The organism is Pseudonocardia thermophila (assembly GCF_900142365.1).
In the GTDB taxonomy this organism is placed as follows: domain Bacteria; phylum Actinomycetota; class Actinomycetes; order Mycobacteriales; family Pseudonocardiaceae; genus Pseudonocardia; species Pseudonocardia thermophila.
On record NZ_FRAP01000018.1, the window covers coordinates 1 to 55,298 of the forward strand.

Below are 55,298 nucleotides of genomic sequence, written 5' to 3' on the forward strand. Positions count from 1 at the left end.
CGGGGAAAGGCGAGCCCGCCAAACGCAAACTGGCACAAAATCCAGTCAACAATAGCTCGACACACTGTTGAGTTCTCAAAAGACACCCGCACACCTGTCCACCACCAGTTGCTGGTGCTGGATCGAGGGGCGTCGTCCCTCTCGGTCGGGGAGTCACTCCTGTGCACCTCTACAGTGCCGGAGCAACTCTCCTACCTTACATGGTCCTGTCCGCGGAGGCAACCTCCGCCAGGCCCATCGGCTGGCCGCTGCGGTCCGGGGCTTCGTGGTCCCCGTCCCGGCGACGAAGAGAAAGTTACACGGTCCGTTCCGGGCCGTTTCAAGGGGGGTCCCCCTTCTCGCATCAGCCCAGGTCAACCGGCCTTTTCGGCCCGGATGCCCCGAGGTTGGGGCGGAGGGGCCGAAGCCCGTCGATCGCGAGGATCCGCCCGACTCAGCCGGCCCGGCCCCCGAACACAGGCGCCCCCCGCCCCGGCCGGTACGGGCTCACGGCCGGGTTCCCGTCGATCCAGAACCGCCACGGTGTGGTGTGCGCCGCAGTGACTCCCACCCGCGGCCCCGAGCGCACCGTCGCCGGGTCCGCCGGGGTCCCGACGCGCAGGCGCACGGGCGATGTCGGATCGATCACGTCGAGGCCGTTGTGCTCCCGGCGCAACCCCAGGAGCGAGGCCAGCCGCGCCGGCCCCTTGGCGAGATCGGCGTCCCGGCGCGCCGTCGGGCGGCGGACCCGGGCCACCCCGAGGTCCGACACCACCTCCCCCGCGCGCAGCAGCACCGCCGCGGGCTCGCCGTCCGGCAGGCAGCTGATGTTGGCGCAGAAGTGCATGCCGTAGACGAAGTACACGTACAGATGCCCGGGCGGACCGAACATCACGGCGTTGCGCGCGGTGCGGCCCCGGTAGCTGTGCGCCGCCGGGTCGTCCGCACCCCGGTAGGCCTCCACCTCGACCAGCCGCACCGCCACGGTGCCGTCCGGGGTGTCGGCCTCCAGCACGGCGCCGAGCAAGCGGACGGCGCCTTCCACGACGTCGTCCGCCAGCTCGGCGCGATCGAACAGCGGCGTCACGCGCCCTGTCGGGCGATGGCCAGCTTCACGCAGGTAGCCACACCCCGGGTGGCCTTCTCGACCTCGTCGAGCACCGGGAAGCTCGGTGCGAGCCGGATCACGGCGTCGTCGGGGTCCCTGCCGTACGGGTGCGTGGCTCCGGCCGGGGTGAGCACGACCCCGGCCTCCTTCGCCAGCGCGACCGTGGCGGAGGCGATGCCCGGCGGTACGGTCAGCGTGACGAAGTAGCCGCCCTCCGGGCGCGTCCAGGACACGCCCTCGATGCCGGACAGCTCCTCGGAGAGGATCCGCTCCACCGCGGCGAACTTCGGCGCCAGGATCTCGCGGTGCTTGGCCATGTGCGCCCGCACGCCGTCGGGGCTGCCGAGGAACTCCGCGTGCCGCAGGTGGTTGACCTTGTCCGGCCCGATCGTGCGCTTCGCGGTGAGCGCGAGCCACCACTCCAGGTTCCGCTGCGACGCCCCGAAGAACGCCACCCCGGCCCCGGCCAACGTGATCTTCGACGTGGAGCCGAACACGAAGACCCGGTCGGCGTTGCCCGCCTCGGTCGCCAGCGCCAGCAGGTCGGCGATCTCGTGCTCGGTCTCGGTCAGGTGGTGGACCGTGTACGCGTTGTCCCACATGATCCGGAAGTCACCGGCCGCGGTCGGCATCGTGGCGAGCCGGCGCACCACCTCGTCGGAGTACACGACCCCGGTCGGGTTCGAGTACTTCGGGACGCACCAGATGCCCTTGATCGCCGGGTCACTCACCACGAGCTGCTCGACGACCTCCATGTCGGGGCCGTCGTCGGTCATCGGCACGGTCACCATCTCGATGCCGAGCCGCTCGCACACGCTGAAGTGGCGGTCGTAGCCGGGCACCGGGCACAGGAACACGACCCGCTCCTCGTCGACCCAGCGCCGCTCGCCGCCCGGCAGCGGCGAGAGCATCGCGTGCACGAGCGTGTCGTGCATGAGCTCGAGGCTGCCGTTGCCGAAAGCGACGAGCTGCTCGACCGGGACCTGCAGGAACGGGGCGAAGATCTCCCGCAGCTCCTTGAGGCCCTGCAGACCGCCGTAGTTGCGGGTGTCGGTGCCGTCCGCGGCCCGGTACTCCCCGGCGGGCAGCGTCAGCAGCTCGCTCGCCAGGTCCAGCTGCTGGGCCGACGGCTTGCCGCGCGTGAGGTCGAGCTTCATGCCCAGGTCCTTGAGCTGCTCGTAGGCGGTACGCGCGGCGTCCAGGTCGGGTCGGGCCAGGTCTGCTGGCGAGGTCATGACAGTCCTTTCACGACTCCGCCGGGGCGGATCCGCCGGCGGAGGAGGTCGGGTTCTGGCGGAGCGAGGCACGGGCGGCCGCGGCCGTCGCGCGGAGCTCGGCGAGCTGCTGCGCGACACGGTCGCCCGCCGTTCCACCGCGGGCGTCCCGTGAGGCTATCGAGCCCTCGACCGTGAGCACCTCCCGCACCTTAGGCGTGAGCGCGGGGTGGACGGCAGCGAGTTCCTCGTCCGTCAGCTCGTCGAGCCCCACCCCGCGGGCCTCGGCCGCGCGGACGCAGCCGCCGGCCGCCTCGTGCGCGACGCGGAACGGCACTCCCTGGCGGACGAGCCACTCGGCGACGTCGGTCGCCAGGGTGAACCCGGCGGGCGCGAGCTCGGCGAGCCGGTCGGTGTGGAAGGTCAGGGTGGCGATCATGCCGGCGACCGCGGGCAGCAACAGCTCCAGCTGCTCGACGGAGTCGAACAGCGGTTCCTTGTCCTCCTGCAGGTCCCGGTTGTAGGCCAGCGGGAGTCCCTTGAGCGTGCTGAGCAGCCCGGTCAGGTTCCCGATCAGCCGGCCGGCCTTGCCGCGGGCGAGCTCGGCGACGTCCGGGTTCTTCTTCTGCGGCATGATCGAGCTGCCGGTGGAGTAGGCGTCGTCGAGCGTGACGTAGCCGAACTCCGCGGTCGCCCAGATGATCACCTCTTCGCTGACCCGCGAGAGATCCACCGCGATCATCGCCAGGACGAACGCCGCCTCGGCCGCGAAGTCGCGCGCCGCGGTGCCGTCGATCGAGTTGGCGACGCTGGAGGTGAACCCCAGCTCGGCCGCGACCGCCTCCGGGTCCAGGCCCAGCGACGACCCGGCCAGCGCACCCGAGCCGTACGGCGACACAGCGGCGCGGCGGTCCCAGTCGGCCAGCCGATCGACGTCGCGCAGCAGCGCGTGGGCGTGTGCGGCGAGGTGGTGGGCGAGCAGTACCGGCTGCGCGTGCTGCAGGTGCGTCCGCCCCGGCATGACCGCGCCCGGATGGGCCTCTGCCTGCGCGATCAGCGCGTCGACCACGTCGAGCACACCGTTGCCGACGCGGACCGCGGCGTCGCGCAGCCACATGCGGAACAGCGTGGCCACCTGGTCGTTGCGGGAGCGCCCGGCGCGCAGCTTGCCGCCCAGCTCGGGCCCGGCCCGCTCGATGAGCCCGCGCTCCAGCGCCGAGTGCACGTCCTCGTCGGCCTCGTCGGGCCCGAACGCCCCGGACTCGACGTCGGCGGCGAGCTGTTCCAGCGCCGCGAGCATCCGCTCCAGCTCGTCGTCGGTCAGCAGCCCGGCCCGGTGCAGCACCCGGGCGTGCGCCATCGAGCCGCGCACGTCGTAGGGGGCCAGCCGCCAGTCGAACTGGGTGGATCTGCTCAACGCGGCGAGCGCGTCGGCGGGGCCCGTGGCGAACCGCCCGCCCCACAGCTGCGACCCCGTCATGGGGACATGTCTCCTTCGTCTCGCAGCCTCTGCAGCCGCGCCGTGAGCTCGGCTCCGGTGAGCGGCTCGCGCGCGACCACGAGGATCGTGTCGTCACCGGCGATCGTGCCGACGACGTCGTGCAGGCCGGCGCGGTCGATCGCACTGGCCAGGTAGTGCGCGGCCCCGGGCGGGGTGCGCAGCACGGCCAGGTTCCCACTCGCGTCGCAGCCGGTCAGCAACTCCCCCAGCATTCGCGCCAGGCGGTTCTTGCCGCCCTCCGGCCCGGGCACCGGTGTGCCGTCGTCCGGGATGACGTACGCGCCGCGCACCTTGATCGCGCCCAGCTCGTCGAGGTCGCGGGAGACCGTGGCCTGGGTGGCCGGCACCTTGCGGTGCTCCAGCTCCAGCATGAGCTGGCGCTGGCTGTGCACGACCTCGGTGCGCAGGATCTCCACGATCATCGCGTGGCGCTCGGCGCGGCTGACGCTCATCGCTTCTGCAGGAGCCAGGCCAGCAGCGCCTTCTGCACGTGGAGGCGGTTCTCCGCCTCGTCCCAGATCGCGCTGTCGGGCGCGTCGAGGATCTCGTCGGTGATCTCCTCACCGCGGTGGGCGGGTAGGCAGTGCAGCGCGATCGCGCCGGGCTTGGCCCGCGCCATCAGCGCTGCGTTGACCTGCATGCCGCGGAACGGGCCCACCCGGTCGAGGCCGTCGGACTCCTGGCCCATCGACGTCCACGTGTCGGTCACCACGACGTCGGCCCCGTCGACGGCGGCGTGCGGATCGGTGCCCACCTCCACGCTCGCCCCGGTCTCGGCCGCCCGCTCCTTCGCCGCGCGCAGGTAGTCCGGGTGCGGCTGGAAGCCCTCCGGGGCGCACACCCGCACCGACACGCCGGCGGTGGCCCCGCCGATCAGCAGCGAGTGAGCCATGTTGTTCGCGCCGTCGCCGAGGAAGGTCAGGGTGAGCCCGGCGGTGCGACCGAACCGCTCGCGGATCGTCAGCAGGTCGGCCAGCACCTGGCACGGGTGGAACTGATCGGTCAGCGCGTTGATCACCGGGATCGAGGCCGCACCCGCCAGCTCCTCGATGCGGGACTGGTCGCCGGTGCGCCACACCACGGCCTCGACGTAGCGCGAGAGCACCCGTGCGGTGTCGGCGATCGTCTCGCCCCGACCCATCTGCGACGAGCGGGCGTCGATCACCAGTGGGTGCCCGCCGAGCTGCGCCACCCCCACCTCGAACGACAGCCGCGTGCGGGTGGAGGGCTTGTCGAACATCAGCGCGACCGACAGCGGACCGGCCAGCGGCTTGTGGGCGAACCGGTCGGTCTTCATCTGCGCGGCCAGGTCCAGCACCTCGGCCTGTTCGGCCGGGGTGAGATCGTCGTCGCGCAGGACGTGCCTAACCATCGGCGGCCTCCAGGAAGCCCGGCAGCGCGGTGAGGAACTCCCGCGCCTGCGCCTCGGACAGCACGAGCGGCGGCACCAGCCGGACGCGCTCGGGCACGGCGTTGTTGACCAGGATCCCGCCCTCGCGGGCCGCGGTGGCGACGGCGGCGGACACCGGCTTGCCCAGCACGATCCCGATCAGCAGCCCGGCCCCGTCGACGCCGGTCACCAGCGGGTGGCCCAGCTCCTCGACGCCGTTCGCGATCGTCTTGCCGACCAGGTTCACCTGCTCGAGCAGGCCCTCGTCCTCGATCGTCGCGAGCACCGCGAGCCCGGCGGCGCAGGAGACGGGGTTGCCGCCGAACGTGGTGCCGTGCTGGCCGGGCTGGAAGAGCTCCCCGGCCGCGCCGAACCCGATGCACGCGCCGATCGGCAGCCCGCCGCCGAGGCCCTTCGCCAGCGTCACCACGTCAGGGACGATCCCGGCCCGCTGGAACGCGAACCAGGCGCCGGTGCGCCCGATCCCGGTCTGCACCTCGTCGAGCACGAGCAGCGCGCCCCGCTCGGCGGTGATCCGCCGAGCCGCGGCCAGGTAGTCCGCGGGCGGGGTGACCGCACCGGCCTCGCCGAGGATCGGCTCCAGGAACACCGCGGCCGTGGTGTCGTCGACGGCCGCCTCGAGCGCGGCCACGTCGCCGTACGGGACGTGGACCACCCCCGGCACCAGCGGCTCGAACGGCTCTCGCTTCGGCGGCTGTCCGGTGAGCGCGAGCGCGCCCATCGTGCGACCGTGGAACGCGTTCTCGCAGGCGATCACCTTCGGCCGGCCGGTGCGCCTGGCCAGCTTGAACGCGGTCTCGTTGGCCTCGGCGCCGGAGTTGCAGAACAGCACCCGGCCGGGGGCGCCGGCCAGCTCCAGCAGCCGCTCGGCGAGCGCGACCGGCGGCTCGGTGATGTAGAGGTTCGAGGTGTGCCCCAGCGTCGTGAGCTGCTTGGTGACCGCCTCGACCACCGCGGGGTGCGCGTGGCCCAGCGCGTTCACCGCGATGCCGCCGACGAGGTCGAGGTAGCGACGGCCGTCGGCGTCCCACACCTCGGCACCCTGCCCGCGGACCAACGCGAGCGGCGGGGTGCCGTAGTTGTTCATGAGCGACGCCTGCCACCGCTCGGTGAGCGTGCTCATTCCGCGCCTCCGGTCACCATCGTTCCCACTCCCTCACTGGTGAAGACCTCCAGCAGCACCGAGTGCGGCACCCGCCCGTCGATGACGTGCGCCGCGGGCACCCCGCCGCGCACGGCGCGCAGGCACGCCTCCATCTTCGGCGCCATCCCGGCCTCCAGCGCGGGCAGCATCGGCTCGAGCTCGTCGGCGGTCAGTGAGCTGATCAGCGAGTCCGGGTCGGGGTAGTTCGAGTACAGCCCCTCGACGTCGGTCAGCACGACCAGCTTCGCCGCGCCCAGCGCCGAGGCGAGCGCCGCGGCCGCGCTGTCGGCGTTGATGTTGTAGACAGTGCCCTCGGTGTCCGGGGCGACCCCCGCGACCACGGGGATCCGCCCGGCCGCCACGATGTCGAGCACCGCGTCCGGGTTGACCTCGACCACGTCGCCGACCAGGCCGATGTCGACCGGTTCGCCGTCGACGAGCGCGGTGCGCTTCTCCGCGGTGAACAGGCCTGCGTCCTCGCCGGACAGGCCCACGGCGTACGGGCCGTGCTGGTTGATCAGCCCGACCAACTCGCGGCCGACCTGTCCGACGAGCACCATGCGGACGACGTCGATCGTCTCCGGGGTGGTGACGCGCAGCCCGCCGCGGAACTCCCCCGGCAGGCCCAGCCGCTTGAGCATCGCGCTGATCTGCGGACCGCCGCCGTGGACGACGACCGGCTGGATGCCGGCGAGCCGCAGGAACACCATGTCCTGCGCGAACGCCTGCTTCAGCTCCTCGTCGATCATGGCGTTGCCGCCGTACTTGACGACGATGATCTTGCCGTGGAACCGCTGCAACCAGGGCAGGGCCTCGGCGAGCACCCCCGCCTTCGCCAGCGCGGACTCGATGGTCGTACTACGAGGAGTAGGCACTGTTCTCCTCCACGTACGCGTGCGAGAGGTCGGTGGTGCGGATCTCCGCCTCGGCCGAACCCACCCCCAGCTCGACCTCGACCAGCACGTCGGGTCCGGTCAGGTCGGCGGCGGACCGGTCACCTGCGGCGCACCCGCCCTTGCACAGCAGCACGCCGTTGATCGTGATGTCGAGCCGCTCGGGATCGAGCTCGGCCCCGCTGTAGCCGACGGCCGCGGCGATCCGGCCCCAGTTCGGGTCGGAGCCGAACAGCGCGGTCTTCACCAGCGAGTCGCGGGCGATCGTGCGGGCGGCGAGCACCGCGTCGTCCTCGCTGGCGGCGCCGCGCACCACGATCGTGGCCCGCTTCGTGACGCCCTCTGCGTCGGCCTGCATCTGCGCGGCCAGGTCGCGGCAGGCCACGGTCAGCGCCTCGGTGAACGCGGCCGGATCGGCCGGGTCCGCGGCCCCCGACGCCATCAGCACGACGGTGTCGTTGGTCGACATCGAGCCGTCGATGTCGAGCCGGTCGAAGCTCACCCGCACGGCGGCGCGCAGCGCCTCGTCGAGGGCGGCCGCGTCGAGCGCGGCGTCGGTGGTCAGGACGGACAGCATCGTGGCCATCGACGGCGCGATCATGCCGGCGCCCTTGGTCATGCCGCCGATGCGCCAGCCGGCGGGGTCGGTGTACGCGACGGTCTTGGCGACCGTGTCGGTGGTCATGATCGCGGTGGCGGCGGCCTGGCCGGCCTCCTCACCGCCGGCGAGCGCAGCGTGCGCGGCGGCCACCCCGTCCAGGACGGTCTGGCGGGGCAGCTGCTCGCCGATGAGGCCGGTGGAGCACACGGCGATCTCGACGGCGCCGCACCCCAGCAGCTCGGCCGCCTTCTCCGCCGTGGCGTGGGTGGTCTGGAAGCCCTGTGGTCCGGTGCAGGCGTTGGCGCCGCCGGAGTTGAGCACGACCGCCCGCAGCGTGCCGAACTGCAGCACCTGCTCGGTCCACAGCACCGGCGCGGCCTTGACCTTGTTGCGGGTGACCACGCCGGCCGCGGCGAACTGCGGGCCGTCGTTGACGACGAGTGCCAGGTCCGGCTTGCCGCTGGCCTTGATGCCGGCCGCGATGCCGGCCGCGCGGAAGCCCTCCGGATGCGTGACGGTCACGGGGCGACCCCGGTGACGGGCAGGCCGGTGGTCTCCGGGAGGCCCACGGCGAGGTTCATGCACTGCACAGCGGCGCCCGCGGTGCCCTTGGTGAGGTTGTCGATCGCGCCGACGGCGATCATCCGCCCGGCGTCCGGATCGACGGTGACCTGCAGCAGTGCGGTGTTGGCGCCGAGCGTGGCGGCCGTGGTGGGCCACACGCCCTCGGGCAGGACGTGGACGAACGGCTCGTCGGCGTAGGCCTTCGCGTAGGCGTCCTGCACCTCGGCGGCCGAGGCGGTGGTGCGCGCCGAGCAGGTGGCGAGGATGCCGCGGGGCAGCGGGGCGAGCACCGGGGTGAAGCTCACCGAGACCGGGCGGCCGGCTGCGGCCGACAGGTTCTGGACCATCTCCGGGGTGTGCCGGTGCACGCCGCCCACCCCGTAGGCGGAGAGGGCGCCCATGACTTCGGCACCGAGCAGGTGCGGCTTGGGCGTCTTGCCCGCGCCGGACGTGCCGCTGACCGCGGTGACGACGACCTCGGTCTCGACCAGGCCGGCCGCCAGCGCGGGCGCGAGAGCCAGGCTCGCGATCGTCGGGTAGCACCCGGGCACGGCGATCCGCGTGGCCCCGCGCAGCTTCTCCCGCGCACCCGGCAGCTCCGGGAGCCCGTACGGCCAGTTCCCGGCGTACTCGCCGCCGTACCAGCGCTCCCACGCGGCCGCGTCGGCGAGCCGGTGGTCAGCGCCGCAGTCGATCACGACGGTGTCGGCCGGCAGCTGGGCAGCGATCTCGGCGGATCGCCCGTGCGGCAGTGCGAGGAAGACGACGTCGTGCCCGGCCAGCTCCTCGGCCGTCGACTCGGCCAGCACGCGGTCGGCCAGCGGTAACAGGTGCGGCTGGTGCTCGCCCAGCCTGCTCCCCGCGTTGCCGCCGGCGGTCAGCGTGCCGATCTCCACCTCGGGATGCGCCAGCAGCAGCCGGAGGATCTCACCGCCGGCGTACCCGCTCGCACCCGCTACCGCGATCCGCACCATGCGGATGACTATGCACGACGGTGAAAAATGATGCAAGGAAGGGGGTGTGCTACCCCATGGTCTTCTGACCGTCGATCGCCTCGCGGATGATGTCGGCGTGCCCGGAGTGCTGGGCGATCTCGGCCACCAGGTGCAGGAACACCCGCCGGTTCGTCCAGAACTCCCCCGGCGGCTGCCACGGCGCCTGCGGCAGCTCGTGGCCGGCGTCCAGGTCGGCCGTGCGGACCAGCTCGTCCGTGGCCGCGGCGACCTGCTCGTAGTCGGCCAGGACGCCGGCGATGGTCTCCCCCTCGGCGAGGCGGAACTTCGCCTCCCACTCCGCGATCATCTCCGGGGTGAACTCGACCTCCTCGGAGAAGTCGGGCCCGCTCTGCTCGCCGGTGCGGACGAACTCGCCCCAGCTGCGCTCCACCTCGGCGACGTGCTTGATCAGACCGCCGATGGTCAGCGCGCTGACCGTGCTCTGCGTGTTCGCCTGCTCGTCGGTGAGCCCCTGCGCGGTGAAGCGGAAGAAGTGCCGGGCCTTGCCGAGCGCGTGGAGGATGTCGGCCCGCTCGCCGGTGACGGTGCTGTTCTCCGTGGTGGTCATGGCACGTACTCTATGGCCGTTTAGTGACACATCCTGACCTCAATTCGTCGGATTCTGGAAGACATGGCGGACCCGAGCTCACGCATGCTGCGGCTGCTGTCGCTGCTGCAGACCCACCGGTACTGGCCCGGCGCCGAGCTGGCTGAGCGGCTCGGGGTCTCGGTGCGCACGCTCCGCCGCGACGTGGACCGGCTGCGCGAGCTCGGCTACCCGGTGAACGCCACCCGCGGCGTCGACGGCGGCTACCAGCTGGCCGCCGGTGCGGCCCTGCCCCCGCTCGTGCTGGACGACGAGGAGGCGGTCGCGCTCGCCGTCGGGCTGCAGACGGCAGCGCAGGGCGGGATCGCCGGCATCGCCGAGTCGTCGGTGCGAGCGCTGGCGAAGGTCGTCCAGGTGATGCCGCCGCGGCTGCGCCGCCGGGTCGACGCCCTGCGCGCGATGACGTCACCGGCCGCGTGGACCACCGGCGGGTCGGTCGTCGATCCCGACGTGCTGACGACGATCGCAGAGGCGTGCCGAGCCGAGGAGCGGTTGGAGTTCGCCTACACCGCTGCCGACGGCACGCCCAGCGAACGGCTGGTGGAACCGCTGCGGATGGTCGCGCTCGGGCGGCGCTGGTACCTGGTCGCCTACGACCTGCACCGGCACGACTGGCGCAGCTTCCGGCTCGACCGACTCACGGGGCCGCGCCGCACCGGGGTGCGGTTCCGACCCCGCGAGCTGCCCGCCGCGGACGCCGTCGAGTTCGTGCGGGCGGCGATGGACCAGCGGCCGGGTGTCGTCTTCGACGTCGACATCCGGTTCGCCGCCCCGGCCGAGCGGGTGCGGGCGCACGTGGGTCGGTGGGGTGAGGTCGAGCCGGAGTGCGACGGCTGCCGGATGCGGATGCGCGTCGATACGCTCGACTGGCCCGCCATGGTGATCGCCTCGCTCGGAGTGGCCGCAGAGGTGATCTCCCCGCCCGAACTGATCGCTCACGCCCGCACGTGGGCCCGCACCCTCGACCGCGTCCGGGAGGTGTCGTGACCGAACTCGCCCAGCTGCTGCGCGACGGGCTCGCCGCGCTGGCGGTGCCCGGCGACGCGCCGGTCATGCAGGCCTACATGAAGTCGGCGATGCCGTTCCGCGGGGTGAAGAAGCCGGCCCGCGAGAAACTGGTCAGAGAGGCACTCGCAGCGCATCCCGTGCCGGACGCGGCCGCGCTGGCCGCGACCGTCGACGCGCTGTGGGACGACGCCGCCTACCGCGAGGAGCGCTACCTCGCGATCGCGCTCATCGGGCAGCGCCGGCACCTGCCGTGGATCGGCCTCGACTGGCTGCCCCGGCTGCGGCACTGGATCGTAGACGGGGCGTGGTGGGACTACGTCGACGAGCTGGCCAGCAAGCACGTGGGGCGGCTGCTGCGGGCGCATCCCGCCGAGCTGACTCCCGTGGTGCGCGGGTGGGCCACCGATCCGGACCGCTGGCTGCGGCGCACCGCGGTGATCTGCCAGCTGACCGCGGGCGCGGACACCGATCTGGGCCTGCTCACCCACGCGATCGAGGCGAACCTCACCGATCCCGACTTCTTCCTGCGCAAGGGCATCGGGTGGGCGCTGCGCCAGTACGCGCGGACGGACCCCGAGTGGGTGCGAGCGTTCGTCGCCGCGCACCCGGGGCTCTCGGCGCTGTCGAAGAAGGAGGCGCTGCGGCGGATCGGCGGAGCGGGGTGATCCCGGGCCTCGGCCGGGTGGACCAGCCGGGGCGATGGCGAGCTCAACCGCGCAGCGCTGCTCCGTACCGCTCCACGGCGACCGCGACCGCCGCGTCCCGTGCGGCGTTGGCCTCCTCGCTGGTCAGCGTCCGGTCCGGTGCGCGGAAGCGCAGCGTGTAGGCCAGGGAGCGCTTACCCTCCCCGATCTGCTCGCCCGCGTAGACGTCGAACAGCCGCACGTCCTCCAGCAGGTCGCCGCCGCCGTCCTCCAGCGCCTCGGCCAGCGCCGCGGCCGGCACGTCCGCGTCGACGACGAGCGCGACGTCGACCGTGACCGGCGGGTACGGCGAGACCACCGGATGCGGGCGGGCGTCGTCGAGCGGGATCAGGTCGAGATCGATCTCCATCGCGCAGGTGCGCGGCGGCAGCTCCAGCCGCTCGACGACCTTCGGGTGCAGCTCGCCCGCGTGCCCGATCGGCCAGTCACCGCAGCGGATCTCGGCGCAGCGGCCCGGGTGGAACGGCGGCAGGTCGCCCTTGGTCGCGCGCAGCTGCACCCCGGCGGCCTGCCCGACGAGCAGCGCGGCCTGCACGGCGTCGGCCCAGCTCGCGGGCCGGCCGGGGCCCCACCAACCGCGGGCCTCGCGGTCCCCGGCGAGCACCACCCCGACGTGCACCGGCTGCTGCGGCAGCGCGGCGTTGATCTGCGCGTACACCTCGTCGCTCGGGCGGCGGTCCACCGGCGGGTCCGGCATCGGGACCTTCTCCGTGCGCGGCTGGGTGACCTGCCCCACAGTGTAGAGAGCGAGATCGGTCATGCCGCGGGAGCGGTTGCGGACCAGCGCGTCCAGCAGGCCCGGCAGCAGGGTGCCGGCCAGCTCGGCGCGGTCGGCGTCGAGCGGGTTCACCACGTGGATCGTGCGCCGGCGCGGATCGTCCTCGGCCAGCCCGAACGCGTCCCACACCGACGGGTCGACGAACGGGAACGGCAGCACCTCGACGTAGCCGTGCTCGGCCAGTGCCCGCGACACCGCACGACGGCGGCGCTGAGCCGGGGTGAGGCCGCGGCCGGGCGGGGCCGCCGGCAGCACCGACGGGATCTGGTCGAACCCCTCGAGCCGCAGCACCTCCTCGACCAGGTCCGCGGCGCGGGTGAGATCGGCCCGCCACGACGGCGGGGTCGCCACCACGTGGCCGCGGCCGTCGTCGCCGGTGACCAGTTCGACCGCGCAGCCGATCTGGGTGAGCCTGCGCACCGTGGCGCCGCGCGGATAGGTCACGCCGGCGACGCGGTCGGGCAGGTCGAGCGGCATCCGCACCGGGGCGGCCGCACCCACCTCGCCGACGTCGGTGCGGCCCGGGGCGATCGTGCCGCCGCCGAACTCGACGAGCAGCTGCGCCGCCCGCTCGGCCGCGATGGGCGGCAGCTGCGGGTCGACGGTGCGCTCGAACCGCTTCGACGCCTCGCTGGGCAGCTTGTGCCGCCGCGCCGCGCGCGCGATGACGGCGGGCGCGAAGTGCGCAGCCTCCAGCAGCACGTCCACCGGCTCGGTCCCGCCGACCGGGATCTCCGTGCTCGCCCCGCCCATGACACCGGCGAGGCCGATCGGGCCGCTGTCGTCCGTGATGAGCAGGTCGTCCGGGTCGAGGGTGCGAACGGTGTCGTCGAGGGTGGTCAGCTTCTCCCCCGCCACCGCGCGGCGCACCACGATCGGCCCGCTGACCAGCGAAGCGTCGTAGGCGTGCAGCGGCTGGCCCAGCTCGAGCATCACGTAGTTGGTGACGTCGACGATCAGCGAGATCGGCCGCATCCCGGCGGCGAGCAGGCGTCGCTGCATCCACCACGGGGTCGGCGCGGCCGGGTCGACGCCGTCGACGCGGCGGGCGACGAACCGGGAGCACGCGGCGTCGTCGAGCCGGACGGGCCAGGCCTCACCCGCCGCCTCGGGCACCGGGACGCGCAGCACCGGGTCGGTGTAGTCGACGTCGAGCGAAGCGCCGAGCTCGCGGGCGAGCCCGCGCACCGCGAAGCAGTAGCCGCGGTCCGGGGTGACGTTGAGCTCGATCACCGGCTCGTGCAGGCCGAGCACGTCGGCGGCCGGGGTGCCGGGCTCGGCAGTGCCGGGCGGCAGCACCAGGATCCCGGTGTGGTCGGTGCCGATGCCCAGCTCGCGCGCCGAGGCGATCATGCCCTCGGAGAGGTGCCCGTAGGTCTTGCGGGCGCCCACCTCGAACCCGCCCGGCAGCACCGTGCCGGGCAACGTGACGACGACCAGGTCACCGACCGCGAAGTTCGTGGCCCCGCAGATCACGTTCTGCGGTTCGCCGGTGCCGTTGGCGTCGCCGACGTCGAGCTGGACCCAGCGGATCGGCTTCTTGAACCCGGTCAGCTCCTCGATGCCGAGGACCCGGCCGACCACGACCGGGCCCCGGACGTCGGGTGCCGGGTGGATCTCCTCGATCTCCAGCCCGACCGTGACGAAGGCCTCACCCAGCTCCTCGGCCGAGCGCTCACCGATCTCGACGTACTCGGCCAGCCAGGACTGCGTAACGCGCACGACTCTCCCTAGATCCCGAACGCCCGGCTGAACCGCACGTCGCCCTCGACCATGTCACGCATGTCGGGGATGCCGTTGCGGAACATCAGCGTGCGCTCCAGTCCCATGCCGAACGCGAAGCCCGAGTACACGTCCGGGTCGACGCCCGCGGCGCGCAGCACGTTGGGGTCGACCATGCCGCAGCCGCCCCACTCGACCCAGCCGGCTCCGCCCTTCTTCTCCGGGAACCACACGTCCACCTCGGCGGACGGCTCGGTGAACGGGAAGAACGACGGCCGCAGCCGGGTGCGCGACTGCGGCCCGAACATCGCGCGGGCGAACGCGTCCAGCGTGCCCTTCAGGTGCGCCATCGTGATGCCCTTGTCCACCGCGAGCCCCTCGACCTGGTGGAACACCGGGGTGTGGGTGGCGTCGAGCGCGTCGGTGCGGAACGTGCGACCCGGGCACACCACGTACACCGGCAGCGGGCGCTCCAGCAGCGCCCGCACCTGCACCGGGGAAGTGTGGGTGCGCAGCACCATCCCCGAGTGCTCGCCCTCACCCAGGTAGAAGGTGTCCTGCATGGTGCGGGCAGGGTGGTCCTTGCCGAAGTTCAGCGCGTCGAAGTTCAGCCACGACGACTCGACCTCGGGCCCCTCGGCCACCTCGTAGCCCATCGCCACGAACACGTCGGCGATCTGCTCGGCGATCTGGGTGACCGGGTGGCGGGCGCCGCGCGGCACTCGGTCCCACGGCAGCGTGACGTCGACGGCCTCCTCGACCAGCACGCGCGCGTCGCGCTCGGCCTCCAGCACCGAGCGGCGGGCGTCGAACGCGGCCTGCACCTCCTGGCGGGCGGCGTTGACCCGCTTGCCCGCGTCGGCGCGCTCAGGACCGGGCAGCGACCCGAGCGCGCGACGGGCCAGCTGCAGCGGCGCGCGGTCGCCGAGGTGGGCGGGGCGCACCGCGGTCAGCGCGGCCAGGTCGGCGGCCTCGTCGAAGGCAGCCTTGGCGGCCTTCACCGCCGCCGCGAGCGCTTCGGCGGTGAGCAGCTCGGATGATGGCTGGCCCGACGAAGGGCCGGGGCTGGCGGGCGTCTCGCTCATGATGGCGACGATCCTAGAGAGGGCCTGCAGAACGTCACGACCGGGACACCCCAGGTCGTGCCGCTCCCGGCGGCGAGTACGGGGTCAGCGACGCGCGGCCACCGTCGCGTACAGGCAGATGGCGGCCGCGGTGGCCAGGTTGAGGCTCTCGGCGCGGCCGTGGATCGGCACGCGCACCCGGTGGTCGGCCGCCGCGGAGACGGCCGCCGGCACGCCGTGCGCCTCGCTGCCGAAGATCCACGCCACCGGTGCGGCGAGCAGCCGCGCGGTGTCGGGATCGTGCAGGTCGAGCTCGCCGCGCCCGTCCGCGACGAGCAGGGTGAGCCCGGCGGCACGGCACGCGCCGAGCACTGCGGCGGCGTCACGGTCGCGGGCCAGCGGCAGGTGGAACACGCTGCCCGTGGACGCACGGACGGCCTTGCCGTTGTGCGGGTCGACGGTGTCGCCGGCCAGCAGCACGGCGTCGGCGCCCGCCGCGTCGGCGACCCGGATGATCGTGCCGGCGTTGCCGGGGTCGGACACGCCGGCGCAGACCGCGACGAGCGTGGGTCGCTCCCCCAGCGCCTCGGCCGGGGTGACGTCGAGCAGATCGCACACGGCGACCAGCCCCTGCGGGGTGACGGTCTCCGACAGCGACTCGGCGGCCCGGTCGGTGACGAGGCTGATCCGGGCCCCGGCGTCCTCGGCGGCGGCGCGGAGCTCGGGATGGCGCTCCGCGGCCGCAGCGGTCACGAACAGCTCGCGCACCCGCCCGTAGGCGAGCGCTTCACGGACCGCCTGGGCCCCTTCGACGAGGAACCGCCCGGCCCGATCGCGGCCCGCGCGGCGCAGCAGCTTGCGGGCTGCGACCACGCGCGGGGTGCGGTCGGTGCCGGGCGGTCCCGGGAGCGTCGTGCTCAGCGTGCTCAGGCGGCGGACCCGCCGGCCGGCGCGGGCACGTTCGCCTTGGCCAGCTCGACCAGCGCGGTGAACGCGGCCGGGTCGTTCACGGCCAGCTCCGCGAGGTTCTTGCGGTCGACCTCGACCTCGGCGATCTTGAGGCCCTGGATGAACCGGTTGTACGTCATGCCGTTCGCACGGGCGGCGGCGTTGATCCGCGTGATCCACAGCTGCCGGAAGTCACCCTTGCGGGCACGCCGGTCCCGGTAGGCGTAGTTCAGCGAGTGGAGCACCTGCTCCTTCGCCTTGCGGTACAGGCGGGACCGCTGCCCGCGGTAACCGCTGGCCAGCTCGAGGGTGGTCCGACGCTTCTTGGCGGCGTTGACCGCGCGCTTCACGCGTGCCATGGGGAGTCGTCCTTACGTGTGGTGGAGATCAGTACGGGGAGCTCGGGTGATTGCGGAGCTCTCTCAGAGACCGAGCAGCTTCTTGACGCGCTTGACGTCGGCCTTGGCGACGGGGGCGTAGCGCCCGAGGTCGCGGGCCTCCTTGCTCGACTTGACCTCCATCCGGTGGCGGAGGCCGGTCTGCTCGCGCATGAGCTTTCCGCTCCCCGTCACGCGGATCCGCTTGGCGGTCCCCTTGTGCGTCTTGTTCTTGGGCATGGCGGGTCCTACTTCCCTGCCGACGTCGTGCGTCGGCGCTACGTGAGTGCTGAGCCGCGGCGCGTCAGTTGCGCTGCGAGCTCTCGGCCGCGCGGTGGCGGGCCGCCTTCTTGTTCGGAGCGATCACCATCGTCATGTTGCGACCGTCCTGCTTCGGCGCGGCCTCGACCGTGCCGAGCTCAGCCACGTCCTCGGCCAGTCGCTGCAGCAGCCGGTACCCGAGCTCGGGGCGGGACTGCTCGCGGCCGCGGAACATGATCGTCACCTTGACCTTGTTGCCGCTCTCGAGGAAGCGCACGACGTTGCGCTTCTTCGTCTCGTAGTCGTGGTTGTCGATCTTCGGCCGGAGCTTCTGCTCCTTGATCGTGGTGAGCTGCTGATTGCGACGGGACTCCCGGGCCTTCTGCGCGCTCTCGTACTTGAACTTCCCGTAGTCCATGAGCTTGCAGACCGGCGGGCGGGCCTGGGCAGCGACCTCCACGAGGTCGAGCTCGGCCTCCTGCGCAAGGCGAAGGGCGTCCTCGATGCGCACGATGCCGACCTGTTCACCGTTCGGCCCGACCAGTCGGACCTCGGGAACCCGGATACGGTCGTTGATGCGCGTTTCTGTGGTAATGGGGTCTCCTCGTTTAGGCTTCGGACGGCACGACTCAGTGGAGACCCGACGACCCGGCTGCCGCGTACACGGCTGCCGGACCCGAGACCCGCTCACCTGTGGTGGCGGGTGGGAGCCGGGGCTCCACTTGTATGCCCTGACGCACGAAAGAACGCGCGACGGGGTTGGTCGCATTCCCAGGGTAGCAGCCCAGGGCAACGCCCACCGGGCGGGGGCTGCTCTGCGACCGATCGGCGCAACCCAGTCTACGTGACGGCCCGGATTCCACGGTTGCGGTTGACGCAGCGTCAACTCCTACGCTCGCGGGCATGACCACGACCTGGTCGACGCGGGAGGTGAGCAGGCTGGCGGGCGTCAGCTCCCGCACCCTGCGGCACTACGACCACATCGGGCTGCTGCGCCCCACCGGCACCGGAGCCGGCGGCACCCGCTACTACGACCGGCAGCAGCTGCTGCGGCTGCAGCACATCCTCGTGCTGCGCGAGCTGGGCCTCGGCCTGCCGGAGATCGCCGAGGTCCTCGACGGCGGCACCGACGTCGTCGAGACCCTGCACCGCCACCACCGGCGGCTGCTGGCCGAGGCGGAACGACTGAAGACGCTGGCCGCCACGGTGGCCCGCACCATCGCCGAGCACGAGGGAGGGATCCCGGTGGGCGCGACCGAGATGTTCGACGGCTTCGCGGGCGATCCGTACGCCGAGGAGGCCGTCGACCGCTGGGGCGAGCGCGCCCGCCGGGCCCAGCAGCACGCGGCCACGTGGAGCGGCGGGGAGAAGCAGGACTTCCTCGACGAGCTGCGCGAGGTGAACGAGCTGCTCGCCGGCTACCTGCGCGGCGGGGCGGGGCCGTCCGAGCCGCAGGTGCAGGAGGCGGTCACCAGGCACTACAAGTGGGTGTGCCGCACGTGGACCCCGGACCGGGCGGCCTACGTCGGCCTCGGCCGCATGTACGTCGAGGACGAGCGGTTCACGCAGAACCTCGACCGCGTCGAGCCCGGCCTCGCCGCCTTCCTGCGCGACGCGATCGAGGTCTGGGCCCCGGCCCACCTGAACTGACGCGAGTTGCTCCGACGGGCACGGCGAGTTCGCCCGTCGGGGAGTCTCCGCGCGGGCGCAGACCTGCGTCGAGAACGACGTTGTCGTGATCGAATCGCGTTGTTGATCACCTCAACGTCGTTCTCGACGGGTCCTCAGCCGGCGCGCCGCCGACCGGCCCGGCACCGCCTCAGCCGATCGCGCGTCGATCCAGCCGACCGTCATCCGCTCGCTGCGCTGGTTCTCGAGCCAGACCTCCAGCTCGGCCCGCGCACCTCCGTCGATCGGTTCGAGCACCCGCCGTGCGTCGTGAGGACGTCGCCGGCCTGGACGGGCACGAGGGAGCGCAGGTCGAGGTGCCCGCTGCGCTCCCAGGACGTGCCGAACAGCTCGCGCGCCATCCGGCCGATCCAGTTGGCCCCATGAGCCCCTGCGCCAGCGGCCGCTCGTGCCCGGCCGGCGGGCCATCTCGATGTCGGTGTGGATGGAGCGTCAGAAGGCGTGCACGTTGGAGCACAGCGAGATCTGTCTGGCGGACCTCGAATGCGCCGGCCGACGACCGGACCTCCAGCCGGGGGTCCGGAATACGCGCGACCGACCGTCGGCCCGGAGCGGACTCCCCCGCGCACCGTGCGGAACGCCGTCCTGACGCCGCCGCCTGTGCCCATCGGGGTGCCCGGCGGCGGCGCGGCAATCTCGTGATCATGGCGCAGCGGGCCGGGGCGCACCTCGTCGAGGTCGACGCCGCCCACGCGGTGACGGTGTCCCGGCCCGACGTGGTCACCGACGTCATCCTGCAGGCGGCGCGGAAGACCGCGCGCTGACCGACGGGCCGGCCCCGCCCTGCTCAGCCGACCGCTGCCTTGCGGCGCCGCGCCGGCTTGGCGGGGCCGGGGTCGGGCGTGACGAGCTCGCGCAGGAACTGGCCGGTGTAGCTCGTCGGGTGCGCGGCCACCTGCTCGGGCGTGCCCTCCGCGACGACCGTGCCGCCGCCGGAGCCGCCCTCGGGGCCCATGTCGATGATCCAGTCTGCGGTCTTGATGACGTCGAGGTTGTGCTCGATCACGACGACCGAGTTGCCCTTGTCGACCAGCCCGTTGATCACGCCGAGCAGCTTGCGGATGTCCTCGAAGTGCAGGCCGGTGGTGGGTTCGTCGAGGATGTAGATCGTGCGGCCGTTGGAGCGCTTCTGCAGCTCCGCTGCCAGCTTCACCCGCTGCGCCTCACCGCCGGACAGGGTGGGCGCGGGCTGCCCGAGCCGCACGTAGCCGAGGCCGACGTCGACCAGGGTGTCGAGGTAGCGCGCGATCGAGGTGATCGGCTTGAAGAACTCGGCCGCCTCCTCGATGGGCATGTCGAGCACGTCGGCGACGGTCTTGCCCTTGTAGTGCACCTCGAGGGTCTCGCGGTTGTAGCGGGCGCCCTTGCAGACCTCGCACGGCACGTACACATCGGGCAGGAAGTTCATCTCGATCTTGATCGTGCCGTCGCCGGAGCACGCCTCGCAGCGGCCGCCCTTGACGTTGAACGAGAACCGTCCGGGCTGGTAGCCGCGCACCTTCGCCTCGGTGGTAGCGGCGAACAGGGTGCGGATCTTGTCCCAGACACCGGTGTAGGTGGCCGGGTTGGACCGCGGGGTGCGCCCGATCGGCGACTGGTCGACGCGCACGAGCTTGTCGAGGTTCTCCAGCCCGGTGATGCGGGTGTGCCGGCCGGGCACCTGCCGCGCCCCGTTGAGGTGGTTGGCCAGCGCCGTGGCGAGGATGTCGTTGACCAGCGTCGATTTGCCGGAGCCGGACACGCCGGTGACGGCGACCAGGCAGCCCAGCGGGATGTCGACGTCGATGCCGCGCAGGTTGTGCTCGCGCGCGCCGACGATCGTGAGCTTGCGCTTCGGGTCGTACGGCCGCCGCTTCTCGGGTACGGCGATGGAGCGGCGCCCGGACAGGTACGCGCCGGTGAGTGACGTGTCGTGGGCCTCCAGGCCGGCGACGTCACCGCTGTAGACGATCGTGCCGCCGTGCTCGCCCGCGCCCGGGCCGATGTCGACGGCCCAGTCGGCGGCGCGGATGGTGTCCTCGTCGTGCTCGACGACGATCAGCGTGTTGCCCAGGTCGCGCAGTCGGGTCAGGGTCTGGATCAGCCTGCGGTTGTCGCGCTGGTGCAGCCCGATCGACGGCTCGTCGAGCACGTACAGCACGCCCACCAGCCCGGACCCGATCTGGGTGGCCAGCCGGATGCGCTGGGCCTCGCCGCCGGACAGCGACCCGGCGGCCCGGTCGAGCGACAGGTAGTGCAAACCGACGTCGAGCAGGAAGCCCAGGCGCGCCTGCACCTCCTTCAGGATCCGCCCGGCGATCATCGACTGGCGCCGGTCGAGCACCATCCCGTCGAGGAACTCCGAGCACTCGGCCACCGACATCGCGGCGACGTCGGCGATCGACTTCTCCCCCGCCTCCTTGTGCGCCAGGGTGACCGCGAGGACCTCCGGCTTCAGCCGCGCACCCTTGCACGCAGGGCACGGCACGTCGCGCATGTAGCCCTCGTAGCGCTCGCGCTGCGACTCGGACTCGGTCTGCTCGAGCCGGCGCTCCAGGAACGGGATGACGCCCTCGAAGTTCGCGTAGTAGGAGCGCTCGCGGCCGTACCGGTTGCGGTAGCGCACGTGCACCTGCTCGGAGCTGCCGTGCAGCACAGCCTTCTGCGCCGCGGCGGGCAGCTTCCGCCACGGGGTGTCCATGCGGAACCCGATCTGGGCGGCCAACCCTTCCAGCAGCCGGTTGAAGTACTCCGCGGTCTGCCCGCCCGCCCACGGCGCGATCGCGCCCTCGGCCAGGCTCTTGTCCGGGTCGGGCACGACGAGGTCGGGATCGACCTCCTTCTTGATCCCGATACCGGTGCACTCCGGGCAGGCGCCGTAGGGCGAGTTGAACGAGAACGTGCGCGGCTCGAGGTCGTCGAGCGCCATCGGGTGGCCGTTCGGGCAGGCCATCCGCTCGGAGAAGCGCCGCTGCCGGTGCGGGTGGTGCTCGGGCAGGTCGACGAAGTCGAGCACGACCAGGCCGTCGGCCAGCCGCAGCGCGGTCTCGATCGAGTCGGTGAGCCGCTGCTTCGCCGACGCCTTCACCGTCAGCCGGTCGACCACGACGGAGATGTCGTGCTTCTCCTGCTTCTTCAGCTTCGGCGGGTCGGTGAGCTGGTGCACGACGCCGTCGACGAGGACGCGCGCGTAGCCCTGCGCCTGGAGGTTGGTGAACAGGTCGACGAACTCGCCCTTGCGGGTGCGCACCACCGGGGCGAGCACCTGGAACCGGGCCCCCTCCTCCATGGCGAGCACCTGGTCGACGATCTGCTGCGGGGTCTGCTTCTCGATGACGTGCCCGCAGACCGGGCAGTGCGGCACACCAGCGCGGGCGTAGAGCAGGCGCAGGTAGTCGTAGACCTCGGTGATGGTGCCGACCGTCGAGCGCGGGTTGCGGTTCGTGGACTTCTGGTCGATCGAGACCGCGGGCGAGAGACCCTCGATGAAGTCGACGTCGGGCTTGTCCATCTGCCCGAGGAACTGCCGGGCGTACGCGGACAGCGACTCGACGTAGCGGCGCTGGCCCTCGGCGAAGATCGTGTCGAACGCCAGGCTGGACTTGCCGGACCCGGACAGACCGGTGAACACGACCAGGCTGTCGCGGGGGATGTCGAGGTCGACGCCGCGCAGGTTGTGCTCACGCGCGCCGCGCACGACGAGCCTGCTGCCTGCGCGTTCGGTTGTGCGGTCGACCACGGTGGGGAGCCTCCTGATCGGGCGGCCGGAGCGCTGTGAGCGGCCCGGTCGCCGCCCCGACCCATGCTACGAGCGACCACCGACGGAATTCGGCCGAGCGCCGGGGATCGCCTGGAACAGGATCGCACAGACGTTCGAAGATCGATCTCCGGGGTCCGTGCTCCGTCAGGACGGGGAACGCTGGTCCCTCTGAGGTCATTCCCCGCCGGTCAGTCCCCGCCGCCGTCGCTCTCGGCGTCCGGTCCCGGGTCGGGGGTCGACAGGCCGCGGGCGGCGTACTCCTCGGAGGCCCTCACGACCTGCACCTGATCGCCGATCTGCAGGAAGTCGAACCACGCCTTCGCGTCCTCGGGGGCGAGGCGGACGCAGCCCGCCGAAGCGCGGGTCGGGTCGCCGGCGTGGAAGGCGATGCCGCCGTCGTCGAAGAAGACCGCCCAGGGCATCGGCGCGGGCTCGCCGTCGGGCAGGCGGAACTCGCTGCTCCGGCGGTCGGCCTCCTTGCGGTAGACGCGCAGGGAGTGGCCGACCGGAGTCTCGGCGCCGGCGCCGCCGGAGGAGATCCGGACCGGGCCCCGAACGACCTCGCCGTCGGCGATCAGCCAGGACTGCTGCGACTCCAGGTCCACGCAGGCCCGTGCGGTGATCGAGCACGGGGTGCCCTCGACCAGCGGCTTCGAGCGCGTGGCCTGCGCGGCCGGGGACGCGGCGTCGGCCTCGGCGAACGCCTGGCCGGCCAGCACCGTCGTCGCCACCGTCACCGAGGCGGCCATCACCACGACCAGCGCCCGCGCCTTACCCATGCCGATCTCACTTTCTGCGATCAGAAGTGCACGTTCGGTTGACACACTCGAGAGAGCAACGTCCGACCAGACGGGAGGATGCGGCCGTTCAGCGCAGATCCGCTGCGCCGAATCCACCTGTCCGGCGCGACGGACGGCCGACCGAGGTCGTGGCGAGTCGCGCATTCGGCCGGGCGAGCACCGCATCTCGTGCGGCGAGTCCCGCATCTGGTGGCGCGAGTCGCGCGTGTGGGTCGGCGAGTCCTCCGCCACGGCCGGCGAGTGCTGCGTCTCGCCCGCGAGGCGATCGCGGGGCGCGTGATGCCCCAGAACCGAGCGGAAGGCCTCGACGCCTGACTCGTCGAGCCGGGTCTCCGGGCTCGCGCCGCGGCGTGCACCGAACGCCGGACTCGGCCCGACCGGACGCGAGACGTGCCGAACCACGGAACGCGGGACTCGCCGCCTCCCGGCTCAAGCGCGGCGGGCCCAGGCATCGATCGCGCAGTACGCCCCGAACGCCGCGATCCCCGCCGCGACGAGGGCGAGCGCGACCACGCCCCACGAATTCGTGCCCAGCGCGCGCAGCACGCCGTCGAACCCGGCCGAGCGCAGCGGGTCGGCCGTGGACGCGGCCCGCACGAACGAACCGCCCACCCCGCCGAGCGCCACCGCCCGGCCGAGGTTGCCCGCCCGGCCGAGCCAGCGGGCCAGCCCGAGCAGGGCCGGCGACAGGTCGCGTTCGCGCAGGTCACCGAGGTAGGTGGCGCGGATCGCCGTGTAGACCATGCTCGCCGCCACGGCGATCGCGGTGATCCCGATCGCCGCCACGACCACCCGCCCGCCCGGCAGCACGAGCAGGGACGCGGTGAGCGAGCGCACCGAGGCGTCGCCGTCGGCGAGCCGCTCTCCCAGCAGCGCCGGCAGCACGGCCGCTGCCACCGCGAACACCGCGAGCGCCTTCGCGGCCGCGCCGACCCGCTTGCGGAACCGTTCGCCGCCGCTCACCCACCGGAACCCGGTGGCCGCGGCGCACACCTGCCACACCCCGAACGCGACGAGCCCGGCGGCGGCCACCCCGAGCAGCGCTCGGCCGACCGGTCCGAGCGCGGCGACGACCGTGACCGCGCCGCCCTGGTCGGCCGCGGGCTGCCCGCGGACCCCGATCATCGCGGCGACCACGAGGTAGGCGATGAGCACGTGCACGACCCCGTACGCCGCGATCCCGGCCCGGCCGAGCACCTCCACCCAGCGCCCGGGGGCGTCGCCGCCGCCCCGGGCCGCGGCGCGCACACTGGTGCCGAGGTCTCGGATCACCCTCCCGTGGTACCCACCGTGGACAGGGCGGTAACCGATCGAGCCCGCAGTCGGCGTACCGGTAGCTTTGACGGCCGAGACACCCGCGAACAGACGATCTGGATGGACGATGCACCGATACCGGTCCCACACGTGCGGCGAGCTGACCACTGCCGACGTCGACTCCGAGGTCCGCCTCGCGGGATGGCTGCACAACCGGCGTGATCTGGGCGGCGTGCTCTTCGTGGACCTGCGGGACAACTCCGGGATCGTCCAGCTGGTCGCGCGCCCCGACTCCCCCGCGTACGAGCCGCTGGGCAGCCTGCCGAAGGAGACCGTGATCCGGGTCGACGGGCGGGTGCTGCGCCGCGACCCGGAGAACGTCAACCCGGACCTGCCCACCGGTGAGGTCGAGGTCGGCGTCACCGAGCTCGAGGTCCTCGGCACCTGCGACCCGCTGCCGTTCAGCGTGTTCCCGGAGGAGAAGGTCAACGAGGAGCTGCGGCTGACCTACCGCTTCCTCGACCTGCGCCGCCAGCGGATGCACGAGAACATCAAGCTGCGCTCGCGGGTGATCGCCGCCCTGCGCGAGAAGATGACCGCGCGCGGCTTCCTCGACCTGCAGACCCCGATCCTGTCCGCGACCAGCCCCGAGGGCGCACGCGACTACCTGGTGCCATCGCGCAACCACCCCGGCAAGTTCTACGCGCTGCCGCAGGCGCCGCAGCAGTTCAAGCAGCTGCTGATGGTGTCCGGGTTCGACCGGTACTTCCAGATCGCCCCCTGCTTCCGCGACGAGGACAGCCGCGCCGACCGCTCCCCCGGCGAGTTCTACCAGCTCGACATGGAGATGAGCTTCGCCGAGCAGGAGGACGTCTTCGGCGTCATCGAGGAGGTCATGACGGAGCTCTTCACCGAGTTCCGCCCGGACCGGCGCACCACCTCCCCGTTCCCGCGGATCCCGTACGCCGACGCGCTCGCCCGCTACGGCACCGACAAGCCGGACCTGCGCTCGGAGCTGGAGCTGGTCGACGTCTCCCACCTCTTCGCGGGCAGCCCGTTCCGCGCGTTCGCCGACAAGCACGTCCGCGCGCTGGCCGTGCACGACACCGCCGACCAGCCGCGCTCGTTCTACGACCAGCTCGGCGCGTTCGCCGTCGAGCAGGGCGCGCAGGGCCTGGCCTGGGTGAAGGTCGGCGCCGACGGCGCGCTCAGCGGCCCGATCGCGAAGTTCCTCGACGAGGAGACCCGCCAGAAGCTGCTCACCGAGGTGCAGGGCAAGCCCGGCACCGCGATCTTCTTCGGCGCTGGCACCGTCGAGGAGGTCGGTCGGATCATGGGCGCCGTGCGCGTCGAGGCGGCGAAGCGGGCCGGGCAGTTCGTCGAGGACGAGTTCCGCTTCTGCTGGATCGTCGACTTCCCGATGTACGAGCGGAACGAGGAGACGGGCGCGATCGAGTTCAGCCACAACCCGTTCTCGATGCCGCAGGGCGGGATGGAGGCGCTGCGCACGAAGGACCCGCTGGAGATCAAGGCCTGGCAGTACGACATCGTCTGCAACGGCATCGAGCTGTCCTCGGGCGCGGTCCGAAACCACCAGCCCGAGATCATGTACGAGGCGTTCCGCATCGTCGGCTACACGAAGGAGCAGGTCGACGCGGAGTTCGGCGGTCTCATCCGAGCGTTCCACTACGGTGCGCCGCCGCACGCCGGCATCGCGCCGGGCGTGGACCGGATCGTGATGATGCTGGCCGACGAGCCGAACATCCGCGAGGTCATCGCGTTCCCGCTCAATCAGAACGCGCAGGACCTGCTCATGGGCGCGCCCAGCCCGGTCGACGAGGCCCGGCTGCGGGAGCTGCACCTCGCGCTGCGGCTCCCCCCGACGAAGAAGGGGTCGCCGTGACGGTCACGCTCTGCCGCACCTGCGGCGTCGAGCACGCCGAGCCGCTGCCGGAGGTCTGCGCGATCTGCGCCGACGAACGGCAGTGGGTCCCGGCCGAGGGCCAGAAGTGGACGACGCTGGAGGACCTGCAGGACGACGGCACCAACGTCGTCGTCCGCGAGCTGGAGCCGGACCTCTACGGGATCTCGGCGCAGCCGTCGGTCGGGATCGGCCAGCTGACGAAGCTGCTGCGCACCCCGGAGGGCAACCTGCTCTGGGACCCGATCGGCTACCTCGACGACGCAGGGGTGGCCCGGGTGGCCGAGCTCGGCCCGGTGCGGGCGATCATGGCCAGCCACCCGCACATGTTCGGCGTGCAGGTGGAGTGGAGCCGCGCGCTCGGCGGCGTGCCGGTGCTGGTGTCGGAGGCCGACGCCCGGTGGGTCGCCCGCCCCGACGAGGTGATCAGCACCTGGAGCGGCACCCGGGAGGTCCTGCCCGGGGTGACGGCGTTCCAGCCGGGCGGGCACTTCCCGGGCAGCGCGGTCGTCCACTGGGCGGCCGGGGCGGGCGGCAAGGGCGTGCTGCTGTCGTCCGACACGATCTTCGCCAACCCCGATCGCGTGTCGGTCAGCTTCATGCGCAGCTACCCGAACCGGATCCCGCTCTCCGCCGCCGTGGTGGACCGGATCGCGAACGCCGTCTCCGGCTACGCGTTCGACCGGCTGTACGGCAACTTCGACAACGTGATCCCGACCGACGCGGCGGCGGTCGTGCGCCGCTCCGCCGACCGGCACATCGCCTGGGTGCGCGGCGACTACGACCACCTCACCTGAGCGTCGTTCAGACGGCCGCCGCGGCGACCTCCAGGAAGCGCTCCAGCTCGCGGTGCCGATCCGGGCCGCACGGCTGGAACACGATCTCGGTGACGCCCTGTTCGCCGAGCTCGTCGATCCGGCGCCGCAGCTCGTCCTTCGTGCCGCTGAGCGTGGCCTGGCGCAGCATGGCGTGCCCGCCCGCGTCCCAGGCGGCCTGGTCGGCCTCGTTGAGCGTGACGCAGTGCTGGGAGTGGACCGCGAGGTGGCGCCTCTCGGGCGGGGTCTTCTCGACCACGGCCATCCACTCCGCGCCGCCGGGCAGCTCGCGCACCGCGTCGGGGCCGCCGAACTCGTACGCCCCGTGGTACGCCAGCGCCCACCCGGGACCGGCGGCGGCCCGGGCGTGGTCGGAGTCCTGCGGCTCGTCCTCGTCGAGGACGGTGCCCCAGGCCAGGTAGGGCACCCAGGAGTGCTCGCGGGCGAACTCGGGCATCTGCAGGGTCACGTAGAGCCCGTCCCCCAGCTCCTTGGCGACCTGGTCGCCCTTCGGGCCGAGGGCGCCGATGAGGACGGGGACGTCGATGGGGCGGGCGGGGGCGTGCCCGTCGGGGTGCAGCATCTGCATCTGCGCGCCCTCCCACTCGACGACCTCGCCGCGCAGCAGGCCCTTGTAGGCGCGGATGTAGCGCTCCATGTACGCCCAGGTGATCGCCCGGTAGCCCATGGCGCGGCGGCCGGTGAACCCGGTGCCGAACGAGATCGCGACCCGGCCGGGCGCCAGCGCGACCAGGGTGGCGGTGGCGGCCGCGTTGACCATCGGATGGCGCAGGCTGGGCACCAGCACGCCGGGACCGAGTCCGATGCGCTCGGTGCGTTCGGCCGCGAGCGCGAGGATCATCCACACGTCGGGGCTCTGCTGCGGGGTGTCGTAGATCCAGGCGCGGTGGTAGCCGAGGCGTTCCGCCACCACGATGTCGTCCGGGGAGTGCAGCGCGGTCGGGAAGGCGCAAGAGACGTCCACCAGCCGGTCCTCCTCTTCGAGGCGTGCGATCCGGTCCCCGCGTCGCACGATGAGACATCGGACGTGCGACGCACGTGGGAATGTGACGGTCACCTCAGTCTAGCGCCGATCACCCGGGAGAGCCGATGTTGCGCGAACGCCTGGCGGATCAGCTCGGCGCGCTGGCGACGACGTGGCACCGCAGGGCGCTGACGGAGATCCTGCGCTGGCCGTGGCTGCGGTCGGCGGAGGAGAAGGTCACCGCGGTCGTCGAGCCGCTCTACGACCGGCACCGCGGCGACCTCGCCGTCGAGCTGATGCACGGCGGTCGGTGGGCGGGGCACTCGGTGCACGCGGCGCTGTCGGACCTGCCGATCGGCTTCTACGCCGGTGCGCTGGTGCTCGACGCGCTCGGCAAGGACGTGCCCGCCGGCCGCGGCCGGCTCGACCCGGCGGCGACGCTGTCCGCAGCCGGGATCGCCGCCGCCCTCGTCACCGGCGCGACGGGCGCCACCGACTGGGCGGTGAGCGACGGCGACGACCGGCGGATCGGCCTGTTCCACGGCCTGCTCAACGGGGCCGCGACCGCGCTGCAGACGGCCTCGCTCACGGCGCGGCTGGCCGGCCGGCGGCGACCAGCGCAGGTGCTGGGCGCGGCCGGGATGGCGGTCACCGCAGCCGCGGGCTACCTCGGCGGGCACCTCGTGCAGGGCCGGGCGGTGATGGTGAACCGGGCGCTGGGCAGCACCGCGCCGACCCGCTGGGTGCGCGCCGTCCCGCTCGACGAGCTGGCCGACGGCGGCACGGTCGGCGTCGAGGTGGAGGGTCGCAAGGTGCTGCTCCACCGGGCGGGCGAGGAGGTCCACGCGATCGACGACGTGTGCAGCCACGCCGGAGCGCTGCTGTCCCGCGGTGAGGTGACCGGCTGCGTCGTCACCTGCCCGCTGCACGAGACCCGCTTCGACGTGCGCGACGGCAGCATCCTGCGCGGCCCTGCACACCACCCGCAGCCGGTGCTGCCGGCGCGGACCAGGAACGGATGGATCGAGGTCCGGGGCACCCCGCCCCGGCGGCGTGGTTCTGGTTGATCACCGGTTGCGGACACTGGGAGGCACACCATGGTGTGGGAAGCGGTCGCGGACCTCGACCAGCTGGAGGAGGGCGACATGATGGTCGTCCGGATGAACGGCGAGCCGATCTGCGTCGTCCGGCTCTACGAGGACGAGGCGGTCGCCGTGCACAACACCTGCACCCACCAGCAGCAGCCGCTCAACGAGGGATACCTGCAGGAGGACGACACGCTGATCTGCCCGGCCCACAACTCCTGCTTCGACCTGCGTACGGGCGAGCCGAAGGGGGTCCCCGCGGTCGCCCCGATCCCCGTCTACGCGTGCAAGATCGAGGACGACGCGATCTGGGTGGACGTCGACCAGCAGCTCAACGACGCGGAGATCCCGCACAAGCCGTACCACTGATCGCGGCTCAGGAAGGCGTCGAGAACGACGTTGTGGTGATCACATAGGACTGTTGATCACCACAGCGTCGTTCTCGACGCGGGTTCGTTCCTGCAACCTCCGCTCGATCACCGCCGCCGTCGCACGTGGACGGCGGTAGTAGTCATCACGGGTGAAGCGCAGCGTGAGCCACCCGAGATCACCGACCTGCAGGTCACGCGCGCGGTCCCGACGAGACCGCTCGTCGTCGAAGTGATCGGCCCCGTCGTACTCGATCCCCAGCCGAGCGTGCGGATAGGCGAAGTCGAACCGGGCGACGCACATCCCGTGCTCGTCGACCACCGGGTGCTGCAGCACCGGCTCCGGCAACCCCGCGAAGTGCAGCAGGAGCCGGAAACGGGTCTCCATCGCCGACTCGGCCAACGGGTTCGCCAGCGGCACCGCCTTCGCCAGATGCCGACAGCCCCGCGCCCCGGGCGGCCCGCCCAGCAGCGCCCGCGGTTCGAACCCGCCGATCCGGCACAGCCCGTCGATCGCCACCACAGCCTCGGTCAGCCGAAGCCTGCGCCCCAGATCCCACGCCGTGCGGAACGGCGTCGTCACCCGACAGCCCTGCACGAGCTCGATCTCGGCCGGAGCGAGCGCGGCCTGCCGCACGATCGGCCCCCGCCGCTTGGCGACCGTTCCCCGCGAAGCGATCAGCTCGGCGGGCGCCGACTCAGGCGCGCAGTCCGCACCGTGCAGCCGGGCCGCGGAGTACCCGCACAAGGCTCCGTCCTCGGGCAGCAGCAGATGCGCAGCCCGCGAGCGCAGGGTCAGGTCCGGCACGGCCGAGGCGTCGACGTACACGTCTCGGAAGACCTGCGTGAAGCGCGCGGAGCGCAGCTGCGCCCGCGTCAGCGCACCCGCGGCGATGGCGGCGGACCCGAGGAACGGTTCTGCGGTCACGGGCTACAGGATCGGAGACGGCCGGGGTTCCCCGCGGGGGTTTCCTCGAGAACGAAGTTGTGGTGATCAAGATGGCTTGTTGATCACCACAGCTTCGTTCTCGACGCGGCCCCCATCACCGAACAACCGCCAGGTCGCCGCCGCGGCGTCGGCCGGGTCCTCGTCGCACGACGCGCAGTGCGCGATGACGCCGACGAGGGCCCCCGCGAGGAAGGCCGCGTGCACGTCGAGCGGCACGTCCGAGGCGGGCCGCGCGCCGGCCCGGAACCGCTCCTGCACGGCCTCGGTCAGCGCCGCACGGAGCCGGGCGGCGAACCGGGCGCTGCCCTGCGGCCCGAGCATCCGCGCGTAGAGCGTGGCGTGCTCGCGGACGTGCTCGAACAGCGTCACCAGCGGTGGCGGCGCCGGCTCCGCGGGTGCGTCGAGCGGGCACAGCTGCGCGGCCTGCGCGACGGCGGCGACTGCCTCCTCCATCGCGTCTGCGAACAGTGCGTCCAGGTCCGGGTAGTGCAGGTAGACGGTCGCCCGGTTCACACCCGCCCGAGCCGCGACGGCGGAGAGCGTGAGCGTGGCCGGATCGCGCTCGCCGGCCAGCTCCAGCGCTGCGGCGCGCAGGCTCGCCCGGGTGCGCCGGGCGCGGGGATCATCCGGTGCCATGACCAGAAGTCTACGACATCTGTCGATTAAACGACATCTGTCGCGTACACTGGCCGGTATGCGCGTGGAGATCTGGATGGACGTCGTGTGCCCATGGGCCTACATCGGCAAGCGGCGGATGGAGCGCGCCGTGGCCGACCTGCCCGGCGTCGAGGTGGTGTGGCGTCCCTACCGGATCGACCCGGCCGCCCCGGTGCCGGCGGAGCCGCTCGCCGAGGCGCTGCGCGACCCGATGGCCGACGACCTGCTGCGCGCCTGCTCCCCCGGGCTCACCCCGGCCGGGAACCGCGAACGCGTGGCCCGGATCGCCGCCGAGGAGGGTCTCGGCCCGACGTGGGGCGCCGCTTGGCGCGCGAACAGCCACGACGCCCACCGCCTCATCGCGCTGGCCGAGCCCTACGGCGTGCAGGACGCGGTGGTGGAGGCACTGCTGAAGGCGCACTGGATCGACGGGGCGGACATCAGCGACCGGGCCGTGCTCGCCCGCGTCGTCGGCGATGTCTTCCCCGAGGGCCCGGCGCTGCTCGAGACCGACGCCGGAGACCGGAGGGTGCGGGACCTGCTGCTGGAGGGCAAGGCGCGGGGGATCCGCACCTCCCCGACGATCGTCGCCGGGGAGCGGGCGCTGGCCGGAGCCCAGCCACCCGAGGTGATCGCCGACTTCCTCGCCGACGCCGAGGAGCCGCGCGAGCTGCCGGAGGAGGTGTCCCGGTACCGCTGGGCGGAGTCGCTGCTCGACCAGCGCGATCCCCTCGGCGCACTGGAGCTGCTGCAGCCGCTGCTCGCCGAGCACGGCCGCGACCGCGCCGTGCGCCTGCTCGCAGCCCGCGCCTGGTACGCCTCCGCCCAGCTGCGCAAGGCCCGCGCAGCGCTGGAGGAGTTCGTCGCCGAGCACCCGGACGACGCCTACGCCCACGCCCTGCTCGGCCGCACCCTGCAGCGGATGAGCGAGCACGAGCTGGCCGAGCCGCACCTGCGGCTCGGCAGCGCGATGGGAACGCCGGTCTGACGACCGGCGCTCAGCCGACGGGGGAGGCGGCGTCGTCGGGCGTGCGCCAGTTCCGCAGCCCGAGCGACGCGCACTTCACCGCCGCATCCACCCGGGAGAGTGCGCCGATCTTGGCGACGATGTTCTCGACGTGGCGCGCCGCCGTCTTCGGTGCGATGTGCAGCGCAGCGGCGATGTCCGGATTGGAGAGTCCGTAGGTCAGAAGGGTGGCGACGTCGATCTCCCGCTCCGTCAAGGGGATCGGCAGCCCCCCGGCGAGACGTCGAGGACGAGCATGCCGCCCTTCGCCCGGGCCCGGACCACGTAGGTGGAGCCGCGATACCAGTGGTACGACGTGCCGGGAACCGCGTCGAACCGCCGCGGCAACGCCGGCACCAGCCGATCCCGGACCAAACCCGTGATGTCCGGATCGGCCTCGCTCGGAGGGGGACCGAAGAGCGCCTTCCGGTCTGCTCCGATGACGATCCGCGCCCCCTCTGAAGTCGCGCTCTCGTCCAGTGATCCCCACCAGTCGACGGCATTTCCGAGTACCGTCTGCAGCGCGTTGAGCAGGCTCATCGAATCATCGCTCAGCGCATTTCGGTCGGCGATGCTGACGTGCAGTGATCCAGTGTAGTCACCCTCCGCGCTGTACAGGCAGACCGTGACCCCCTCGTTGAAACCGGACGGCCGGAAGACTCGCTCGGCAGAGTACATCGTCTCATAGGGAAAGGGCATGTCACGCCATCGGAGCGGCTTCCTGTCGTAGGTCCGCATGTAGCGGAAAGCCTCGTCGTGCCGAACGAACCAGGTGTTCAGGTGATGGATCACCGGTTTGGGGTAATCAAGGTTGACCACGGTTTCGTGCTGCCCCGAAACCGGGTTGAAGCGTACCAGCGCAACCGCATCACCACGGGCTGCAGAGCGGACCTGAGCGGCGACGTCCGAGTAGAGGCGATCGTCCTTGCGCCGATCGGTGAGCCTGCTACAGATCGACGCCAGCGCTTCCAAGCTGCGGGGAGCAGCCATCCGATCCTCCCGAGGTCCTGGTTCTCCGCGCATGGCCAGCTACCAGATCAATAGTTGTTCTGTCAAGGGGTCCACGACCGATGTGCGGCGCTTTGCGAGCCCGTTACGTTGCCACATCACGCTGACCACGCGAGTGCACTACCAGCCTTTGCAGGAGGCATTTGATGGCACTTCCGACGCTCACCCAGCAACGGGAGCGCGAACACGCGGTCTTCCGCCAAGCGGAGGAATACATCCTCAACAACGAGATCAAGCCCCGGATCTCGGAAGAGGTGATCGAGGAGCACCGCAGACTACCCATCGGCAAGCACTCCGATGATCTGGAGCGCATCCTCGTCTACCTGCGCAAGAACCACCTCACGATGGCCCGCAAGTACATCCTCGTCTGCACGGTCCCGCACCGGGAGTGGCGCATCGCGGAGCTGAGCGGCGAGCCCGGCAAGCCCCCGCACCTGCTCCCGGACGCGTTCTCCGACCGGTACGAGGCCGAGCACGGCCTGTTCCTCAAGCGACTGCGCGACAACGGACTGCTCGAAGGGATCGACGCCTGACGATGAAGATCCTCGGTTACGCGAAGCAGCTGTCGGTGCGGCCCGGCGAGCAGGTCGACTTCCTGGTGAGCTGCGAGACCCCTACCTATCGCGCCGACATCGTCAAGCTGATCCACGGCGACACCAACCCGGCGGGCCCCGGGCTGAAGGTCGAGCCGGTCGACACCCCCGTCAACGGCGAGTTCCCCGGTCGCGTCCAGCAGGTCCACAGCGGTTCGCACATCGTCGTGCCGCACCACCCGCGGCTCGACCTCACCACCGAGTGGACGCTGCACACGATGGTCTACCCGACGACGCCCGAGCGCGGGACCCAAGGGCTGCTCACCAAGTGGGATCCCCGCTCGGAGGCCGGGATCGGCCTGTTCATCGGGCCGGAGGGCGCGGTGGAGCTCTGGGCGGGTGACGGATCCGGGCGAACGCTGCGGCTCAGCACGGAGGCCAGCTTGATCGCCGGGCTCTGGTACCTCGTCACCGGATCGCGAGCGGCCGACGGCACGTTCACGGTGTCGCAGATCCCCATCGTGACCCCGACGAACAGCCGGTTCGCGATCGCGACGTCGCTCGACTCCACGACGGCCACCGTGAGCCGCAAGGAGGATCTGGTCCCCGCAGCCACGGACGTACCGCTGATCATGGCGGGCCGCTACGACCACACGTCGGCCAGTGGCACCGTGGTCGTGGCCGACCACTTCAACGGCAAGCTCGACCGGCCGCGGATCCACGCGGCCGCCCTCACCCCCACCGAAGCGGAGGGGCACATCGAGAACCCGCGCGGTACGCAGCTGATCGCCGCCTGGGACTTCGCTGCCGAGATCACGCGGGACGGGATCAAGCACCCGCGGCGGATCACCGATGCCTCGCCGAACCGGCTGCACGGGACGGCCGAGAACGGGCCCGCCCGTGGGGTGACCGGGTACAACTGGCGCGCCAAGGAGCAGAACTTCGTCCACGCTCCAGCGGAGTACGGCGCGATCCACTTCCACGACGACGACCTCACCGACGCGAAGTGGGAGATCGACTTCACGCTGACCGTGCCGGAGGATCTCCCGTCCGGTCTGTACGCGGCGCGGCTGGTCGCCGACGACGACACCGACTACGTGCCGTTCTACGTGCGGGCGATCCCCGGGCAGGAGAAGAAGATCTGCTTCCTCGCGCCGACCGCCAGCTACATGGCGTACGCGAACGACCACGTCAGCCTCTCGGCCCCGATCGCCCAGCTCTTGATCGCGCGGGCGCCGGTGCTGCAGCAGGGCAACATCGTGCTCAGCGAGCACCGCGAGTTCGGGCTGTCGACCTACGACACCCACACGGACGGGACGGGCGTCGCGTACTCGACGCGGCAGCGCCCGATCCTCAACATGCGGCCGGGGTTCCGGCACTGGTTGTCGCCGTCGCTGTGGCAGTTCAACGCCGACCTGCACCTCATCGACTGGCTGACCGAGATGGGCTACGAGTTCGACGTGGTGACCGACGAGGACCTCCACCTCGAAGGCGTCGACGCCATCAGCCCGTACCGGGTCGTCCTGACCGGATCTCACCCCGAGTACTACTCGGAGTCCATGCTCGACGCCGTCCACCAGTACACGAACACCGGTGGACGGCTGATGTACCTCGGCGCCAACGGGTTCTACTGGGTGATCGCGTTCGACCCCGAGGACCCCAGCGTCATCGAGGTCCGCAAGGGCCACGGCTCCAACGCGTGGAAGTGCAAGCCCGGCGAGTACCACCTGTCGTTCACCGGGGAGTACGGAACCCTCTGGCGGCATCGGGGGCGTGCGCCCCAGCGCCTCGTCGGGGTCGGTTTCGGCGCTGAGGGCTTCGACGTCTCCTCGTACTACCGCGTGACCCCGGACGGGCGCAACGGCGCCGCGTCGTGGATGTTCGAAGGGATCGACCCGGATGAGCGCATCGGCGACTTCGGCCTCGTCGGCGACGGCGCCGCCGGGCTCGAGCTGGACATCTACGACCCCGATCTCGGCACACCGCCCGAGACCGTGATCGGGGCGACCTCCGAGGGACACACCGACGTGTACCTGGAGGTGCTCGAGGAGCTGTACTTCAACGTGCCCGGCACCGGCGGCACCCAGAACGGCCGGGTCCGGGCCGACATCACCTACTTCCCGACCCCGAACGGTGGCGGCGTCTGGTCCTGCAGCTCCATCGCGTACTGCGGATCGCTCTCCCACAACGGGTACGACAACAACGTCTCCCGCTTGACCAAGAACGTCCTCGACCGCTTCCTCGAGGACCGGCCGGCGCCGGCAGGTGCCTCGCGCTGACGATCGGCCGCTGTCAGGAGGGTTCGCGTCCGTAGCGCTCCGCGTACCGGCGGGCGGCGGCGGCCCGTTCGGCCGCCGTCGCCCGCTCCCGCACGCGCTGCGCCTCCCCCGCCGGGTACCCCGCCTTGACGACCCGGTGCTCGACCGAGCCCTCCATGATGAACAGCCCGTACCGCAGGGCGACCAGCCAACCGAGCAGCACCGACAGCAGCCGCACCCACAGCGGGCCGGGTACGAGCAGCAGGATCAGCGGCGTCACGATCAGCAGCTGCACGCCGATGCGGGCGAAGTGCCGCAGCCGCCACGTGCGGCAGGTGGCGTCGTGCAGGACCCACTCCCGGTAGCGCGGCCCGAGCCGCCCACCCAGGGCGTACCACAGCCACCGGATCGGATCGGGTCGCGTCACCCCACGATCCTGCCACGGCGCCGATCAGGCCAGCACGCGGTTGAGCGCCGGTGCGACGTCGCGGTGGGTGCGGATCGGGACCATCCGACCGCGGCCGAGTCGGGCGATGTCCGCACCCAGAGCGGCGTCGTGCTCGCCGTCGACCTGCAGCAGTACGTGCAGCTCGCCGAACCTGCGGGCGACGAGCCGCGGGTCCGACCCGGCGTTGTGCACGGCGTCGGTGAGCAGGATCGCAGTCCGCCGCCGCACCGCGGACGTCGCCAGCTCGGCGTGGGCCACCGACAGCCCGAACCCGACGTTCGTCAGGCCCCGGGCGGGGATGCGCAGCAGCCGGTCGAGCATGTCGGTCGCGGTGGCGGGCTCGGCGAGCGGGGAGAGCAACGCCGCGTCCGACCAGAACGCGACGAGCGCGAGCTGGTCGCCGCCACGGTCGAGATCGGCGGCCAGCGCCGCGACCGTCGCCGCGGCCATGCGGGTCTTCTCCCCGCGCATCGACCCCGACACGTCGACGACGAGCACGACGGCCCGCCGCGGCCGCATCCGCTCCCGCACGACGATGTCGGTGTCCTCGGGCACCGGGCGCTCGGTGAGCACCTCCACGGTGCGGTCGAGGTCGATGTCGTCGCTGCGGTAGCGGTAGGGCGCCGAGACGAGCCGCCCGCTCCCCCGCTCCCCGCGAGGTTCCCGGGTGCGGCGGCGGATCGACAGCCTCCGGGCGATCGTGTGCGCCATCGCCGCGACCTCCCGGTCCGGTGGCCGGTCCTCCAGCAGCTCGGCGACGTCGCGCTGCACAGCGCGCTGCGCGGTCACCATGCTGCCCTGGCCACCGGCCTCCTGACCGAGTTCACCGCTGCCGCGGTCGCCCCCGAGCTCGACGACGACCATCGGCCCGGATCCGCGGGTGAACACCGTCGGCGCGGCGTCGAGCCGCTTCGGCTTGCGGGCCAGCGGCGCGAGCCCGCGCGGGCCGTCGCCGGTGGGCAGCGCGACGGCCGGTTCGACGGCTAGTCGGTGCGGTCCCGGCGCTGCCCGCCGGGGCGAGAGAAAAAATGGTTCTCCCAGATCTCGGTGATCACCGACTCCGGGGTCGCCTCGCTCGCCTCGTCCACACCGACCCGGGCCGACAGCGCCAAGAGCGCCGCGTCCAGGACCAGCCGGGGCCGGTCGCCGTCGTAGCTGCCGAGCTTGTCCAGCTCCATCGCGATCGCCACCAGGTCGATCGCGCCGCGGACGCTGGACCCGCGCCGCAGCTCGGGGTGGTGGCGGGTGGCGCGGGTGATCGCGACGCCGTCGGCCACCAGCGCCTCGTCGGTGCACCCGGTGCGGGCGACGACGATCTGCGCCTCCTCCTCGGCGTCCTGGTAGCCCACGGCCAGCCGGCACCAGCGGTCGTACACCGAGTCGGAGATCCGCGCGGTGCCGACGTTGTCGAACGGGTTCATCGACGCGAGCACGCGGAACGTCGGCAGCGCGGTGATCACCCCGACCCGGGGCACCGCGACCTCGCGCTCGGCCATCGCCGCGAGCAGCGTGTTGAGCGTGTCCTCCGGTGCCCGGTTGAGTTCCTCGATGTAGAGGAACCCGCCCTCCTGCATCGCCGTGACCAGCGGGCCGGGCACGAAGTTGTCGGCCGAGTAGTCCTCGCGCAGCACCCGCGCGGGGTTGTGGTGGCCGATCAGCCGTGCCGGCGTCAGCTCGGCGTTGCCCTCCACCAGCACGAACGGGACACCCCAGTGCGCCGTGATCGCCCGCAGCAGCGTCGACTTCGACGTACCGGGCGGACCCTCCAGCAGGATGTCCCGTCCCGCCGACACGGCGGCGAGCACGAGGTCCAGCTCCCGGCGGCGACCGATCACGGACCGCGCGATCGCGTCGCGCGTGTCGGCGGGACTCGTGCTCACCTGTTCAGGAACCCCGCGTCGACCGGAACCGTGATCCCCGTGACGTAGCGCGCCTCGTCCGAGCACAGCCACACGATCGCGTTCGAGATGTCCACGGGCTCCACCATCTCGACCGGCAGCGCGTTCTGCATGTTCTGCGCCATCTCCGGGGCGTCGGCGAGGAACGACTGCATGTAGTCGTTGTTCACCATCGGCGTGTCCACACCCGTCGGGTGCACGGTGTTGACCCGGATCGAGTACTGGGCCAGCTCGTTCGCGAGCGTGCGCATCAGGCCGACCACACCGTGCTTGGACGCGACGTAGTGCCCGATGCGGGTCATGCCCTTCACGCCGGCGGTGGAGCTGGTGATCACGATCGAGCCGCCGTTGCCGGCCTGGATCATGTGCGGGACGGCGGCGCGGATCGTCTTGAACACGCCGGTGAGGTTGACCCCGATCGTCTCGTCCCACTGCTCGTCGGTCAGCGACCACACGTTCTCACCGAACGTGCAGATGCCCGCGTTGGCGCAGACGATGTCGAGCCGACCGCCCAGCTCGGCCACCCCCTCGTCGACGACGGCCTTGACCGCCGCGGAGTCCCGGACGTCGGCCTCCCGCGCGACGATCCGCCGATCCAGCTCCTCGACCTGCTGCACCGTCTCCTTCAGGTCGTCCGACGTGGCCATCGGGTACGGCACCGTGCTCATCTGCCCGCACAGGTCGAAGGCGATGACGTCGGCGCCCTCCTGCGCCAGTCGCACCGCGTGCGAACGGCCCTGCCCGCGCGCCGCCCCGGAGACCAGCGCCACCTTGCCCTCGAGTCGTCCAGCCATGACTTCCCCTCCTCATCCAGCGTTGGAGGCGCTCATGCCGGCGGAGACGGCGATGGTCTCGCCGCTGATGTAGCGCGCCTCGTCCGAGCACAGGAACGCCATCGCGTTCGAGATGTCGATCGGCTCGACCCACGGGGTCGGGAGCACGTTGAGGGACGCGAACGCCTCCTTGGCCTTCTCCTGGGTCGGGTTCTCCTCGTCCGGCAGGAACAGCCGGTAGGCGGCGTCGTTGAGGATCATGTCGGTCTGCACGGTGGTCGGGCACACCGCGTTGACCGTGATGCCGTACTGGCCGACCTCCACGGCCACCGACTTGACCAGCCCGATCACGCCCCACTTGGCCGCGCAGTAGTGGCCGATGTTGGCCATACCGATCTTGCCGGCCATCGACGACGTGGCGACGATCCGGCCGGAGCGCTGCTCGATCATCGTCGGGAGCACGGCGCGGATGGCGCGGTAGACGCCGGACAGGTTCGTGTCGATCATCTGGTTCCAGATGTCGTCGGTCATCTCCGCGACCGTGGAGAACGAGAAGATCCCGGCGTTGGCCAGCAGGAAGTCCACCCGGCCCAGCTCGGTCTTCGCCTGCTCGACGAACGCGTTCATCGCCTTCTGGTCGCGCACGTCGGCCTGGACCCCGATGCAGCGCCGATCCAGCTCCTCCACCAGCCGGACGGTCTCGGCCAGGTCGTCCTGGGTGGCCATCGGGTAGGGCACCGTGTCCAGCTGCGAGGCGATGTCGCAGAACGCCACGTCCGCGCCCTCTTGCGCGAACCGCAGCGCGTGCGAGCGACCCTGCCCGCGCGCGCCACCGGTGATCAGCACGACCTTCCCGTCGAACTTCCCCATCGCTCCTCCTCGAGCTCGGTTCTTCTGGGTTCGAGCCGTTCCGGTCAGTGGGCGAGCGCACCTCCGTCCACCGCGAGGCAATGCCCGGTCACGTGCCGGGCGGCGTCCGAGAGCAGCCACATCAGGGCACCGGTGACCTCCTCCGGCGGGATCACCTCGATGAGCAGCTGATCGTGCAGCCAGCGTTTGTGCACCTCGTCGGGGGTGAGGCCGAGCTCGTCGGCGAGACCGGCCAGCATCGGCGAGTCGACCGCGCCGGGGGCGATCGCGTTCACCGTGACCCGGTCCTCGGCGAGCTCGATCGCCATCGCCTTGGTGAGCCCGACGACGCCGTGCTTCGCGGCGACGTAGTGGGCGAACTCCCCGAACCCGCGCACCCCGCCGGTCGAGGCGATGTTGACGATGCGCCCGCGCGGGGAACGCCGCACGTGCGGGGCAGCGGCGCGGCTCACCCGCCACACACCGGACAGGTTCGTGTCGATGACCGCGCCCCACTGCTCCTCGCTGAGCTCCCAGAACGGCGCGCTGGTGACGATCGCGGCGTTGTTGACGACGATGTCGAGCCGCCCGAACCGCTCGACGGTCTCGGCCACCGCCGCCTCGACCGCGGCGGGATCGCGGACGTCGGCCTCCAGCGGCAGCGCGCCCCGCCCCATGGCCTCGATCTCGGCCACTACAGCGTCCAGCTCGGCGCGGGTCGCCAGCGGGTAGGCGGGCACGGGGAGGTCCCGGCACACGTCGAGCGCGGCGACGTCGGCGCCGGCCGCGGCGAGGGCGAGGCAGTGCGAGCGCCCCTGGCCACGGGCCGCGCCGGTGACCAGCGCGACCTGACCGGTGAGGTCCGGAACGCCCATCGCGTCACCTCGATCCGTGCGGAAACGTCCTCGTCGACGCGCACGTCAAGTGCTATCACTGGATCGGGGGGCAGGTCGAATCAGTGTTGATGGGATCTGGACAGATGAGCGCAGGTACCTGGCTGACGGTCTCGGAGGCCTGCCGCGCGCTCGGGATGAGCCGCACGACGCTGCTCGCCGCGGAGGAGGCCGGCACCCTCGTCGCCCACCGGACCCCGGGCGGTCACCGCCGCTACCACGTCGACGACATCGCCCGGTTCCTCGGCCGCGCACCCGATCCCGTCCCGCACCACGAACCCGCGCCGGACCCGGGAGCCCAGGTCGCGCCCGCCGTGCGCGCCGCGGTGCGGCCGCTCGTGCAGCTGCTGGACGCCGACTGCGCCGGGCTCTACCTGGAGGGCCCCGACGGGCTGCACTTCAGCGGGGCGTTCGGGGTGCCCCGCTGGCTCTCCGAGCAGCTCGCCGAGGCTCCGCCACCTGCACCGGTCACGGCCGCCGCCGCGGACACCCGGCCGCACCTGTTCGATCCCGCCGCCGAGCAGTTCCCCGAGCCGCGCGCGACCGGGCGCGGGCTGACGCTCGGGCTGCGCGACGCCGAACCCACCTCCGTGCTGTTCCTCGTCCGCCGCTCCCCCGACGAGTTCCTGCCGGCGGAGCTGCGCATCGTCGACGCGCTCGCGACGCTGCTCGCGACCGTGGTGACCGATCGCTGCCACATCGCCGACCTGGAGGCACGGCTCGCCCGGATCGCGCGGCTGACCGAGGCCCGACAGGTGTGAAGCCGCCGCGAACGGGCACGCCACAGGCGACCTGGAAGCCCGACGAGCGGAGACGGACGATGGCCACCTGCGAGGTGTGCGGCAACGACTACGACATGGCGTTCGAGGTGACGGCCCAGGGCGCCACGCACGTGTTCGACAGCTTCGAGTGCGCCGCCCACGAGCTGGCACCCGTCTGCGAGCACTGCGGGTGCCGCATCCTCGGACACGGCGTGCAGGTGGGAGGACAGTTCTTCTGCTGCGCCCACTGCGCCCAGCAGGGGCACGAGTCCGGCGCCGAGATCGTCGACCGCACCGGCTGAGTCCTACGGCTGAGTCCTACTCGGCCCAGGTGAGCGCGGCGGCGGCGCCGCAGAGATCCACGACCCGGTGCACCACCGGGCTCGCCCCGGCGACCAGCAGCCCGGCGCCCGCCTCGCGGGCCGCGGCGGAGGCACGCACCAGCTCCCGCACGCCGGCGGCACCGCAGAACCCGACCTTGTCGAGATCGAGGACGACCCGCCGGCGGCGGGCGACGACCCGGTCGACGCAGGCCGCGAACTCGGGCACGGTCAGCAGGTCCAGCTCACCGCTGACCTCGATCAGCACCGCGTCGGGTGGCCGCTCGACCACCCGCACATCGAGCCCGGTCACGGGTCCGTCCAGGCCGTTGCCTTCGTCCGCCGACGGGCGCATACCTGCCGTCCCCCCTCCTGCGGTGCGCCGCGCGCCGCAGGAGTCCCGGGCGGCACGCGGAGAGGCGAGTCTCCCGCCGGTGAGGCGAGGCCGGCAACCCCGTCTCGGTCAGTCCCGCTTCGGACCGCTCTGCTCGACCTCCTGCGGCGGGCCGGGGAGCGGCGGCACCAGGTCGCCGGGATCGGGCGCGTCCGGATCGGCGTTCGGGCCGCCCTCCGGCGGATCGATCACCGGCATGCCCAGCTCGTCGACGACCCTGTTCTCGGTCTCCTCGTTCCCGGTTCCGGCGTTCTCGGTTGGTTCGTGGTGCGGCACGGCAGTCCCTCCTCGTTGCGGGTACTCCGTGCGGCTACCCGGTGGGTCGCCCCCCAACCGCCGTCAGCGGAGCGGGTTGCGGCCGGGATCGAACGGGGCCAGCTCCGCCGGCGCGGTGCCGCTCACGACCAGATCGGCGAGCAAGCGGCCGGTGATCGGCCCGAGGGTCAGCCCCCACATGCCGTGCCCACCGGCGACGTACACGCCCGGTACCCGGGTGCGGCCGATCACGGGCAGCCCGTCCGGGGTGAGCGGGCGCGGCCCGACCCACCGGTCGCGCACCGAACCGCGGTCCAGACCGTCGAGCAGCGGCTCGGCCGAGTCCAGGATCGCGGTGAGGCGCCGCTCCCGGAACGGGGCGTCGCGGTCGGTGATCTCCATGGTTCCGGCCAGCCGCGCCCCGTCGCGGTACGGCGTGATCGCGACCCGGACCCCGGGCAGGTACACGGGTGTGCGCAGCGGCTCGGCGAGCGAGACGGTGCACGAGTAGCCGCGCCCCGCCACGACCGGCACCCGCACCCCGAGGCGTCTGCCGAGCTCGGGGATCCAGGCTCCGGTGGCCAGCACGACGGCGTCACCGACGTGCGGCGGGCCGGCCCACGTGTCGACCTGCAAACCCCGCGGCCCGAACCCGATGGTGCGGGCCGCCGCACCCTCGACGATCCGGCCGCCGTCCGCGCGGACGGCGTCGGCGAGCGCGGTGACCACTCGGCCCGGATCGACGAAGCGCTGGCCGGCCACCTCGTAGGAGGTGGCGACCAGGGCCGAGAACGGCGCCGCGACCGGCACCTCCTTGTAGTCGACGACCTGGCCCGCGGCGCGCGCGGCGTCCAGCTCGTGGATGAGCCCCGCGGCGTCGTCCTGCGGACGCAGGCCGACGCGGATCGGCGCGTCGTGCGTCTCCAGCGCCACCCCGCCGTCCGCGAGCTCGTCGAACGCGGCCAGTGCCCGGGCGGCCAGCGGCGCGAGCGAGCGCAGCCCCCGCTCCCAGCGCCGGGCGGTCGAGTTGCGGGCGAACCCGGCGACGAACGCGGCGGCCTCCCGCGACGGCCGCGGATCGATCGACAGCGGCGAATCCGGCGACGCCAGCCCGCGCAGTCCCTCCTTCAGGATCGCCGGCTCCGGCAGCGGCACCGACATCGCGGGCGCCAGGTAGCCGGCGTTGCCCCAGGAGGCGCCCGCGGCCACGCCGGACCGGTCCAGCACCGTGACCTCCGCACCCCGGCGCTGCAGGTACCAGGCGCAGGACAGGCCGACGATTCCGGCTCCGACGACGATGACGTGCCGTGGCTCTCGGGTCATGGTGGGCTCCTCGGGATGGACAGGGTGCCCTCCATCGTCGACGGACAAACGGGGTGGCGATTCGTGCAGGACGATGAAGACGACGCGAGTCGATCATCCAGCCGGACGAAGACGCAGCGGCGGACACGCCGCGGCGATCACCGACGGACCGCGCTCACCGAGCCCGGTGCCCGCTGCGCGCGCTGCGGCCAGGACGGGCGACGGCGAGGACGGCGATCGCGACCGCGGGGGCGATGGCGGTTGCGGCGAACCCGGCGGCGCCGTGGGCCCCGTGCAGCGGTACCCAGAGCAGTGGAGCGAGCGCACCGCCGAAGAACTGGAACGACAGCGCGAGCGACGCGGCGCCGGCCCGGTTGGTGGGCGTGCTCGTCGCGGCCACGGCGTTGATCGTCGTGCGCAGGCCGGTCACCGCGACCCCCACCGCCGCGATGCCTGTTGCCAGCAGAGCGAGGGACGGACCGAGCGCGGCCAGCAGCAAACCGACCGCCAGCAGCATGTTCATCGTGATTCCGGTGTGACGTGGGCCCAGCGCGTCGAGCCTGCGACCGAGCAGGGAGGCGGCCAGCAGCCCGGCGATGCCGAACACGGCCGCGAGCAGCCCGCGCTGCCACGGCCCGAGCCCGAACTCCTCCTCCGCCCGCAGGATCGCCAGCACGGTGAGCCCGACTGCGGCGAGGTAGCACAGCAGCGACAGCACGCACGCGGTCGCGAGGTCGCGATTGGCGAGATCGCGCAGCGACGGCCGCGGGCTCGGGCGGTCGCGGCCGGTCGTCGGGGCGGTCATCGTCGGCGGGAACAGCGCCAGCACGAGGCCGACCCCGGCGGGGAAGACGAACGCGAGCCGCCAGTCGACGGCCGCGGCCGGTCCGCTCACCAACGGGCTCGACGCCTGCCCCGCGGCCTGCATCCCGGCGAAGAGGCCGAGGGCGCGGCCGAGCCTGGCCCTCGGGACGAGATCGGTGATCGCCGCGACGAGCAGAGGCGTGGTGAACGCGTTGGTGGCGCCCTGGGCCGCCCGCGCGGCGAGGAAGGCGCCCATGGTCGGCGCGAGCGCCGCCGCCGCGCTCGCCACCACGAACAGCAGCAACGAGATCTGCATCGTCCGTGCGCGGCCCCAGCGCTCGGAGAGGGTACCGGAGATGAGCATCAACGCCGCGAACGGCAGCATGTACGCGGTCACCGCGCCGGCGGCGAGCTCCGGAGTGGAGTCCAGCCCGTGGGCGACCTCATGCACCATCGGCGTGACCATGGTGCTGGCGTAGGGACCGAGGAACCCCCCGACGTAGAGCGGCCACGCCCGGACCACCGGGCGTGGCCGTACCGGCGCCGTGGCGGCGTCAGACATGCACCATGTTCTTCACGAGCGCGTCGAAGGTGTTGTCGTTCTCGATCAGGCCCCAGGAGACCATCCAGTCGTAGGTCCGCCGGAACTGCTCCTCCGGGTACGGTGCTGGGTCGACGTAGCGCAGCCTGCCCAGCGGGATCTCCTCGGGCGCGACCGAGCCCAGCTCCGGCGGGATCTCCCCCGTGAGGTGGTGCAGGTAGGGCCGGGGATTCTCGTTGATCTTGCGGACCGCCTTGACGACAGCCCGGTTGATCCGCGCGTAGGTGTCTTCGTCGACCTCGGGGCTGGCGATCTCGGCGCCGATGTAGAACGCCTCAGCCAGCACCTTGTACCCCTGCTTCTCGGCGAGGGTGATCCACGGCTCCATCAGGGCAGCCGCCTCGACGGTGCCGTCGCGCAGCGCCTCGAACCGGGCCTGCGGCCCGCCGTAGTGCACGACCTTGATCTCCTCCCGGGGGAGGAAGCCCTCCAGGGTCTGCAGGGCGACGTAGTGCGAGCCGTGGTGGAAGTTGACCGCGACGGCCTTGCCCGCGAGGTCCTGCGGATGCGTGGCCGGGTGGTCACCGCGGACCAGGATCGCCTGGCTGTTCACGGCTGCGCGCTTGGAGACGATGCGCCCACCGACCCTGGTGTCCTGCGAGCGGCGGACCTGTCCCCACTCGCACGCCCGGTACAGCGCGGCCTCCCCGGCCTCGAAGTGCGACTTCGTGGAACCGAACGAGCTGAGCAGCTCGTGGTCCTCCAGCGGTGCGATTCCGGCGCCGGCGTACTCCTTCGTCACGAAGTCGACGTCGACGCCCTCCTCGTCGAAGTACCCCTCGTCCTTCGCGACGAGCTGCGGGAGGGAGAAGACCAGGGAGAGCAACTCCATGGTCACCTTGGGTCGGGACATGTGTCTTTCCTTTCCGAACTGCACGGCTCAGAGAGCCGCGACGATGTGCGAATGCAGGTCGAACAGCTGCTTGTCCTCGGCGGATCGGGGACGGTCGGCGTCGACGCGGTAGGACGCGGAGATCCGGGCGGGTCGGCCGGTGAGCACGATCACGCGGTCGGCGAGCAGCGCGGCCTCGAGGGGGTTGTGGGTGACGAGCAACCCGGTGCGGCGGCGCTGCATCCACAACTCCTGGAGCAGCAGGCGCAGCTTGCGCGCGGTGAGCTCGTCGAGCGCCGAGAACGGCTCGTCGAGCAGGACGAGGTCGGGCTCGACGGCGAACGCCCTGGCCACGGCCACCCGCTGCCGCTGCCCGCCGGACAGCACCGTCGGGTAGGAGCTCGCGTAGTCGGCGAGCCCGACCGCGGCGAGCGCGTCGTCGGCCGCCGCCGGATCAAGCCCCGCCGCCTCCAGCGCGAGCACCACGTTCTGCCGGACCGACAGCCAGTCCAGCAACCGCGGCTGCTGGAACACGACGCCCAGGCGCGGCTCGCCGACATCGACCTCTCCGGCGTCGGGCTGCACGAGCCCCGCGATGATGTGCAGCAGTGTGGTCTTCCCGGTGCCGGATGCGCCCACCACGGCTACCAGCTCGCCCGGCTCGACGGTGAGTGAGAAGTCCTCGAGGACCTGCTGGCGAGCACCGCTGCGAGCGTCGACGAACGTCTTGCCGACGCCCGTGAGACGGATCCTGGTCGCCGCGGTCACACCGTCACCGCCTTGCGCCAACGGCCGGCTCGACGCTCCAGAGCCTGGAGGACCCCGTACTCCAGGACCGCCATGACGATCGCGAACAGCAGCGTCCAGGCGAGCACCGCCGCCACGTTCTGCGCGGCGAACGCGTTGTTCAGCTGGTAGCCGACACCGGAGGACATGCCGAAGACCTCGACGAGCACGATCACCTTCCAGCCCAGCGAGAGCCCGAGCCGCGCGCCCGCGAACAACGACGGAGCGAGGGCGGGCAGCCACAGCCGCCGCAGCCGGGTGACCCGGGAGAAGCGGTAGACGTGCGCCATCTCCAGCAGGTCGGGATCGACCGAGCGGGTGCCCTGGTAGATCGTCAGCATCAACGCCGGCGCGGAGGACAGCGCGACCGCGGCGACCGGGTTGATCAGATCGATGCCGAACCAGATCACGCAGAGCAGCGCCCAGACCAGCCCGGGGATGGTCAACCCGAGCAGCACCGCGGGTTCGAAGAACCGGCGCGCGAACTCGCTGCGGCCCATCGCGATCCCGATCCCGACCGCGACCACGAAGGCGAGCGCGAACCCGAGCCCCACCCGCAGCACGGTGACGCCGAGCTGCTCGACGAACGATCCGTCCACCACGATCTCGACAAGCTCGGCCGCGATGGCGGGCACGCCGGGCACCAGCACGCTGTCCACCAGCACGGACATGATCTGCCACCCCGCGCACAGCAGACCGAGGAAGGCCGCCGCGGGCAGGCCGCGCAGCCGCCGCGGCGACCGGGGAGAGGTAGGGGTCGAGGCCGGTGGGGCCTGGGCCACGTGGACGTCGGTAGCGGTCACGACGCCGCACCCAGATCGACCCACAGCGGCTGTGCGGGCACGGCCTTGACGAGGCCGACCTGCTCGGCGACCTGGACCTGCCGGCGCAGGTTCGCGAAGACCTGCTCGCCCCACTCCGTCGGGTAGATGTCGCGCATGCGCGTCGGGAGCAGCTCGATCGCCGCCTTCTCGTCGGCCGGCACGCCGTACGCCTCGTGGAGCTCCGCGAGCACGGCCGGGCGATCGTGGATGATCCGGTGCGCCTCGAGGCGGAGCGCGGCGAGCGCTGCGGCGGTCTCCCGGTTGGCATCGACCCACTTCCGGGAAGCTCCCTGACCGTTGAGGAACAGCGTGTTCGGATCCTCGCCGGTGCCCTCGGCCCACAGCTCACCCACGGTCGCGACCTGCCGTGCCCCCTTGGCGACGAGGCGGGTGGCGTTGGGCTCGATGGTGACGATCGCGTCCACGTCGCCCCGATCGAACAAGGCCAGACCCGCCAGCACCGCGCCCGGGAAGAGCTGGTACTCGGTGGTGAAGTCGCTGCCGTTCACGGCGAGGGCGAGCTGGGTCGAGCGGAACGCGTCACTGTTGTTCGGCGGGGTCGCGATCTTCTTCCCGCGCAGGTCGTCGACCGTGCGGTAGGGGCTGTTCTCCGGTACGAGCCAACGCACGTGGTTGTTGAGGCTGGTGGAGAACAGGACGAGCTCGGCCCCGGCTTCCGCGGCGACGGTCGCGCCGAGCGGACCCATGCTGGCCACGTCGAGCGCGCCGGAGAGCAGCTTGTTCTGCACGTCACCGGGTCCCGTCCCGGCGACGTAGGTGAGGTCGAGGTCACCGACCAGACCGTGGCGCTCAGTGACCGGCCGGATCACCGCACCTGCGGTGCCGGCCTGGGAGTCCTCCACACGGGCCGCGAGCGATGGACCGGCCGTGTCGGGGCCGGAGCCACCGCACGCCGTGATCAGGGATGAACCGGCCAGGCCGGCGGCGCCGAGGAGGCCGACCCGCAGGACGGCACGGCGGTCGAGCAGCAGAGGACGAGCGGACATCTGGGTCACTCCTGGGACTTCAGGGCAGCAAGGCTTCACGCCAGCACGACGTGAGGGCAGCAGGACGGACCGGCGTGGCCGCGACCGACCAGCCGGGCGGTGGAGGTCCGACGAGAAGAGGGCTGAGGAGAGAGGGCTAGCGCCCCGGACACATGCCGCCGTTGATCCGGCAGTGGTCCACGTGGCGACGACGCGTCAGGTTCACCGCAGCGCTCGCAGGGTCTCGTAACCGGAGCGGCCGTCGGTGAGCCGCCACGAGCGCATCCAGGCGTAGGTCTCGGTGAAGCGGCGCTCGGTGAACGGCGCGATGTGGGTGTAGCGGTAGTAGTCCGACCGCAGATCGGCGGGATCGAGTTGCCCACCGGCCTCCGCGGCGATCGTCGCCGCCCACCGGCTGCGGTCTGCGTTGATCAGGTCCACGGCCGCGTCGACGGCCCTGCGGTAGGCCTCCTGCTGCTCCCCGGTCAGATGCGGAGCCACGACCTGGGATCCGCGGTAGGCGTAGGTACCGAGCACGTGCGCACCGTGGTTGAGGGCGACGCTCAGGTACGGCTCCATCAGCATCGTGGCTCGCGACTCACCGGCCAGCAGGAGGGCGAGCCGCGTCGCAGGCGGCCCCGTGTGCTCGAGCCTGATCCGCTCCCTCGGCACCGTGCCCTCGAGCAGGTGCAGCGCGGTGTAGTGCGACCCGGTGTACTCGTTGATCGACACCGGGACGTCCGCGAGGTCGTGCGGCTCGTTGAGGTCGTCGTCGAAGCTGATCAGCGCCTGCGTGACGACGGCGGCCCTCAGGTGACCGATCCGGCCACCGCGTGTGTCGCGCTCGAGTCGGTCGATCCCGCCCCACTCGCACACGTTGTAGATGTCGGCCCGGGCCGTGGCGAACAGCAGCTCCTTGTGCCGCGCCGCCGGATTGCGCTGCGCGTCCGCCGAGCGATCTCCCTCGTCGGCGAACCGGACCCGCAGCCCGGCCGCCTCGAACAGCCCTTCCTGAACTGCCACGATCTCAGGGAGGTCGAAGACGACGTGGTTCGGGGAGACGACGATCTCGTCGGCACGGTCCGTGCTCATCGACGATGTCGCCCCCTGTCTCGATCCGGCTCTCCGAGGTTAGGCACCCACGAACCAGTGGGTCAACAGTCCGTTTGCATGATGCGAGATACATTTGCGCATCATGAAATGTCCGTTCACCCTCCGCCACGGAGGTGGGAGCGGCAATGGAAATGTCCGGTCAGAAGTCGCCGAAGGCCACCGAGATCGGCAGGCCCTCCAACGCGCTCGCCGCACCGCGCACCACCGAGCCCAGCTCGTCGAACCGATCCTCGGGAATCCGGCTGGTGGGCCCCTGGATCTCCACTGCCATCCGCACGTGCTCACTCGCCCCGATCACGGGGGCCGCGATGGCGCGCAGCCCCGGGTCGTGGGAGTCGTCGAGCACGGCGTAACCGCGGAACTGGGTGGCCAGCAGATCGATCTCGGTCGCCCACGATTCAGGACCGTCCCCTCCCGACCGGGTCAGCACCTCGGCCGCCTGCCCGACCGGATCTGTGCCGAAGGCCACGATCGCGCAGCCGAGCGCCGACTCCAGCAGCGGCACCCGCGCGCCGGGCCGGCCGGTGTAGCGCAGCGGGCGGGTCGAGGGCACCGACAACAGGATCAGCACCTCGTCACCTCGGCGCATACCGATGCTCGCCGTCTCACCCGTGCGGTCGGCGAGCTCCTTGAGCACGTCGGCGGCCTCGGGCACACCCGAGGATCCCAGCGCCTTGCGGGCCAGCCGCAGCAGGAGCGAACCGGGCAGGAACCGTTCGCTGCCCTGCTCACGGCACAGCAGGTTGCCCGAGACCAGCGTGTGCGCCAGCCGGTGGACCGTGCTCACCGTCAGCCCCGTGGCCTTGGCGATCTCGGTCGTGGTGAGTCCGTGCGGGCTGTCCACGACCACGCCGAGCACCGCGGCGGCACGGGCCACCGACTGGATCTCCGTGCCGCGCGACGCAGCCGCACCGGACCCCGGCCCGCGGGGGGCCGTCACCGGGACTCCGTACGTGGGAGCAGTCTCGCGTGCGCCATCCGGTCACGGTAACCGCAGCCCGCCCGCGACCACGCCACCCGCGCACGCAGGTTCTGCCGGATCCTCGGCCCGTCGGGCTGCAGGTGGACGCCGGCTCATCGGAGAGGCCTCGAGGTGCGGCTCGGCGAACTCCCCACCGGGTACCACCACCAGGTGACGCAGCAGGTCAACGGCGCCGGCGGAACCGCCGAGGACCCCGGCCGGAACGAGACGCCCACCGAGAAGCTCGACCGCAACTGGCAGGACCTCCTGCAGGAGCTGCGGGTCGCCCAGACCGGCGTCCAGCTCCTGACCGGGTTGCTGCTCACCGTGCCGTTCCAAGCCCGATTCGGTGACCTGGCGCAGCACCAGATCGTCGTCTACCTCGTGGCGGTCTCGCTGTCGGTGCTGGCGACCGGCCTGCTGATCAGCCCCGTCGTGCTGCACCGGGTGCTGTTCCGTCAGCACGCTCGACCCCAGCTCGTGGCCGGCGCCCAGTACCTGGCGCTCGCCGGGTTCGCCGCGCTCGGGCTGGCCGTCGTCGGCGTCTGCGAGCTGATCTTCGACGTCGTCCTGGGCGTCGGCGCGGGGATCACGGCCGCGATCGTCGTCCTCGTCGTGATCGGCTCGCTGTGGGTCGTCGGGCCGCTGGCGGTGCGCGCCCGGGTTGACGGCAGGTGAGGCGGCCGAGCCTGCGGGGTACGCCCCGGCCATGACGGATCCCGAACCGCGCGCGGCGCGGCTGGCCGCCGAGGTCGCCGAGTGGGCCGGCGGGAGCGGCGTGACGGTGGCCGCCGCCGAGTCGCTCACGGGTGGCCAGGTCTGCGCGGCGCTCGCCGCCGCGGAGGGCGCGAGCGCCTGGTACCGCGGCGGGATCGTCGCCTACGCCAGCGCGGTCAAGCACGAGCTGCTCGGTGTCGAGGACGGGCCGGTGGTGTCCGCTCCCGCCGCCGAGCAGATGGCCACCGGTACGCTCCGCCTGCTGGGCGCCGACGTGGCCGTGGCGATGACCGGGGCCGGCGGCCCCGATCCGCAGGACGGGCAGCCGCCGGGCACCGTCTTCCTCGCCGTCGCCGGCCGGGGCCCGCTGACCGTCGCTCACCGCAGGTTCGACGGTCCTCCCGGCCAGGTCTGCGAGCGCACCGTGCACCTGGCCCTGGAGCTGCTCGTGGAGCGCCTGCGTGGCTGACGCCCGACCGGCCCGGTCGATGGGGGTCGAGGAGGAGTTCTTGCTGGTCGACCCGGAGACGGGCACGGCGTCGGCGGCGAGCGGGGCGGTGCTGCTGATCGCCGAGGCCGAGCACGACGGCGACCTGACCGCGGAGCTGCAGCTCGAGCAGATCGAGACCGGCACCCGCCCCCAGGTCACCCCGGAGGCGCTGGCCGCCGAGCTGCACCGCACCCGCGAGCAGGCCCGCGCCGCGGCGAGCGCGGTGGGCGCCGCACTGGCGCCGCTGGCGACCTCACCGCTGCCCGCGCACCCCACGGTGTCGCCGTCGCCGCGCTACCACCGCATGGTCGAGCAGTTCGGCCTGACCGGGGTGGAGCAGCTGACCTGCGGCTGCCACGTCCACGTCGCCGTCGGGTCGGGCGAGGAGGGCGTCGCCGTCCTCGACCGGATCCGCGCCTGGCTGCCCCCGCTGCTCGCGCTCTCGTCGAACTCGCCGTTCTGGAACGGCCACGACACCCGCTACGCGAGCTACCGCAACCAGGTGTGGGGCCGCTGGCCCTCGGCCGGACCGACGGGGGTGTTCGGCTCGGCCGCCGCATATCGGGCGATGGAGCAGGCGATGCTCGCCACCGAGACCGTGCTGGACCCCGCGATGATCTACTTCGACGCCCGGCTGTCGCGCCGGCATCCGACCGTCGAGATCCGGGTCGCCGACGTGTGCCGCGAGATCGACGACGCCGTGCTGATCGCTGCGCTGTGCCGGGGCCTGGTGACGACGGCGGCGCAGGAGTGGGCCGCCGGTCGCGCACCCGACCCGGTGCCGGCACCGGTGCTGCGGCTGGCGACGTGGCGGGCGGCCCGGTCCGGGCTGAGCGGCGCCCTGCTCGATCCGCGCACCGGCCGGCCAGCGCCCGCCCGGGACGTGCTGACGGCCCTGATCGGCCACGTACGGGACGCGCTCGCCGACACCGGTGATCTCGGCACCGTCACGGCGCTGCTCGACGCCCTGCTGCGCCGCGGCACCGGAGCGGCCCGCCAGCGCGCGGTCTCCCGCCGGGCCGGGGACCTGCGGGCCGTCGTCCTCGATGCGATCGGCTAACGTCCGTGCACCAGGGCCAGCGCGGCGGACGTCACCCGCCGGCGCACCGGCCCGAGTCGGCCGTTCTCCCCCAGCGCGGCCCGCGCGGCGAGGAAACCGCACACCCCGTGCACCCCGCCGCCCGGGTGGGCGGCCGCGCTGCCCAGGTAGAGCCGCTCCACCGGGGTCTCCGGCCGGCCGAGGCCCGGCACCGGGCGGAACACCAGCTGCTGGAACAGCTGCGCCGTACCGCCGTTCACGGCACCGCCGACGAGGTTCGCGTCGGCGCCCTCCAGATCCGACGGCCGCTGCACGGACCGGAACAGCACCCGCTCCCGGAACCCCGGCGCGTGCGCCTCGACGACCGCCTCCATGCGCTCGGCGAGCTCGTCGGCGGCCACTCGGTCGGCGATCCCGCGCGGCAGGTGGCTGTACGCCCACGCCGACTCGGTCCCGGCCGGGGACCGCTGCGGATCCGTCGTGGTCATCTGGCCGAGCAGGAGGAACGGCGAGTCCGGCAGCGCACCCGTCTCCAGGTCGGCCGACCAGCGCACCAGCCCGTCGAGATCGGCGCCGAGGTGCACGGTCCCGGCTTCGGCCACGCCCTTCGCCCGCCACGGGATCGGCTCGGACAGCGCCCAGTCGATCTTGACGACGGGGGTGTCCCACACGAAGCGGCCGAGGTCGTCGAGCAGTCGCGCAGGCACGGCGTCGCGGGGCAGGAGCCGCGTGTAGAGGGCGTGCGCGGAGACGTCGGCGATCACGGCGCGGCGCGCGGCGATCCGGGCACCGCCCGCGGTCTCGACTGCTACCGCGCGGCCGCCGCGGACGACGATCCGCTCCACCCGCTCGCCGGTGAGCAGCCGGGCACCCGCCGCCTCCGCGCGCGAAGCCAGCGCGGCGGTCAGCCGCCCGGTGCCGCCGACCGGGGTCGGGAAGCCGTGCTGCTGACCGAGCATCGCCAAGAGCCAGCCGAAGACCCCGCTGCCCGGCGCGTTCGGCGGCACGTCGGCGTGCGCGGTGTTGCCGGCGAGCAGCAGCCGCGCCGCCTGGCCGCCGAACAGCTCCTCCCCCATCCGCGCGGCGGGGAGCAGCGCGAACCGCAGCAGCCGCAGCGCGTCCGCCACCCCGAGGACGCGCATGAGCTCGGCCGGGCCGCGCACCGGCGGGAACGCGGTGAACAACGTCCGCAGCAACCCGGGCTCGATGCGCTGCCACTGCCGGCACAGCTCCAGCCAGGCCTGCCCGTCGCCGGGGTGGTGCGCGTCGAGCCCGGCGGCGGTGCGTTCGGCGTCGCGGTGCAGCACCGCGGCCTCCGCACCGTCGGGGCGCGGCGGATGCGCGAGCACCGCCGGCGCGTGCGCCCACCGCAGCCCGTGCTCCTCCAGCTCCAGCGCACGCAGTACAGGGGACGCGGCCGCGAGCGGGTAGAACGCGCTGAACCGGTCGGTGACGAACCCGGGGTGCAGCTCGGCCGAACGCACCGCGCCGCCGAGCTCGGGCTCGGCCTCCAGCAGCACCACGTCCCAGCCCGCGTCGGCGAGGATCGCGGCTGCCACGAGGCCGTGGTGCCCGCCGCCGACGACGACCGCGTCTGCCTGGGTCTGCTGCATGCTCAGCCCTTCCCCGTACCCATGCGGCCCTGCACGACCGCCTCCAGCCGGGCGAGCGTCTCGCGGTTGCGCCAGGTCAGCAGCACCGACTCCAGCGGGCGGGGCATCAGCCGCGCCGGACCGGCGATCGCCCCTTCGGCCATCCGCACCCGCGTGCCGCCCGCCTCGGGTTCGAGGGTCAGCTCCACCCGTGCCGCGCCGAACGGCCACGCCCTGGCGGAGAGCACCAGGCTCCGGTCCGGCACCAGCTCCAGGACCTCGGTGTCGTCCTCCAGCATCAGCGGCCAGGCGCCGAGGCTGTGGTGCAGCTTCGCCCCGACGGACGGCCACTGCGGATCCACGCTGCGCATGTGGGTCGCGCCGACCACCCAGAGCGGGTAGGTCCAGCCGTCGGCGAGCACCGCGAACACCTCGCTGGGCGGGGCTCCGATCACGTGTTCGACGGTCGTCAGCCCGCTCGTCGTCCCGGTCATCAGGCCGCCCTCCTGCGCCGCACGACCTCGGCTGCGGCCAGTGCACCACCCACGGCCGCCGTGGCCGCCGCCCGCCGCATCCGTTCCTTGGCAAGGCCGCCGAACCCGCCGTCGACGGCGCCGGGAGCGGCCGCCGGTTCGAACAGCGCGCCCGCGGTGGCTCCGGCGTCGTCGGGGCGGCGCAGCGCGAACCGCATGTCGAGCGCCATCATCCGTTCCG

58 protein-coding genes (1 of these 58 running past the window's edge) are annotated in these 55,298 nt (G+C 72.4%); 15 read left to right on the top strand and 43 right to left on the bottom strand.

Going from position 1 to position 55,298, the window contains the following annotated elements; genetic code table 11:
- Positions 1-433 precede the first annotated feature (433 nt).
- The 10 genes from BUE41_RS21480 to BUE41_RS21525 are packed head-to-tail and all read right to left on the bottom strand — an operon-like array spanning position 434 to position 9,978.
- Positions 434-1,066: a DNA-3-methyladenine glycosylase gene (locus BUE41_RS21480; protein ID WP_073458974.1), complete on the bottom strand. Its 633-nt coding sequence runs from the start codon at positions 1,064-1,066 to the stop codon at positions 434-436.
- Positions 1,063-2,322, bottom strand: a complete 1,260-nt coding sequence (locus BUE41_RS21485; RefSeq protein WP_073458975.1) for an aspartate aminotransferase type Ic — start codon at positions 2,320-2,322, stop codon at positions 1,063-1,065. Before BUE41_RS21485 ends, BUE41_RS21480 begins: the two co-directional genes overlap by 4 nt.
- A 10-nt stretch (positions 2,323-2,332) precedes the next feature.
- On the bottom strand, positions 2,333-3,781 hold the full coding sequence (argH, locus tag BUE41_RS21490; protein WP_073458976.1) for an argininosuccinate lyase: 1,449 nt from the start codon (positions 3,779-3,781) through the stop codon (positions 2,333-2,335).
- Positions 3,778-4,254, bottom strand: a complete 477-nt coding sequence (locus BUE41_RS21495; protein WP_073458977.1) for an arginine repressor — start codon at positions 4,252-4,254, stop codon at positions 3,778-3,780. Before BUE41_RS21495 ends, argH begins: the two co-directional genes overlap by 4 nt.
- Positions 4,251-5,174, bottom strand: coding sequence for an ornithine carbamoyltransferase (argF, locus tag BUE41_RS21500; RefSeq protein ID WP_073458978.1), 924 nt, complete (start codon positions 5,172-5,174; stop codon positions 4,251-4,253). Before argF ends, BUE41_RS21495 begins: the two co-directional genes overlap by 4 nt.
- Positions 5,167-6,336, bottom strand: coding sequence for an acetylornithine transaminase (locus BUE41_RS21505; protein ID WP_073458979.1), 1,170 nt, complete (start codon positions 6,334-6,336; stop codon positions 5,167-5,169). Before BUE41_RS21505 ends, argF begins: the two co-directional genes overlap by 8 nt.
- On the bottom strand, positions 6,333-7,232 hold the full coding sequence (gene argB / locus BUE41_RS21510; protein ID WP_073458980.1) for an acetylglutamate kinase: 900 nt from the start codon (positions 7,230-7,232) through the stop codon (positions 6,333-6,335). The genes BUE41_RS21505 and argB overlap by 4 nt, the downstream gene beginning before the upstream one ends.
- On the bottom strand, positions 7,216-8,373 hold the full coding sequence (gene argJ / locus BUE41_RS21515; RefSeq protein ID WP_073458981.1) for a bifunctional glutamate N-acetyltransferase/amino-acid acetyltransferase ArgJ: 1,158 nt from the start codon (positions 8,371-8,373) through the stop codon (positions 7,216-7,218). Before argJ ends, argB begins: the two co-directional genes overlap by 17 nt.
- Positions 8,370-9,389: an N-acetyl-gamma-glutamyl-phosphate reductase gene (gene argC, locus BUE41_RS21520; RefSeq protein ID WP_073458982.1), complete on the bottom strand. Its 1,020-nt coding sequence runs from the start codon at positions 9,387-9,389 to the stop codon at positions 8,370-8,372. The genes argJ and argC overlap by 4 nt, the downstream gene beginning before the upstream one ends.
- Before the next feature lie 49 nt (positions 9,390-9,438).
- Positions 9,439-9,978, bottom strand: coding sequence for a DinB family protein (locus BUE41_RS21525; protein WP_073458983.1), 540 nt, complete (start codon positions 9,976-9,978; stop codon positions 9,439-9,441).
- Positions 9,979-10,041: 63 nt separating this feature from the next.
- On the opposite strand from BUE41_RS21525, the gene BUE41_RS21530 reads away from it, so the two are divergent.
- Positions 10,042-11,004 carry a helix-turn-helix transcriptional regulator gene (locus BUE41_RS21530; protein WP_073458984.1) on the top strand — a complete coding sequence of 321 codons (963 nt, stop codon included), beginning with the start codon at positions 10,042-10,044 and terminating at the stop codon, positions 11,002-11,004.
- On the top strand, positions 11,001-11,690 hold the full coding sequence (locus BUE41_RS21535) for a DNA alkylation repair protein (protein ID WP_073458985.1): 690 nt from the start codon (positions 11,001-11,003) through the stop codon (positions 11,688-11,690). Before BUE41_RS21530 ends, BUE41_RS21535 begins: the two co-directional genes overlap by 4 nt.
- A gap of 43 nt (positions 11,691-11,733) precedes the next feature.
- On the opposite strand, the gene pheT is transcribed toward BUE41_RS21535, so the two are convergent.
- The 6 genes from pheT to infC all read right to left on the bottom strand — a co-directional run bounded on the left by pheT (position 11,734) and on the right by infC (position 17,474).
- The gene (gene pheT / locus BUE41_RS21540) at positions 11,734-14,229 is read right to left on the bottom strand and encodes a phenylalanine--tRNA ligase subunit beta (protein ID WP_073458986.1); all 2,496 of its coding nucleotides are present in this window, start codon (positions 14,227-14,229) and stop codon (positions 11,734-11,736) included.
- An 8-nt stretch (positions 14,230-14,237) separates the two neighbouring features.
- On the bottom strand, positions 14,238-15,314 hold the full coding sequence (gene pheS / locus BUE41_RS21545) for a phenylalanine--tRNA ligase subunit alpha (RefSeq protein WP_073458987.1): 1,077 nt from the start codon (positions 15,312-15,314) through the stop codon (positions 14,238-14,240).
- Between the two features lie 84 nt (positions 15,315-15,398).
- Positions 15,399-16,166, bottom strand: coding sequence for a TrmH family RNA methyltransferase (locus tag BUE41_RS21550; protein ID WP_234997469.1), 768 nt, complete (start codon positions 16,164-16,166; stop codon positions 15,399-15,401).
- Positions 16,167-16,219: 53 nt separating this feature from the next.
- Complete coding sequence (gene rplT / locus BUE41_RS21555; RefSeq protein WP_073458988.1) at positions 16,220-16,600, bottom strand: 50S ribosomal protein L20; 381 nt, start codon at positions 16,598-16,600, stop codon at positions 16,220-16,222.
- A gap of 63 nt (positions 16,601-16,663) precedes the next feature.
- The gene (gene rpmI, locus BUE41_RS21560; protein WP_073458989.1) at positions 16,664-16,858 is read right to left on the bottom strand and encodes a 50S ribosomal protein L35; all 195 of its coding nucleotides are present in this window, start codon (positions 16,856-16,858) and stop codon (positions 16,664-16,666) included.
- Positions 16,859-16,922: 64 nt separating this feature from the next.
- Positions 16,923-17,474: a translation initiation factor IF-3 gene (gene infC, locus BUE41_RS21565; protein ID WP_073459109.1), complete on the bottom strand. Its 552-nt coding sequence runs from the start codon at positions 17,472-17,474 to the stop codon at positions 16,923-16,925.
- Between the two features lie 308 nt (positions 17,475-17,782).
- Here infC and BUE41_RS21570 point away from each other — a divergent pair, with 308 nt between their 5' ends.
- Positions 17,783-18,529 carry a MerR family transcriptional regulator gene (locus tag BUE41_RS21570; protein WP_073458990.1) on the top strand — a complete coding sequence of 249 codons (747 nt, stop codon included), beginning with the start codon at positions 17,783-17,785 and terminating at the stop codon, positions 18,527-18,529.
- 826 nt (positions 18,530-19,355) lie between these two features.
- On the opposite strand, the gene uvrA is transcribed toward BUE41_RS21570, so the two are convergent.
- The 3 genes from uvrA to BUE41_RS30415 all read right to left on the bottom strand — a co-directional run bounded on the left by uvrA (position 19,356) and on the right by BUE41_RS30415 (position 24,379).
- The gene (gene uvrA, locus BUE41_RS21575; RefSeq protein ID WP_073458991.1) at positions 19,356-22,286 is read right to left on the bottom strand and encodes an excinuclease ABC subunit UvrA; all 2,931 of its coding nucleotides are present in this window, start codon (positions 22,284-22,286) and stop codon (positions 19,356-19,358) included.
- A gap of 209 nt (positions 22,287-22,495) precedes the next feature.
- Positions 22,496-23,086 (bottom strand): L,D-transpeptidase, encoded by a 591-nt coding sequence (locus tag BUE41_RS21580; RefSeq protein WP_073458992.1) that lies wholly within the window; start codon positions 23,084-23,086, stop codon positions 22,496-22,498.
- 450 nt (positions 23,087-23,536) lie between these two features.
- Positions 23,537-24,379 (bottom strand): DUF1206 domain-containing protein, encoded by an 843-nt coding sequence (locus BUE41_RS30415; RefSeq protein WP_159444945.1) that lies wholly within the window; start codon positions 24,377-24,379, stop codon positions 23,537-23,539.
- 109 nt (positions 24,380-24,488) lie between these two features.
- On the opposite strand from BUE41_RS30415, the gene aspS reads away from it, so the two are divergent.
- Positions 24,489-26,264, top strand: coding sequence for an aspartate--tRNA ligase (gene aspS / locus BUE41_RS21590; protein WP_073458993.1), 1,776 nt, complete (start codon positions 24,489-24,491; stop codon positions 26,262-26,264).
- Positions 26,261-27,079: an MBL fold metallo-hydrolase gene (locus tag BUE41_RS21595; RefSeq protein WP_073458994.1), complete on the top strand. Its 819-nt coding sequence runs from the start codon at positions 26,261-26,263 to the stop codon at positions 27,077-27,079. Before aspS ends, BUE41_RS21595 begins: the two co-directional genes overlap by 4 nt.
- Before the next feature lie 7 nt (positions 27,080-27,086).
- On the opposite strand, the gene BUE41_RS21600 is transcribed toward BUE41_RS21595, so the two are convergent.
- Complete coding sequence (locus BUE41_RS21600; RefSeq protein WP_073459111.1) at positions 27,087-28,082, bottom strand: LLM class flavin-dependent oxidoreductase; 996 nt, start codon at positions 28,080-28,082, stop codon at positions 27,087-27,089.
- Positions 28,083-28,207: 125 nt separating this feature from the next.
- On the opposite strand from BUE41_RS21600, the gene BUE41_RS21605 reads away from it, so the two are divergent.
- Both BUE41_RS21605 and BUE41_RS21610 read left to right on the top strand, forming a co-directional pair.
- Entirely contained in the window at positions 28,208-29,149 is a 942-nt protein-coding gene (locus BUE41_RS21605) for a Rieske (2Fe-2S) protein (RefSeq protein ID WP_073458995.1), read from the top strand.
- 30 nt (positions 29,150-29,179) lie between these two features.
- Entirely contained in the window at positions 29,180-29,536 is a 357-nt protein-coding gene (locus BUE41_RS21610; protein WP_073458996.1) for a Rieske (2Fe-2S) protein, read from the top strand.
- Between the two features lie 39 nt (positions 29,537-29,575).
- On the opposite strand, the gene BUE41_RS21615 is transcribed toward BUE41_RS21610, so the two are convergent.
- Together BUE41_RS21615 and BUE41_RS21620 are read right to left on the bottom strand one after the other, a co-directional pair.
- A complete protein-coding gene (locus BUE41_RS21615; RefSeq protein WP_073458997.1) occupies positions 29,576-30,463 on the bottom strand; it encodes a DUF559 domain-containing protein in 888 nt (295 codons plus the stop codon).
- Positions 30,464-30,529: 66 nt separating this feature from the next.
- Positions 30,530-31,120, bottom strand: a complete 591-nt coding sequence (locus BUE41_RS21620; RefSeq protein ID WP_073458998.1) for a TetR/AcrR family transcriptional regulator — start codon at positions 31,118-31,120, stop codon at positions 30,530-30,532.
- A 58-nt stretch (positions 31,121-31,178) separates the two neighbouring features.
- On the opposite strand from BUE41_RS21620, the gene BUE41_RS21625 reads away from it, so the two are divergent.
- Positions 31,179-32,129 carry a DsbA family oxidoreductase gene (locus tag BUE41_RS21625; RefSeq protein ID WP_073458999.1) on the top strand — a complete coding sequence of 317 codons (951 nt, stop codon included), beginning with the start codon at positions 31,179-31,181 and terminating at the stop codon, positions 32,127-32,129.
- A 10-nt stretch (positions 32,130-32,139) separates the two neighbouring features.
- Here BUE41_RS21625 and BUE41_RS31430 read toward each other — a convergent pair whose 3' ends face one another.
- Positions 32,140-32,364 (bottom strand): response regulator transcription factor, encoded by a 225-nt coding sequence (locus tag BUE41_RS31430; RefSeq protein ID WP_073459000.1) that lies wholly within the window; start codon positions 32,362-32,364, stop codon positions 32,140-32,142.
- On the bottom strand, positions 32,361-33,137 hold the full coding sequence (locus BUE41_RS31435) for a hypothetical protein (RefSeq protein ID WP_073459001.1): 777 nt from the start codon (positions 33,135-33,137) through the stop codon (positions 32,361-32,363). Before BUE41_RS31435 ends, BUE41_RS31430 begins: the two co-directional genes overlap by 4 nt.
- Before the next feature lie 164 nt (positions 33,138-33,301).
- Here BUE41_RS31435 and BUE41_RS21640 point away from each other — a divergent pair, with 164 nt between their 5' ends.
- Both BUE41_RS21640 and BUE41_RS21645 read left to right on the top strand, forming a co-directional pair.
- On the top strand, positions 33,302-33,688 hold the full coding sequence (locus BUE41_RS21640; RefSeq protein WP_073459002.1) for a N,N-dimethylformamidase alpha subunit family protein: 387 nt from the start codon (positions 33,302-33,304) through the stop codon (positions 33,686-33,688).
- 2 nt (positions 33,689-33,690) lie between these two features.
- On the top strand, positions 33,691-35,967 hold the full coding sequence (locus BUE41_RS21645) for a N,N-dimethylformamidase beta subunit family domain-containing protein (RefSeq protein ID WP_073459003.1): 2,277 nt from the start codon (positions 33,691-33,693) through the stop codon (positions 35,965-35,967).
- A gap of 13 nt (positions 35,968-35,980) precedes the next feature.
- Here the strand turns inward: BUE41_RS21645 and BUE41_RS21650 are convergent, their stop codons facing one another.
- The 6 genes from BUE41_RS21650 to BUE41_RS21675 all read right to left on the bottom strand — a co-directional run bounded on the left by BUE41_RS21650 (position 35,981) and on the right by BUE41_RS21675 (position 40,789).
- Positions 35,981-36,373 (bottom strand): DUF5313 family protein, encoded by a 393-nt coding sequence (locus tag BUE41_RS21650; RefSeq protein WP_073459004.1) that lies wholly within the window; start codon positions 36,371-36,373, stop codon positions 35,981-35,983.
- Positions 36,374-36,397: 24 nt separating this feature from the next.
- On the bottom strand, positions 36,398-37,258 hold the full coding sequence (locus BUE41_RS31440; RefSeq protein WP_200804054.1) for a vWA domain-containing protein: 861 nt from the start codon (positions 37,256-37,258) through the stop codon (positions 36,398-36,400).
- A gap of 119 nt (positions 37,259-37,377) precedes the next feature.
- Positions 37,378-38,274 (bottom strand): AAA family ATPase, encoded by an 897-nt coding sequence (locus BUE41_RS21660; RefSeq protein ID WP_073459005.1) that lies wholly within the window; start codon positions 38,272-38,274, stop codon positions 37,378-37,380.
- Complete coding sequence (locus BUE41_RS21665; protein WP_073459006.1) at positions 38,271-39,086, bottom strand: mycofactocin-coupled SDR family oxidoreductase; 816 nt, start codon at positions 39,084-39,086, stop codon at positions 38,271-38,273. The genes BUE41_RS21660 and BUE41_RS21665 overlap by 4 nt, the downstream gene beginning before the upstream one ends.
- A 12-nt stretch (positions 39,087-39,098) precedes the next feature.
- Positions 39,099-39,935: a mycofactocin-coupled SDR family oxidoreductase gene (locus BUE41_RS21670; RefSeq protein WP_073459007.1), complete on the bottom strand. Its 837-nt coding sequence runs from the start codon at positions 39,933-39,935 to the stop codon at positions 39,099-39,101.
- A 44-nt stretch (positions 39,936-39,979) separates the two neighbouring features.
- On the bottom strand, positions 39,980-40,789 hold the full coding sequence (locus BUE41_RS21675; protein ID WP_073459008.1) for a mycofactocin-coupled SDR family oxidoreductase: 810 nt from the start codon (positions 40,787-40,789) through the stop codon (positions 39,980-39,982).
- A 104-nt stretch (positions 40,790-40,893) separates the two neighbouring features.
- Here BUE41_RS21675 and BUE41_RS21680 point away from each other — a divergent pair, with 104 nt between their 5' ends.
- Positions 40,894-41,568, top strand: coding sequence for a MerR family transcriptional regulator (locus BUE41_RS21680; RefSeq protein WP_073459009.1), 675 nt, complete (start codon positions 40,894-40,896; stop codon positions 41,566-41,568).
- 59 nt (positions 41,569-41,627) lie between these two features.
- Positions 41,628-41,870, top strand: coding sequence for a Prokaryotic metallothionein (locus BUE41_RS21685; RefSeq protein ID WP_073459010.1), 243 nt, complete (start codon positions 41,628-41,630; stop codon positions 41,868-41,870).
- Positions 41,871-41,886: 16 nt separating this feature from the next.
- Here the strand turns inward: BUE41_RS21685 and BUE41_RS21690 are convergent, their stop codons facing one another.
- The 10 genes from BUE41_RS21690 to BUE41_RS21735 form a co-directional block, all read right to left on the bottom strand.
- Positions 41,887-42,201 (bottom strand): STAS domain-containing protein, encoded by a 315-nt coding sequence (locus tag BUE41_RS21690; RefSeq protein ID WP_159444946.1) that lies wholly within the window; start codon positions 42,199-42,201, stop codon positions 41,887-41,889.
- Between the two features lie 150 nt (positions 42,202-42,351).
- Positions 42,352-42,558 (bottom strand): hypothetical protein, encoded by a 207-nt coding sequence (locus BUE41_RS21695; RefSeq protein ID WP_073459011.1) that lies wholly within the window; start codon positions 42,556-42,558, stop codon positions 42,352-42,354.
- 63 nt (positions 42,559-42,621) lie between these two features.
- A complete protein-coding gene (locus tag BUE41_RS21700; protein WP_073459012.1) occupies positions 42,622-43,860 on the bottom strand; it encodes an NAD(P)/FAD-dependent oxidoreductase in 1,239 nt (412 codons plus the stop codon).
- A gap of 154 nt (positions 43,861-44,014) precedes the next feature.
- On the bottom strand, positions 44,015-45,205 hold the full coding sequence (locus tag BUE41_RS21705; RefSeq protein WP_073459013.1) for an MFS transporter: 1,191 nt from the start codon (positions 45,203-45,205) through the stop codon (positions 44,015-44,017).
- Positions 45,198-46,097, bottom strand: coding sequence for an ABC transporter substrate-binding protein (locus BUE41_RS21710; protein WP_073459014.1), 900 nt, complete (start codon positions 46,095-46,097; stop codon positions 45,198-45,200). Before BUE41_RS21710 ends, BUE41_RS21705 begins: the two co-directional genes overlap by 8 nt.
- A 27-nt stretch (positions 46,098-46,124) precedes the next feature.
- Positions 46,125-46,844, bottom strand: a complete 720-nt coding sequence (locus BUE41_RS21715; protein WP_073459015.1) for an ABC transporter ATP-binding protein — start codon at positions 46,842-46,844, stop codon at positions 46,125-46,127.
- Positions 46,841-47,665 (bottom strand): ABC transporter permease, encoded by an 825-nt coding sequence (locus BUE41_RS21720; RefSeq protein ID WP_200804055.1) that lies wholly within the window; start codon positions 47,663-47,665, stop codon positions 46,841-46,843. The genes BUE41_RS21715 and BUE41_RS21720 overlap by 4 nt, the downstream gene beginning before the upstream one ends.
- Positions 47,662-48,693 (bottom strand): ABC transporter substrate-binding protein, encoded by a 1,032-nt coding sequence (locus BUE41_RS21725; RefSeq protein WP_073459016.1) that lies wholly within the window; start codon positions 48,691-48,693, stop codon positions 47,662-47,664. Before BUE41_RS21725 ends, BUE41_RS21720 begins: the two co-directional genes overlap by 4 nt.
- Positions 48,694-48,894: 201 nt before the next feature.
- Positions 48,895-49,764 (bottom strand): substrate-binding domain-containing protein, encoded by an 870-nt coding sequence (locus tag BUE41_RS21730; protein ID WP_073459017.1) that lies wholly within the window; start codon positions 49,762-49,764, stop codon positions 48,895-48,897.
- A gap of 160 nt (positions 49,765-49,924) precedes the next feature.
- Entirely contained in the window at positions 49,925-50,725 is an 801-nt protein-coding gene (locus tag BUE41_RS21735) for an IclR family transcriptional regulator (RefSeq protein WP_073459018.1), read from the bottom strand.
- 192 nt (positions 50,726-50,917) lie between these two features.
- Here BUE41_RS21735 and BUE41_RS21740 point away from each other — a divergent pair, with 192 nt between their 5' ends.
- Genes BUE41_RS21740 through BUE41_RS21750 form a run of 3 tightly spaced genes read left to right on the top strand, consistent with a single transcriptional unit; the run spans position 50,918 to position 53,013 of the window.
- The gene (locus BUE41_RS21740) at positions 50,918-51,424 is read left to right on the top strand and encodes a DUF6328 family protein (protein ID WP_073459115.1); all 507 of its coding nucleotides are present in this window, start codon (positions 50,918-50,920) and stop codon (positions 51,422-51,424) included.
- A 31-nt stretch (positions 51,425-51,455) separates the two neighbouring features.
- Positions 51,456-51,932 carry a CinA family protein gene (locus BUE41_RS21745; RefSeq protein WP_073459019.1) on the top strand — a complete coding sequence of 159 codons (477 nt, stop codon included), beginning with the start codon at positions 51,456-51,458 and terminating at the stop codon, positions 51,930-51,932.
- The gene (locus BUE41_RS21750; RefSeq protein ID WP_234997471.1) at positions 51,925-53,013 is read left to right on the top strand and encodes a glutamate--cysteine ligase; all 1,089 of its coding nucleotides are present in this window, start codon (positions 51,925-51,927) and stop codon (positions 53,011-53,013) included. Before BUE41_RS21745 ends, BUE41_RS21750 begins: the two co-directional genes overlap by 8 nt.
- On the opposite strand, the gene BUE41_RS21755 is transcribed toward BUE41_RS21750, so the two are convergent.
- The 3 genes in view from BUE41_RS21755 to BUE41_RS21765 are tightly spaced (at most 2 nt apart) and all read right to left on the bottom strand, a layout consistent with a single transcriptional unit that may run on beyond the window.
- On the bottom strand, positions 53,010-54,605 hold the full coding sequence (locus tag BUE41_RS21755; protein ID WP_073459020.1) for a phytoene desaturase family protein: 1,596 nt from the start codon (positions 54,603-54,605) through the stop codon (positions 53,010-53,012). The genes BUE41_RS21750 and BUE41_RS21755 overlap by 4 nt on opposite strands.
- A gap of 2 nt (positions 54,606-54,607) precedes the next feature.
- Positions 54,608-55,078 (bottom strand): SRPBCC family protein, encoded by a 471-nt coding sequence (locus tag BUE41_RS21760; RefSeq protein ID WP_073459021.1) that lies wholly within the window; start codon positions 55,076-55,078, stop codon positions 54,608-54,610.
- On the bottom strand, positions 55,078-55,298 hold the 3' portion of the coding sequence (locus tag BUE41_RS21765) for an SDR family NAD(P)-dependent oxidoreductase (RefSeq protein ID WP_073459022.1). The gene runs 760 nt beyond the window's last position; 221 of the gene's 981 nt are visible here — the last part of the coding sequence; its start codon lies off the right edge, out of view; the stop codon is at positions 55,078-55,080. Before BUE41_RS21765 ends, BUE41_RS21760 begins: the two co-directional genes overlap by 1 nt.

Coding starts and splice junctions, on each gene's coding strand:
- argC (WP_073458982.1), bottom strand. CDS start 9,389: ATGGTGCGGATCGCGGTAGCGGGTGCGAGCGGGTACGCCGGCGGTGAG.
- BUE41_RS21495 (WP_073458977.1), bottom strand. CDS start 4,254: ATGAGCGTCAGCCGCGCCGAGCGCCACGCGATGATCGTGGAGATCCTG.
- BUE41_RS21570 (WP_073458990.1), top strand. CDS start 17,783: ATGACCACGACCTGGTCGACGCGGGAGGTGAGCAGGCTGGCGGGCGTC.
- BUE41_RS21755 (WP_073459020.1), bottom strand. CDS start 54,605: ATGCAGCAGACCCAGGCAGACGCGGTCGTCGTCGGCGGCGGGCACCAC.
- BUE41_RS21580 (WP_073458992.1), bottom strand. CDS start 23,086: ATGGGTAAGGCGCGGGCGCTGGTCGTGGTGATGGCCGCCTCGGTGACG.
- rplT (WP_073458988.1), bottom strand. CDS start 16,600: ATGGCACGCGTGAAGCGCGCGGTCAACGCCGCCAAGAAGCGTCGGACC.
- rpmI (WP_073458989.1), bottom strand. CDS start 16,858: ATGCCCAAGAACAAGACGCACAAGGGGACCGCCAAGCGGATCCGCGTG.
- BUE41_RS21685 (WP_073459010.1), top strand. CDS start 41,628: ATGGCCACCTGCGAGGTGTGCGGCAACGACTACGACATGGCGTTCGAG.
- BUE41_RS21705 (WP_073459013.1), bottom strand. CDS start 45,205: ATGTCTGACGCCGCCACGGCGCCGGTACGGCCACGCCCGGTGGTCCGG.
- BUE41_RS21730 (WP_073459017.1), bottom strand. CDS start 49,764: ATGAGCACGGACCGTGCCGACGAGATCGTCGTCTCCCCGAACCACGTC.
- BUE41_RS21625 (WP_073458999.1), top strand. CDS start 31,179: ATGCGCGTGGAGATCTGGATGGACGTCGTGTGCCCATGGGCCTACATC.
- BUE41_RS21605 (WP_073458995.1), top strand. CDS start 28,208: ATGTTGCGCGAACGCCTGGCGGATCAGCTCGGCGCGCTGGCGACGACG.
- BUE41_RS21670 (WP_073459007.1), bottom strand. CDS start 39,935: ATGGGGAAGTTCGACGGGAAGGTCGTGCTGATCACCGGTGGCGCGCGC.
- aspS (WP_073458993.1), top strand. CDS start 24,489: ATGCACCGATACCGGTCCCACACGTGCGGCGAGCTGACCACTGCCGAC.
- BUE41_RS21505 (WP_073458979.1), bottom strand. CDS start 6,336: ATGAGCACGCTCACCGAGCGGTGGCAGGCGTCGCTCATGAACAACTAC.
- argF (WP_073458978.1), bottom strand. CDS start 5,174: ATGGTTAGGCACGTCCTGCGCGACGACGATCTCACCCCGGCCGAACAG.
- BUE41_RS21680 (WP_073459009.1), top strand. CDS start 40,894: ATGAGCGCAGGTACCTGGCTGACGGTCTCGGAGGCCTGCCGCGCGCTC.
- BUE41_RS21530 (WP_073458984.1), top strand. CDS start 10,042: ATGGCGGACCCGAGCTCACGCATGCTGCGGCTGCTGTCGCTGCTGCAG.
- BUE41_RS21485 (WP_073458975.1), bottom strand. CDS start 2,322: ATGACCTCGCCAGCAGACCTGGCCCGACCCGACCTGGACGCCGCGCGT.
- BUE41_RS21645 (WP_073459003.1), top strand. CDS start 33,691: ATGAAGATCCTCGGTTACGCGAAGCAGCTGTCGGTGCGGCCCGGCGAG.
- BUE41_RS21745 (WP_073459019.1), top strand. CDS start 51,456: ATGACGGATCCCGAACCGCGCGCGGCGCGGCTGGCCGCCGAGGTCGCC.
- BUE41_RS21710 (WP_073459014.1), bottom strand. CDS start 46,097: ATGTCCCGACCCAAGGTGACCATGGAGTTGCTCTCCCTGGTCTTCTCC.
- BUE41_RS21525 (WP_073458983.1), bottom strand. CDS start 9,978: ATGACCACCACGGAGAACAGCACCGTCACCGGCGAGCGGGCCGACATC.
- BUE41_RS21640 (WP_073459002.1), top strand. CDS start 33,302: ATGGCACTTCCGACGCTCACCCAGCAACGGGAGCGCGAACACGCGGTC.
- BUE41_RS31440 (WP_200804054.1), bottom strand. CDS start 37,258: ATGGTCGTCGTCGAGCTCGGGGGCGACCGCGGCAGCGGTGAACTCGGT.
- BUE41_RS21760 (WP_073459021.1), bottom strand. CDS start 55,078: ATGACCGGGACGACGAGCGGGCTGACGACCGTCGAACACGTGATCGGA.
- BUE41_RS31435 (WP_073459001.1), bottom strand. CDS start 33,137: ATGGCTGCTCCCCGCAGCTTGGAAGCGCTGGCGTCGATCTGTAGCAGG.
- BUE41_RS21725 (WP_073459016.1), bottom strand. CDS start 48,693: ATGTCCGCTCGTCCTCTGCTGCTCGACCGCCGTGCCGTCCTGCGGGTC.
- pheS (WP_073458987.1), bottom strand. CDS start 15,314: ATGAGCGAGACGCCCGCCAGCCCCGGCCCTTCGTCGGGCCAGCCATCA.
- BUE41_RS21610 (WP_073458996.1), top strand. CDS start 29,180: ATGGTGTGGGAAGCGGTCGCGGACCTCGACCAGCTGGAGGAGGGCGAC.
- argH (WP_073458976.1), bottom strand. CDS start 3,781: ATGACGGGGTCGCAGCTGTGGGGCGGGCGGTTCGCCACGGGCCCCGCC.
- BUE41_RS21675 (WP_073459008.1), bottom strand. CDS start 40,789: ATGGGCGTTCCGGACCTCACCGGTCAGGTCGCGCTGGTCACCGGCGCG.
- BUE41_RS21700 (WP_073459012.1), bottom strand. CDS start 43,860: ATGACCCGAGAGCCACGGCACGTCATCGTCGTCGGAGCCGGAATCGTC.
- BUE41_RS21620 (WP_073458998.1), bottom strand. CDS start 31,120: ATGGCACCGGATGATCCCCGCGCCCGGCGCACCCGGGCGAGCCTGCGC.
- BUE41_RS21665 (WP_073459006.1), bottom strand. CDS start 39,086: ATGGCTGGACGACTCGAGGGCAAGGTGGCGCTGGTCTCCGGGGCGGCG.